At 71.5% G+C, this 56,777-nt stretch carries 50 protein-coding genes, 3 tRNA genes and 1 pseudogene (2 of these 54 running past the window's edge); 34 read left to right on the top strand and 20 right to left on the bottom strand.

Features of this window, described 5'->3' with window-relative positions; translation table 11 throughout:
• The 4 genes from gyrA to ABZ951_RS05935 form a co-directional block, all read left to right on the top strand.
• Positions 1-1,008, top strand: partial view of a DNA gyrase subunit A gene (gene gyrA, locus ABZ951_RS05950; RefSeq protein ID WP_344085083.1) — the 3' portion only. Its footprint begins 1,623 nt before the window's first position; 1,008 of the gene's 2,631 nt are visible here — the last part of the coding sequence; its start codon lies off the left edge, out of view; the stop codon is at positions 1,006-1,008.
• Between the two features lie 135 nt (positions 1,009-1,143).
• Positions 1,144-1,965: a DUF3566 domain-containing protein gene (locus ABZ951_RS05945; protein WP_344085086.1), complete on the top strand. Its 822-nt coding sequence runs from the start codon at positions 1,144-1,146 to the stop codon at positions 1,963-1,965.
• A gap of 71 nt (positions 1,966-2,036) precedes the next feature.
• A tRNA-Ile gene (locus ABZ951_RS05940) sits at positions 2,037-2,110 on the top strand.
• A 182-nt stretch (positions 2,111-2,292) separates the two neighbouring features.
• Positions 2,293-2,427 carry a DLW-39 family protein gene (locus ABZ951_RS05935; RefSeq protein WP_003958712.1) on the top strand — a complete coding sequence of 45 codons (135 nt, stop codon included), beginning with the start codon at positions 2,293-2,295 and terminating at the stop codon, positions 2,425-2,427.
• A 111-nt stretch (positions 2,428-2,538) separates the two neighbouring features.
• Here ABZ951_RS05935 and ABZ951_RS05930 read toward each other — a convergent pair whose 3' ends face one another.
• Positions 2,539-3,705 (bottom strand): serine/threonine-protein kinase, encoded by a 1,167-nt coding sequence (locus ABZ951_RS05930; protein ID WP_344085089.1) that lies wholly within the window; start codon positions 3,703-3,705, stop codon positions 2,539-2,541.
• A 51-nt stretch (positions 3,706-3,756) separates the two neighbouring features.
• Positions 3,757-4,302, bottom strand: a complete 546-nt coding sequence (locus ABZ951_RS05925) for a DNA-binding protein (RefSeq protein ID WP_344085097.1) — start codon at positions 4,300-4,302, stop codon at positions 3,757-3,759.
• 118 nt (positions 4,303-4,420) lie between these two features.
• Between ABZ951_RS05925 and ABZ951_RS05920 the strand changes: the two genes are divergently transcribed.
• A tRNA-Ala gene (locus ABZ951_RS05920) sits at positions 4,421-4,493 on the top strand.
• A gap of 334 nt (positions 4,494-4,827) precedes the next feature.
• On the opposite strand, the gene ABZ951_RS05915 is transcribed toward ABZ951_RS05920, so the two are convergent.
• The gene (locus ABZ951_RS05915; RefSeq protein ID WP_344085100.1) at positions 4,828-5,361 is read right to left on the bottom strand and encodes an FABP family protein; all 534 of its coding nucleotides are present in this window, start codon (positions 5,359-5,361) and stop codon (positions 4,828-4,830) included.
• Positions 5,362-5,391: 30 nt separating this feature from the next.
• Positions 5,392-6,798: a dihydrolipoyl dehydrogenase gene (gene lpdA, locus ABZ951_RS05910; RefSeq protein ID WP_344085103.1), complete on the bottom strand. Its 1,407-nt coding sequence runs from the start codon at positions 6,796-6,798 to the stop codon at positions 5,392-5,394.
• A 184-nt stretch (positions 6,799-6,982) separates the two neighbouring features.
• Here lpdA and ABZ951_RS05905 point away from each other — a divergent pair, with 184 nt between their 5' ends.
• The 14 genes from ABZ951_RS05905 to ABZ951_RS05840 all read left to right on the top strand — a co-directional run bounded on the left by ABZ951_RS05905 (position 6,983) and on the right by ABZ951_RS05840 (position 29,522).
• Positions 6,983-8,362, top strand: coding sequence for an NAD(P)/FAD-dependent oxidoreductase (locus ABZ951_RS05905; protein ID WP_344085107.1), 1,380 nt, complete (start codon positions 6,983-6,985; stop codon positions 8,360-8,362).
• 53 nt (positions 8,363-8,415) lie between these two features.
• Positions 8,416-9,927, top strand: a complete 1,512-nt coding sequence (locus ABZ951_RS05900; protein WP_344085110.1) for an acyltransferase domain-containing protein — start codon at positions 8,416-8,418, stop codon at positions 9,925-9,927.
• On the top strand, positions 9,924-15,962 hold the full coding sequence (locus ABZ951_RS05895; protein ID WP_344085113.1) for an SDR family oxidoreductase: 6,039 nt from the start codon (positions 9,924-9,926) through the stop codon (positions 15,960-15,962). The genes ABZ951_RS05900 and ABZ951_RS05895 overlap by 4 nt, the downstream gene beginning before the upstream one ends.
• Positions 15,959-18,355 carry a KR domain-containing protein gene (locus ABZ951_RS05890; protein ID WP_361279128.1) on the top strand — a complete coding sequence of 799 codons (2,397 nt, stop codon included), beginning with the start codon at positions 15,959-15,961 and terminating at the stop codon, positions 18,353-18,355. Before ABZ951_RS05895 ends, ABZ951_RS05890 begins: the two co-directional genes overlap by 4 nt.
• 23 nt (positions 18,356-18,378) lie before the next feature.
• Positions 18,379-18,801 carry an ester cyclase gene (locus ABZ951_RS05885; RefSeq protein ID WP_344085119.1) on the top strand — a complete coding sequence of 141 codons (423 nt, stop codon included), beginning with the start codon at positions 18,379-18,381 and terminating at the stop codon, positions 18,799-18,801.
• Positions 18,798-19,655: an SDR family NAD(P)-dependent oxidoreductase gene (locus tag ABZ951_RS05880; RefSeq protein WP_344085122.1), complete on the top strand. Its 858-nt coding sequence runs from the start codon at positions 18,798-18,800 to the stop codon at positions 19,653-19,655. Before ABZ951_RS05885 ends, ABZ951_RS05880 begins: the two co-directional genes overlap by 4 nt.
• 27 nt (positions 19,656-19,682) lie before the next feature.
• Complete coding sequence (locus ABZ951_RS05875) at positions 19,683-21,095, top strand: cytochrome P450 (RefSeq protein ID WP_344085125.1); 1,413 nt, start codon at positions 19,683-19,685, stop codon at positions 21,093-21,095.
• Positions 21,092-22,567 (top strand): aldehyde dehydrogenase family protein, encoded by a 1,476-nt coding sequence (locus tag ABZ951_RS05870; RefSeq protein ID WP_344085128.1) that lies wholly within the window; start codon positions 21,092-21,094, stop codon positions 22,565-22,567. The genes ABZ951_RS05875 and ABZ951_RS05870 overlap by 4 nt, the downstream gene beginning before the upstream one ends.
• Positions 22,568-22,607: 40 nt before the next feature.
• Positions 22,608-23,831, top strand: coding sequence for an FAD-dependent monooxygenase (locus ABZ951_RS05865; protein ID WP_344085131.1), 1,224 nt, complete (start codon positions 22,608-22,610; stop codon positions 23,829-23,831).
• A 62-nt stretch (positions 23,832-23,893) separates the two neighbouring features.
• Complete coding sequence (locus tag ABZ951_RS05860) at positions 23,894-24,919, top strand: NADP-dependent oxidoreductase (protein ID WP_344085134.1); 1,026 nt, start codon at positions 23,894-23,896, stop codon at positions 24,917-24,919.
• Positions 24,920-24,967: 48 nt separating this feature from the next.
• Entirely contained in the window at positions 24,968-26,344 is a 1,377-nt protein-coding gene (locus ABZ951_RS05855; RefSeq protein WP_344085137.1) for a monooxygenase, read from the top strand.
• Positions 26,337-27,125, top strand: a complete 789-nt coding sequence (locus ABZ951_RS05850) for an SDR family NAD(P)-dependent oxidoreductase (RefSeq protein WP_344085139.1) — start codon at positions 26,337-26,339, stop codon at positions 27,123-27,125. The genes ABZ951_RS05855 and ABZ951_RS05850 overlap by 8 nt, the downstream gene beginning before the upstream one ends.
• Positions 27,126-27,621: 496 nt before the next feature.
• Positions 27,622-28,773 carry a transposase gene (locus ABZ951_RS05845; protein ID WP_361279157.1) on the top strand — a complete coding sequence of 384 codons (1,152 nt, stop codon included), beginning with the start codon at positions 27,622-27,624 and terminating at the stop codon, positions 28,771-28,773.
• A 107-nt stretch (positions 28,774-28,880) separates the two neighbouring features.
• Positions 28,881-29,522: a ScbR family autoregulator-binding transcription factor gene (locus ABZ951_RS05840; protein ID WP_344085142.1), complete on the top strand. Its 642-nt coding sequence runs from the start codon at positions 28,881-28,883 to the stop codon at positions 29,520-29,522.
• A 118-nt stretch (positions 29,523-29,640) separates the two neighbouring features.
• Here ABZ951_RS05840 and ABZ951_RS05835 read toward each other — a convergent pair whose 3' ends face one another.
• Positions 29,641-30,303 carry a DUF5324 family protein gene (locus ABZ951_RS05835; RefSeq protein ID WP_344085145.1) on the bottom strand — a complete coding sequence of 221 codons (663 nt, stop codon included), beginning with the start codon at positions 30,301-30,303 and terminating at the stop codon, positions 29,641-29,643.
• Positions 30,304-30,561: 258 nt separating this feature from the next.
• Here ABZ951_RS05835 and ABZ951_RS05830 point away from each other — a divergent pair, with 258 nt between their 5' ends.
• Entirely contained in the window at positions 30,562-31,095 is a 534-nt protein-coding gene (locus tag ABZ951_RS05830; RefSeq protein ID WP_344085148.1) for a peptidylprolyl isomerase, read from the top strand.
• 97 nt (positions 31,096-31,192) lie between these two features.
• The gene (locus tag ABZ951_RS05825) at positions 31,193-32,077 is read left to right on the top strand and encodes a rhomboid family intramembrane serine protease (RefSeq protein ID WP_344085150.1); all 885 of its coding nucleotides are present in this window, start codon (positions 31,193-31,195) and stop codon (positions 32,075-32,077) included.
• A gap of 288 nt (positions 32,078-32,365) precedes the next feature.
• Here the strand turns inward: ABZ951_RS05825 and crgA are convergent, their stop codons facing one another.
• A complete protein-coding gene (gene crgA / locus ABZ951_RS05820; RefSeq protein WP_344085153.1) occupies positions 32,366-32,623 on the bottom strand; it encodes a cell division protein CrgA in 258 nt (85 codons plus the stop codon).
• Positions 32,624-32,778: 155 nt separating this feature from the next.
• Here crgA and ABZ951_RS05815 point away from each other — a divergent pair, with 155 nt between their 5' ends.
• From ABZ951_RS05815 to ABZ951_RS05790, 6 genes and pseudogenes are all read left to right on the top strand, one after another.
• Positions 32,779-33,543 (top strand): DUF881 domain-containing protein, encoded by a 765-nt coding sequence (locus tag ABZ951_RS05815; protein ID WP_344085156.1) that lies wholly within the window; start codon positions 32,779-32,781, stop codon positions 33,541-33,543.
• A gap of 21 nt (positions 33,544-33,564) precedes the next feature.
• Complete coding sequence (locus ABZ951_RS05810) at positions 33,565-34,269, top strand: class E sortase (RefSeq protein WP_344085159.1); 705 nt, start codon at positions 33,565-33,567, stop codon at positions 34,267-34,269.
• 71 nt (positions 34,270-34,340) lie between these two features.
• Positions 34,341-34,517: a hypothetical protein gene (locus ABZ951_RS05805; protein WP_344085162.1), complete on the top strand. Its 177-nt coding sequence runs from the start codon at positions 34,341-34,343 to the stop codon at positions 34,515-34,517.
• Entirely contained in the window at positions 34,514-35,152 is a 639-nt protein-coding gene (locus ABZ951_RS05800) for an aminodeoxychorismate/anthranilate synthase component II (protein WP_344085165.1), read from the top strand. The genes ABZ951_RS05805 and ABZ951_RS05800 overlap by 4 nt, the downstream gene beginning before the upstream one ends.
• 200 nt (positions 35,153-35,352) lie before the next feature.
• Positions 35,353-36,057, top strand: a pseudogene (locus ABZ951_RS05795) (class E sortase); the annotation flags it as partial.
• A 32-nt stretch (positions 36,058-36,089) separates the two neighbouring features.
• Complete coding sequence (locus ABZ951_RS05790; protein WP_344085168.1) at positions 36,090-36,797, top strand: class E sortase; 708 nt, start codon at positions 36,090-36,092, stop codon at positions 36,795-36,797.
• A 75-nt stretch (positions 36,798-36,872) separates the two neighbouring features.
• On the opposite strand, the gene pknB is transcribed toward ABZ951_RS05790, so the two are convergent.
• The 6 genes from pknB to ABZ951_RS05760 all read right to left on the bottom strand — a co-directional run bounded on the left by pknB (position 36,873) and on the right by ABZ951_RS05760 (position 45,017).
• Positions 36,873-38,915 carry a Stk1 family PASTA domain-containing Ser/Thr kinase gene (gene pknB / locus ABZ951_RS05785; protein WP_344085171.1) on the bottom strand — a complete coding sequence of 681 codons (2,043 nt, stop codon included), beginning with the start codon at positions 38,913-38,915 and terminating at the stop codon, positions 36,873-36,875.
• Positions 38,916-39,076: 161 nt separating this feature from the next.
• Complete coding sequence (locus tag ABZ951_RS05780) at positions 39,077-40,531, bottom strand: penicillin-binding transpeptidase domain-containing protein (RefSeq protein ID WP_344085174.1); 1,455 nt, start codon at positions 40,529-40,531, stop codon at positions 39,077-39,079.
• Positions 40,528-41,958, bottom strand: a complete 1,431-nt coding sequence (locus tag ABZ951_RS05775) for an FtsW/RodA/SpoVE family cell cycle protein (RefSeq protein WP_344085177.1) — start codon at positions 41,956-41,958, stop codon at positions 40,528-40,530. Before ABZ951_RS05775 ends, ABZ951_RS05780 begins: the two co-directional genes overlap by 4 nt.
• 40 nt (positions 41,959-41,998) lie before the next feature.
• The gene (locus ABZ951_RS05770) at positions 41,999-43,534 is read right to left on the bottom strand and encodes a PP2C family serine/threonine-protein phosphatase (RefSeq protein WP_344085306.1); all 1,536 of its coding nucleotides are present in this window, start codon (positions 43,532-43,534) and stop codon (positions 41,999-42,001) included.
• A gap of 66 nt (positions 43,535-43,600) precedes the next feature.
• Positions 43,601-44,131, bottom strand: a complete 531-nt coding sequence (locus ABZ951_RS05765) for an FHA domain-containing protein (RefSeq protein WP_344085180.1) — start codon at positions 44,129-44,131, stop codon at positions 43,601-43,603.
• A 10-nt stretch (positions 44,132-44,141) separates the two neighbouring features.
• Positions 44,142-45,017: a DUF3662 and FHA domain-containing protein gene (locus ABZ951_RS05760; RefSeq protein ID WP_344085183.1), complete on the bottom strand. Its 876-nt coding sequence runs from the start codon at positions 45,015-45,017 to the stop codon at positions 44,142-44,144.
• A 375-nt stretch (positions 45,018-45,392) separates the two neighbouring features.
• On the opposite strand from ABZ951_RS05760, the gene ABZ951_RS05755 reads away from it, so the two are divergent.
• Positions 45,393-45,479 (top strand) — tRNA-Leu (locus ABZ951_RS05755).
• Positions 45,480-45,742: 263 nt separating this feature from the next.
• Complete coding sequence (locus ABZ951_RS05750; protein ID WP_344085186.1) at positions 45,743-46,555, top strand: hypothetical protein; 813 nt, start codon at positions 45,743-45,745, stop codon at positions 46,553-46,555.
• 12 nt (positions 46,556-46,567) lie between these two features.
• Here ABZ951_RS05750 and ABZ951_RS05745 read toward each other — a convergent pair whose 3' ends face one another.
• Complete coding sequence (locus ABZ951_RS05745; RefSeq protein WP_344085189.1) at positions 46,568-46,909, bottom strand: helix-turn-helix transcriptional regulator; 342 nt, start codon at positions 46,907-46,909, stop codon at positions 46,568-46,570.
• A 272-nt stretch (positions 46,910-47,181) separates the two neighbouring features.
• Positions 47,182-47,829, bottom strand: coding sequence for an NAD(P)H-dependent oxidoreductase (locus tag ABZ951_RS05740; RefSeq protein ID WP_344085192.1), 648 nt, complete (start codon positions 47,827-47,829; stop codon positions 47,182-47,184).
• Positions 47,830-47,976: 147 nt separating this feature from the next.
• Between ABZ951_RS05740 and ABZ951_RS05735 the strand changes: the two genes are divergently transcribed.
• Positions 47,977-48,333: a helix-turn-helix domain-containing protein gene (locus tag ABZ951_RS05735; RefSeq protein ID WP_344085195.1), complete on the top strand. Its 357-nt coding sequence runs from the start codon at positions 47,977-47,979 to the stop codon at positions 48,331-48,333.
• Here ABZ951_RS05735 and ABZ951_RS05730 read toward each other — a convergent pair.
• A complete protein-coding gene (locus tag ABZ951_RS05730; RefSeq protein ID WP_344085198.1) occupies positions 48,326-48,763 on the bottom strand; it encodes a MarR family winged helix-turn-helix transcriptional regulator in 438 nt (145 codons plus the stop codon). The two genes, ABZ951_RS05735 and ABZ951_RS05730, sit on opposite strands and share 8 nt — an antisense overlap.
• Positions 48,764-48,858: 95 nt before the next feature.
• Between ABZ951_RS05730 and ABZ951_RS05725 the strand changes: the two genes are divergently transcribed.
• The 4 genes from ABZ951_RS05725 (at position 48,859) to ABZ951_RS05710 (ending at position 52,693) form a co-directional block, all read left to right on the top strand.
• Complete coding sequence (locus tag ABZ951_RS05725; protein WP_344085200.1) at positions 48,859-49,911, top strand: hypothetical protein; 1,053 nt, start codon at positions 48,859-48,861, stop codon at positions 49,909-49,911.
• 61 nt (positions 49,912-49,972) lie between these two features.
• Entirely contained in the window at positions 49,973-51,391 is a 1,419-nt protein-coding gene (locus tag ABZ951_RS05720) for a DUF2252 domain-containing protein (RefSeq protein ID WP_344085203.1), read from the top strand.
• Positions 51,392-51,525: 134 nt separating this feature from the next.
• Positions 51,526-52,335, top strand: a complete 810-nt coding sequence (locus tag ABZ951_RS05715) for a hypothetical protein (protein WP_344085309.1) — start codon at positions 51,526-51,528, stop codon at positions 52,333-52,335.
• A gap of 10 nt (positions 52,336-52,345) precedes the next feature.
• A complete protein-coding gene (locus tag ABZ951_RS05710) occupies positions 52,346-52,693 on the top strand; it encodes a rhodanese-like domain-containing protein (protein ID WP_344085206.1) in 348 nt (115 codons plus the stop codon).
• 225 nt (positions 52,694-52,918) lie between these two features.
• On the opposite strand, the gene ABZ951_RS05705 is transcribed toward ABZ951_RS05710, so the two are convergent.
• From ABZ951_RS05705 to paaB, 5 genes are all read right to left on the bottom strand, one after another.
• Positions 52,919-54,070, bottom strand: coding sequence for an acyl-CoA dehydrogenase family protein (locus ABZ951_RS05705; protein WP_344085208.1), 1,152 nt, complete (start codon positions 54,068-54,070; stop codon positions 52,919-52,921).
• Positions 54,071-54,267: 197 nt separating this feature from the next.
• Positions 54,268-55,356 carry a 2Fe-2S iron-sulfur cluster-binding protein gene (locus tag ABZ951_RS05700; protein WP_344085213.1) on the bottom strand — a complete coding sequence of 363 codons (1,089 nt, stop codon included), beginning with the start codon at positions 55,354-55,356 and terminating at the stop codon, positions 54,268-54,270.
• Complete coding sequence (gene paaD / locus ABZ951_RS05695) at positions 55,357-55,854, bottom strand: 1,2-phenylacetyl-CoA epoxidase subunit PaaD (protein ID WP_344085216.1); 498 nt, start codon at positions 55,852-55,854, stop codon at positions 55,357-55,359.
• On the bottom strand, positions 55,848-56,594 hold the full coding sequence (paaC, locus tag ABZ951_RS05690) for a 1,2-phenylacetyl-CoA epoxidase subunit PaaC (protein WP_344085219.1): 747 nt from the start codon (positions 56,592-56,594) through the stop codon (positions 55,848-55,850). The genes paaD and paaC overlap by 7 nt, the downstream gene beginning before the upstream one ends.
• Positions 56,591-56,777: the 3' portion of a 1,2-phenylacetyl-CoA epoxidase subunit PaaB gene (gene paaB, locus ABZ951_RS05685; protein WP_344085222.1), read on the bottom strand. Its footprint extends 101 nt past the window's final position; 187 of the gene's 288 nt are visible here — the last part of the coding sequence; its start codon lies beyond the right edge, outside the window; it ends in the stop codon at positions 56,591-56,593. The genes paaC and paaB overlap by 4 nt, the downstream gene beginning before the upstream one ends.

Below are 56,777 nucleotides of genomic sequence, written 5' to 3'. Positions count from 1 at the left end.
GTCAAGCGCACCAAGACCGAGGACTACCGGTCGCAGAAGCGCGGCGGCAAGGGCGTCCGGGGCACGAAGCTCAAGCAGGACGACATCGTCGACCACTTCTTCGTCTCCACCACCCACCACTGGCTGCTCTTCTTCACCAACAAGGGCCGGGTCTACCGGGCCAAGGCGTACGAGCTGCCGGACGCCGGCCGGGACGCCCGCGGCCAGCACGTGGCCAACCTGCTGGCCTTCCAGCCGGACGAGAAGATCGCCCAGATCCTCGCCGTCCGCGACTACGACGTGGCCCCCTACCTGGTGCTGGCCACCAAGTCCGGCCTGGTGAAGAAGACCCCCCTCAAGGACTACGACTCCCCGCGCTCGGGCGGTGTCATCGCCATCAACCTGCGCGAGACCGACAGCGGGGCCGAGGACGAGCTGATCGGTGCCGAGCTGGTCTCGGCCGAGGACGACCTGCTGCTGGTCAGCAAGAAGGCCCAGTCGATCCGGTTCACCGCTACGGATGAAGCCCTCCGTCCGATGGGCCGGGCGACGTCCGGCGTCAAGGGCATGAGCTTCCGCGAGGGCGACGAGCTGCTCTCGATGAACGTCGTCCGGGCGGGTACTTTCGTCTTCACCGCCACCGACGGCGGGTATGCCAAGCGGACGAACGTCGACGAGTACCGCGTCCAGGGTCGAGGGGGCCTCGGTATCAAGGCCGCCAAGATCGTGGAGGATCGTGGCTCGCTGGTCGGCGCCCTGGTGGTCGAGGAGAACGACGAGATCCTCGCCATCACGCTCAGCGGCGGTGTGATTCGTACCCGGGTCAACGAGGTCAGGGAGACGGGCCGTGACACCATGGGCGTTCAGCTGATCAACTTGGGCAAGCGCGATGCCGTCGTCGGCATCGCCCGGAACGCCGAGGCCGGTCGCGAGGCTGAAGAGGTCGAAGAGTTGGCCGACGCAGCCGAGGGCGACGGGCCCGAGCTGGCCGAGGGCGCACAGGCCCCGGCCGAGGACACCGAGGAGTAATTCGTGAGTCGAGCCACGGGCGCCGCGGCAAGCGGTGCGGGTGCCAAGCGGCCCACCACCGCCGGCCCTGTCACCGATACGGCGGCCGGTGCCCGTGGCTCTGGCGCGGATGGCGCAGAAGCCAAGGGGGGGACCGTGACGGACACCCGAGACCCGAAGCCCTACCACCCGCCGCAGGCGTACGCGCCGCCGGCGGCGCGCACTGCTCCGGATTCCGTTTCTGATTCCGGTTCCGGTTCGGCCGAGGAGGCCGGTTCGGGCGCCGGCGCGCCGGGTGCCGAGGGCGGCAAGAGCCCGAAGCTCACGAAGGCGGCCGGGCCCGGCGCGGCGGAGTCCACGGCACCTGAGGCCAAGGGTGCCAAGGGTGCCGGGGGCGCCAAGGAAGCCAAGGGAGCCAAGGCGGCCAAGGGCGCCTCCCGCAGCGGCGCCAAGGGCGCGAAGGGGCAGGCCGGGCCTGATCCCCGGCTCGGGCTGAAGACCGACGCCGCACCGGCCCCCGCGGCCCCTCAGCCCGGCCTGCCGCCCGCCCAGCGGGCGAGCGAGCCCCAGGTTCCCCGGCAGCGCCCCGCGGCCTCCACGGCGCCGCGTACGCGCACGGCGAGGCTGCGGGTGGCCAAGGCCGACCCGTGGTCGGTGATGAAGGTCAGCTTCCTGCTGTCGATCGCGCTGGGCGTGTGCACCATCGTGGCCGCCGCGGTGCTGTGGACGGTCATGGACGCCATGGGCGTCTTCTCGGCCGTCGGCGGGACCGTCAGCGACGCCACGGGCTCCAGCGACGGCGGCGGCTTCGACCTGGAGTCGTTCCTGTCCCTCCCGAACGTCCTGATGTTCACCTCGGTCATCGCGGTGATCGACGTGGTGCTGGCCACCGCGCTGGCGACGCTGGGGGCCTTCGTCTACAACCTCTCCGCCGGGTTCGTGGGCGGCGTGGAGCTCACCCTCGCCGAGGACGAATAGCGGCGATCGGCGCCGGGGCCCGGCCGATTTTGGGACTGGGCCCCAAGTGCGCTAATCTTTCGGTGCAGCGCGGGGCTATAGCTCAGACGGTTAGAGCGCTTCCCTGATAAGGAAGAGGCCACAGGTTCAAGTCCTGTTAGCCCCACCGGCCAGATCGGCCCGGACGGAGAATTCTCCGCCCGGGCCGATCTGTTTTTGCGTGCGGGGGAGTTGGTCGCGGTCAGGATGCGCCGGACGGACCCGGCACAGGTCACCGATCGGTATCGGCCGGTGTGTATCATCGGCCACCAGAGGTCCCCTTACGTCAAGGAAAGACGAGGTCGCGCGGTGAAGAAGCTCCTCCTGGTCGCACTGGCCGCCATCGGCGGGCTCCTCGTGTACCGCCAGATCCAGGCGGATCGCGCCGAGCAGGACCTGTGGACGGAGGCGACCGACTCCGTGCCCGCAGGTTCGGGTGTGTAGGACAAAAAAGATGTGACGCAGGGCCCCGGCCGCCGACGCGGCCGGGGCCCTGTGGTGTTTCGGCCACTCCATAATATTCGCTAACGCAAATAAAATGATTGCAATGGTGAATCATGCGGACAGAAGGGCCCAGATCCCGACCGCGAGGCACAGCAGCGCCACGGTCAGCACCGGGACCACCACCTTCACGGGCGGCCCCGCGCGCCGGGAACGCCCGGCAGGGGCGCCCGTCGGCGGGCTGAGCGGCTGGGCGCCGGTGTAGGGCCGGGTGGGCGGGTAGCCGGGCACGGGAGGCGCGGACGGGGCCGCGGGCGCGTTCCCGTGCAGGGGAGCGGCCACCGGCCCGGGTGGGAGCCGCTCGGCGGGCGGAGGCCACGCTTTCGGCCCGGGTGCCGGGGGCAGCGGCCCTTCGGGGCCGAACCCCGGCGGCAGCGGGCCGAGCTGGTCGAAGACCTCGATGGGCTCCTCGTCCGCGGCGGGGGCGTCCAGCAGCTCCACGGCGGCCGTCAGGGCCTTCCGCGCCCCGGTGGCGGTTCGGAAGCGAAGGCTCGGATCCGGCTGCAGCAGACCCGCGATCACCTCCCAGAGGGGCGCGGGGACTTCCTCCGGCGCGTTCGGTGTGCCGTGCTCGGTAAAACGCCGCACCAGCGCTTCCGCGTCGGGTTTCCGTCCGGTGAGGAGATAGAGCGCCATCAGTCCGACGGCGAAGAGATCCGCGGGGAAGTCCGGTTCCTCGCCCAGCATTTGCTCGGGCGCGAAGTAACCGGGTGTCCCCATCACATAGTTGCTGTCCGTCAGCCGCGGCTCGCCTTTGCGCATGGCGATCCCGAAGTCCGACAGCCGTACATGGGGGCGCCCTGTCCCGGTCGCCTCCAAAAGGATGTTGGCGGGCTTGATGTCCCGGTGCACGACTCCTTCGTCGTGCACCGCGGTGAGCCCCGACAACAGCTGATCCAGCACCACGCACACGTAATGCGGCGGTAACGGCCCGTAATCGCCGATGAGGTGGGCGAGCGAGCCCCCGCGCACCACGTCCATGGTGAACAGCACCTTGTCGTCGTCCGCGGCCCAGCTCATCGGCGCCAGCACATGGGGGTGGTCGATGCGCAGCCCCTGCTCGCGGACGAATCTCAGCAGCGTGTGGGCATCGCTCTGCTGGAGCACCTTCGCCGCCACATAGCGGCGCCGGCGCCGGTCCCAGGCCCGCCAGACGGCCCCCGCGCCGCCCCGCCCGATCGGGTCCACCAGCTCGTAGCGCCCACCGAAGACCTCGCCCATGGACTCAGCGCCGCTCCCGTGTCGTGTGCCCCCGGCCCCTCCCCGGCACGGTCAGCTCTGGTGCGCCTCGTAGTGCGCGACCGCCTCGGCGGTCCGCCCGGCGCCGTACACCCGCAGGAACTCGGCCAGTTCGGGGTGGGTGGGAGCGAGGGTGTGGGCGGCGTCGATGATGTCGCCGGCGCCGGCCACCGAGCGCAGCAGCGACTGGATCTCGCGGACCACGCGCCGCACGGTGGGAGCGCCGCTGCTGGCGGTGGTCTGCGTGGAGTTGAGGACGGAGCCGCCGGAGCTCTTCTTGACCTCTTCCATGCGGTCGGCGGCCTCGGCGGCGGAGACGCTGCCGTCCGCGACCTGGCTGGAGAGCTCCTGCAGGGCCTGGACCCGCTGGACGACCGCGGGATTCCCGATCTTCGCCCGCTGACCGCTCATCAGCTGGGAGAGCATGGGCGCCGACAGCCCCAGCACGGAGGCGAGTCGGGCCTGGTTGAGGCCGAGGTCATCGATGAGACGGCGGAACAGCGCCCCCAGGGGCTCCCCGTACCAGCTCCGCTGCAGCTCTCGTGCGCGGGCGGTGGCTTCCTGCTGTGCTGCGTCCATCTCGCTCTCCCCTTCGCTTCGCTGCCGCGAATCTTGCGGTGCATCCTACGGAGAGTGGTGGGCCCCGGCGATACCCGGTCGGGAAAGAGCCCCACCACCGGGTATCCTGATCGGCGAAGGGGCCTTAGCTCAGTTGGTAGAGCGCCGTCTTTGCATGGCGGATGTCAGGAGTTCGACTCTCCTAGGCTCCACACTCAAACCCTCCCTGACCTGCGGAAACGCGGGTCAGGGAGGGTTTTTTCGCGCCCGTCGGCGGGGCGCCTCGGCGCAGTGCTGTGCGGCAGGTCGGTGCGGTGCGGCGGGGACGGCCACGGCCGCGATCAGGTTCGCCGAGCGTGGCGCCGGTGATCCGCTGCGCGGTGGCCCGGGGCCCGATGAACCTGTCGCGGTCGAGGGGGAACCCGGGGGAAGGGGAAACGGCCGCCGCGCGGGCCGTTCCGCTCCGCTCAGCAGTCCCGGGCGCCCCGGCCGGCCGGCGTCCTGGTGCACCAAGACCGCACCCGTACGGAGGGCGGGGCGCCCGCGTCAGGCACCTGGCTTTACCTGACCCAGCCGGGCCGAGAGGTGCTGGGCCAGGGGCTGGCCCACTGCCGCGGTCTCGTGTTCGTACGACAGGAATCCACCGTCCAGGGTGTACCGGCGGCGGCCCGACGTGACCTCTTTCGCGAGCGGGGTGCGGATCACCTCGGTGGTGGTCATCTCGATGACCGCGCCCGTGATCTTTCCCGTGTAGATCTCGGAGATCCCGGTCGGATGGCTGAGGAGGGCCTCCAGGTAGCCGTCGGGGGCCACGCGGATCCACCCCGTCTCCCGGCCGGACGGCCGCAGGGGGGCACCGTCCTCGTCGATCAGCCAGGCGTTCGCCTCGTAGTGGAGGAAAGGCCGTCCGTCGTGGGAGACGCTGATCTCCTGCTCGTACGCGAACCCTTCGGTGAGCGTGGGGTACGCGCCCCGCCCCCGGCCGCGCCAGACCCCCACGAACGCCTTCGCCGGGAGGAGCCAGGGGTGCAGGGCCGGGTCGCCGTGCGCGTCATGTGTGTCGGGGAAGGGGCGGGACAACTCGGCACTCTCCAGTCACCTGTCGGGTCATTACATGTTGATCATGTGTCCCGCGAGGCCGTGCACGGCTTCCTTGACGGCCTCGCCGAGCGTCGGGTGGGCGTGGATGTTCCGCGCGACCTCGTGGACCGTGAGGTCCCACTGCTGGGCGAGCGTCAACTCGGGGAGGAGCTCGGTGACCTCGGGGCCGATCAGGTGGGCGCCGAGGAGCTCGCCGTGCGCGCCGTCACTGATCACCTTGACGAAGCCGGCGGAGTCACCGAGGCCGTGGGCCTTGCCGTTCGCGCTGAACGGGAACTTCACAACCTGGACGTCGAAGCCCGCTTCGCGCGCCTGCGCCTCGGTGTAGCCGAAGCTCGCGATCTGCGGCTGGCAGTAGGTGGCGCGCGGGACCATCCGGAAGTCGATCTCCATGGTCTCCGCCGAGCCGATCGTCTCGGCCGCGATCATCCCCATGCTCTCGGCGGCGTGGGCCAGCATCAGCTGCCCGGTGACGTCACCGATGGCGAAGAGGTGGGGGACGCTGGTGCGGCCGCGTCCGTCGACGGCGACGGCGCCGCGCTCGGTGAGGCGCACGCCGGTCGCTTCCAGGCCGTAGCCGGTCACCCGGGGCGCGAACCCGACCGCCTGGAGGACCTTCGCGGCTTCGAGGACCTGCCGCGTGCCGTTCCGGGTGACGGTGACCCGGACCGGAGCCGAAGGGTCGGAGTCGTCGATGGACTCGACCCGGGTGGACGTGAGGATCTCGATGCCCAGCTTGCGGTAGTGCCGCAGCAGTTCCCGGGAGACGTCGGCGTCCTCGGTGGGGACGAGACGGTCGGCGAACTCGACGAGGGTCACCCGCACGCCGTAGTTGTGCAGCACATAGGCGAACTCGACCCCGATGGCGCCGGCACCGGCGATCACGATGCTCTCGGGGAGCTCCTCGGTGAGGATCTGCTCCTCGTAGGTGACCACGCGCGGGCTCAGTGACGTGCCGGGCAGCAGGCGGGTGGTGGCGCCCGTCGCGATGACGCAATGGTCGAAGGTGAGGGTCTCGACCGCTCCGGAGGCGAGCGTGACGTGGAGCGTGCGGTCGTCGGTGAAGGTGCCCCGGCCGTCGTACTCGGTGATGCCGTTCTTGCGCATCAGGTAGTGCACTCCGGCGACACGGCCGTCCGCGACCTTGCGGCTGCGCCGGAAAGCCGCCGCGAAGTCGAACCGGACCGGCCCGGAGGTCTCGATCCCGTAGGTGTCGGCCTGCTGCGTGACAATGTGCGCCAATTCCGCATTGCGCAGCAGCGCCTTGGACGGAATGCACCCCACATTGAGGCAGACCCCGCCCCAGTACTTCTCTTCCACGACGGCGGTCTTCAGCCCCAGCTGGGCGGATCGCACCGCTGCGGTGTAACCGCCGGGACCCGCGCCCAGAACTACGACGTCGAAGTGCTCGCTCATAAGCTTCAGCTTCTCCCGGCGGTGAAACTTCCTCAAGACCGGCTCCGAGACTACGTCAGGTCCGGGCGGCGACCTGACGTAATCTCCTTAATTCCTTGACGCAAGCCGGGACGCACTGCGTAGCTCTCCTGGAAGCCGCGGGACGCAGAGCGAGTCATGTGTCCGAGGCCGGGAGGGGGAGCTTATGTACGACGCGATTGTCACGGGTGCACGCATTTCCGGGTCGGCGGTGGCGATGCTTCTGGCCCGGCGCGGGTACCGGGTGCTCCTGCTCGACCGGGCCCGCTTCCCCAGCCCGACGGCCTCGTCCACGAACCTCATCCACCCGCCGGGCGTTCTCAGGCTGCGGCAGTGGGGAGTGCTGGCCGAGCTCACCGGACACACCGTGCCGGAAGTGCGGCGATACAGTCTCCAGAGCGGCCCGGTCCGCCTGGAGGCACCTCTTGAGGCCGTGTCGGACGGCGATCTGCGGGTGGACTACGCCCTGTCGCCGCCCCGGGCGGCGCTCGACCACGCGATGGTGCGGTGCGCGGTCGAGGCCGGCGCCGAGCTGCGCGAGGGAGCGTCCGTGCAGGGGCTGCTGCGCGATGACGACGGAACCGTCATCGGAGTCACCGGCACCTCCAAAGAAACGGGTTCCTTTTCCGAGAAGGCCGCGATAGTAATAGGAGCCGACGGGAAGAACTCGAAAATCGCCGAGCTCGTCGGCGCCGCCAAGTACCGCGCCGATCCGGTCCTCAGCAAGAGTTACTGGACTTACTGGGAGGGGCTCCCGCCGGAATCCCTGGTACGCACGTACCGGAGTAATAGGACCCATCCGTTCACCTGGCCCACGCACGATGGTCTGACCATTGTGGGGGTGGCCTGGCCGACGGCGGAATTTCCGGCCGCGAGCACCGGCGACGAGATCGACAAGAAGGTCATCGACGCTTTCGCGGGGGTCGACCCGGAATTTGCCGGAAAGCTCCGCGACACCCGCCGCGCGGACCGGTGGCTCACCGGCGCCGTACCCAATTTCCTCCGCGTTCCGCGCGGCCCGGGGTGGGCCCTGGTGGGCGACGCGTCCGCGACCCGCGACCCCATCACGGCCTCGGGCATCACCCACGCCCTGCTCGGCGCGGAGCTGCTGGCCGAAGCGGTCGGCGACGGGCTCTCCGGACGCCGTCCGATGGCCCAGGCCCTGTCCTCCTACCGGCACCGCCGTGACGTGCTGCTGGTGGACCACTACGACTACACCCGCGACTACGCCGAAATCGCCGACCACTCGCCCGAAGAGCAGGCGCTGATCGAGGCGATGAGCCGCAGCCCGCGCCACGCGCGCGGCATGATCGGGCTTTTCGCCACCGTCGTGCCGCCGGCCGAGTTCTACTCCCGGACCAACTTCCGCGACCTCTTCGACTACCTGAACGAGTCCGGCGGCCTGCCGGTGAAGATCCGGCTGCTGCGTCTGCTGCTGCACGGACTCCCCGGACAGCCCGCCGCCGCTGCCGCACTGGCGGACCGGCTGACCGCGGCCGGCCTCGGGCCGATGGGCCGGCTGCTGCTGCGCAGCCCGAAACCGTGAACCCAGCGGAGCGGCACGACGGTACGTACACCTTGCACGGAGGAAAACCAACGATGACCAAAACGGAGAAGGCCATGGGACCCGTAGTGCTCTTCCCTGGGCAAGGCGGTTTCGACGGTGCTGCGCTCAGCCGTGCCGACCAGACGAACCCGCAGGTCAGGGCCGTCTTCGAGAGCATCGACACGGTCTCGGTCGAGCTGTTCTCGCGGCGGGTGTCGGACGTCCTGCTGGGCGGGGAGCCGGTCGAGCTGGCGGAGCTCCTCAAAGACGCGCCCTGGGTGTCCCAGCTGGCGATCTACGGCGCTTCCCTGGCCGCTCACCGCATCCTGACCGACAGCGGCGTGCGCCCCTCCGCGCTCGTCGGCCACAGCCTCGGTGAAATCACCGCCCTGGTCGCCGCCGGCGCGTACTCCGTGGAAGACGGCGCCCGCATCGTGGTGCGCCGTACGGCGCTCGTCGGCGAGGCGAACTTCGCGGGCAGCTCGATGGCGGCCCTGTCGACGTCGCCGAAGCGGGCCGCGCACCTGGTGGGACTGGTGGAGCACCCGCTGCTCGCCGTCGCCACCGAGAACCACGACCGGCAGACGGTGCTGAGCGGTCCCCGCGAGGCCATCGCCCAGGTGCGCGCCGTCGCGGGGCAGCTGAAGATGGGCGTCGTCGAGCTGGACACCCCCTTCGCCTTCCACAACCCCGCACTGGCCAGCGTGGCCCCGCGGTTCGCCGAGTTCGTGCGGAGCGTCCCGAGGCGGCCCCTGACCGTGCCGGTGTACTCGCCGATCCTCCAGCGCTTCTACCAGGACGACGAGCGGCTGGACGACCACCTCGCCGGCCACTTCACCCTGCCGGTGCGCTTCGCCGCGGCCGTCGAAGCGCTGTACGAGCGCGGCGAGCGGGTCTTCGTCGAGGCGGGCGGCCGCGCCGGGCTGACGTCGCTGGTACCGAAGATCCTCCCCTCCGGGGCCGAGGTCACCGCGGTGGCCACGCTGGCCACCGGGCGTGACGGCGAACCGTCGCTGCCCGCGACGCTGGCGGCCCTGCGCCGCGCGGGGCTCGCCGACTCCCTGGACGGCGTCGAGGCCATCCGGTCGCACCTGGCGCCGGAGCTGTCGGACGAGGAGTTCGCGGAGGTCTGGGCGAGCGCCCGGCACGAGGTCGTGGACCTGGTGAACCGCAAGGTGGTGTCGCTGCGGAGCGCGCGGCGGACACCCGCCGCCGTGCCCGCCCCCGAAGCGGCCGCCGCGAAGGCCGCCGCACCGGCACCGGCACCGGCACCGGCCCCGGCCCCCGCGCCGGCCCGGGACGATCTCCTCGCCACGCTGCGGACGCTGTACGCCGAGGCGCTGGAGTACCCGGAGGAGGTCTTCACGCCCGACGCCCTGCTGGAGGCCGAGCTGGGCGTGGACTCGGTCAAGCAGGTCGAACTGCTCGCCCGCGCCTCGCAGCACTACGGACTGCCGGCGCGCGGCTCGAACTTCCGGCTGGCCGACTACGACACGCTGGACCGGATCGTCGGCCTGATCGAGGGCGAGCTCGGACGCCACCGGCTCGAAACAGCAGCCGCATGAGCCGGGCGGGGGATCTGGCGGGCAAGATCGCACTGGTCACCGGTGGCGCCAAGAACGTCGGCAAGGCGATCGCCACGACGCTGGCCGACCGGGGCGCCCACGTTCTGGTCAACTACTTCCATTCGCACGAGCAGGCCAAGCGCACCCAGGAGGAACTGCGGGCCCGCGGCGCCGAGGTGGACCTGCTCCGGTTCTCCGTGGCCCGCCCCGAGCAGGTCTCGAAGATGTTCGCGGAGATCGACCGCCGCTTCGGCAGGCTCGACATCCTCGTCAACAACGCGGCCGACGGCGCGCTCGTACCGGTGGACGAGGTCACCGACGACCACCTCGACAAGGCGCTCGACACGAACTTCAAGGGCGGCCTGCGGTGTGCGCGCGCGGCGGCTCCCCTGATGGCGCGCGGCGGCGGGGGTTCCATCGTCACCGTCTCCGCGCTCGGCGGCTCGTCGATGGTGATGGCCAACTACCTCGCCTGTGCCCCGGCGAAGGCCGCGGCCGAGGCCGCGACCCGCTACCTGGCCGTCGAGTTCGCCAAGGACAACATCCGGGTGAACACGGCGTCCGCCGGGATGCTGACCAGCGAGGTGGCCGACGCGTTCCCGGACGCCGCCGCCATGCAGGCCGCCGTCATCGCGGGCACCCCGCTGGGCAGGCTGGGCCGGCCGGAGGAGTTCGCCGAGGTCGTGGCGTTCCTCGCGTCGGAGCGGGCGAGCTGGATCACCGGCCAGGTGCTGCTCGCGGACGGCGGGCTGAGCCTGGGGGCACGCTTGCTGTCCCCCGCGCCGCCCTCGGCCGCGGACCGGGCGGACGCGGCACCGGCCCCTGCCGGGGAGGCGGCGGCCGGAAGCCCGGCTGCCGTGAAGCCGGCGGAGGGAAGTGCATCCGTCGGGGACCCGGTGTTCGAGGACTCGGTCACCGCGGGCCCGGTGTTTGAGAAGGCGGCCGACGCGGGCCCGGTGGTCGAGAACCCGACCGCTGTGCAGCCCGTCGCCGGTGAGCCGGCCGAAGAGGACTGGGACGACGAGATCGCCGTCGTCGGCATGGGCCTCGCCGTCAGCGGTGCCAGCAGCCCCGAGGAGTTCTGGCAGCTGCGGACGACCGGGCGCGAGCTGTTCATCGAGGTCCCCGAGGACCGCTGGGAGCGGGCGAACTTCTCCTCGTCCGACCGCACCGACGAGGACAAGTCGTACCAGGACACCTGCGTCTTCATCACCGACTTCCACCCCGAAGCGGCCGCCCTCCAGGGCCTGTCCGGCGCGCCGGACGAGTCCGAGCTGACCACCCTGTGGCTGCGTCACTCCCTCGTGCAGGCGCTGGACGGCGTCCACCGCAAGCAGGGCGACCGGTACTCCTTCCACGTCGGCTACACCGCCGACGGGAGCCAGCACCTGGAGGAGGCCGGCGTCCTCGCCTCGACCAGGCACCTCACCTCGGAGATCACCGCCGGGCTGGACATCGGGGCCGCGGACCGCGAGCGGCTGCTCGCCGGCGTCGACCGGGCCCTGTCCGGCCGCTACCACCGGGGCGCCGGCGGCGCGCCGCGCTTCCTGCCGCACCAGGTCGGGCGCGAGGCCATGTCGGGCGTGCTGCCCGAGGACACCCAGTTGCAGATGGTGGACACCGCCTGCTCCTCCTCCTTGTACGCCGTCGACATCGGCATCAAGGGCCTTCTCATGGGCAAGCAGGACATCGCGGTGTGCGGTGGGGCGTTCGCGCTCGCGCCGCGCGGCACCGTGCTGTTCTCCAAGCTCAAGGGCCTGTCCGAGCGGGGGGCCGTCCACGCGCTGGACACCGAGGCCGACGGGGTGATCTTCGCGGACGGCGCCGGCGTCGTCGTCCTGAAGCGGATGAGCCGGGCCAGGGCGGACGGCGACCGCGTGCTGGGCGTGCTCAAGGCGTTCGGTTCGTCGTCCGACGGCAAGGGCAAGGCGGTGTACGCGCCGAGTTCGGCCGGACAGAGCGTGGCGGTGCGCCGCGCGCTGGAGGCGGGCGGCATCGGCGGGGACGACATCGACTGGGTCAACGCGCACGCCACCGGCACCCCGGCCGGTGATCTGGCCGAGTTCACCACGCTCCGCCAGTACTACGGTGTCGGGCGCTCCGCCGCCGTCACCTCCAACAAGTCGCTGATCGGTCACACCGGTTGGGCGGCCGGGGTCGTCTCGCTGATCGAGTCGGTCCTGGCCCTCCAGGAGGAGACGATCCCCGGGCAGTACCGTTTCCGCAGTGCGCCCGACAGCTTCGAGATGAGCACGACGGCGCTGGAGATCTCCAGCGCCTCGCGCCCCTGGCCCGCCTCGCCGGACCGGAGCCGCACGGCCGCGATATCCGGCTTCGGCTTCGGCGGCACCAACGCGCACCTCATCCTGACCGACGCAAGCCCGACCGACGGGTCCCCGAAGTCTCCGGAGCCCCGGAATGCCGCGGCCGCGGCCGGTCTCCCGGCCTCCGAGCGGCAGCGGCCGCTCCCGGACACGGACCGCATCGCCGTCGTCGGCTGGTCCGCGAAACTGCCCGGGGCGGACAGCCCGCAGGACGTGCAGGCGTGGCTGTCCGGCGCCCACGACGTGGCGCCGACGTTCGGCGAGAAGTACCCGGCCCCGCCCTTCCAGCAGGTCAGGATGCCCCCGGCGACCGTACGGACCATCGACCGCTGCCAGTTGATGATCCTCCAGTGCGCCCACTCCCTGCGCGATCAGCTCCCCGACTTCTGGCAGGAGCACGCCGCGCGCACGGGCGTGGTCATCGGCCACATGGGGCCGACCCGGGCCGCGATGCTGTACGCGGTCCGCTGCTACCTCGACGACATCGAACGCTGTCTGCGCGAGGACGCCGCTCTGGGCGCCTCGCCCCACCTGACGGGCGTGCTGGACGGTCTGCGCGAGCGGGTGCGCTCGCTGGTGCCGCCGTCGAACGAGGACTCCTTCCCGGGCATGATGCCCAACGTCATCTCGGCGCGGGTCGCCAACTACTTCGACCTGCACGGCCCGAACATCACGGTCGACACGGGTCTCGCCTCGACGCTGTCGGCGTTCGCCACCGCGACGCGCTACCTGCGCAGCGGCGAACTGGACTTCGTCCTGGCCGGCGGCATCAACGGCAACAGCCTGGCCGAGTACCAGGACCTGCTGACCGAGGTCTTCGACACCCCGCCCGCCGAGCTGGCCGAAGGCGCCTTCCTGTTCGGCCTGACCACCGAGAGCCGGGCCCGCCGGGCGGGGCTGAAGGTGCTCGCGTACGTCGACGAACCGACGGCCGGGCGGCAGCGCGCGGCCGGCGGCGCCGACACCGTGCTCGACTGCGGCTCCGACGGAGATTTCGGGCGCTACCTCGGCGCATCCGGCGGCGCGGAGATCCTGCGCGCGCTCCAGCGGTCCGCCGGCACCACGGAGATCCGGTGCCACGAGAACGGGACCGACGCGGCCACCCGGCTGCTGGTGTCCGTGCCCGGCACCCCCGCCGAGGACGCCGGGCCCGACACGCTCGTGCGGCGGTACGTCACCTCGCTGCGGCCCGACGCGGGCGTGCCCACCGGCCCGGAGGGCACCGCCGTCCCGGACGGGGCACTGATCCTCACCGACCGCCGGGAGCTGGCCGAGCGCTTCGCCGGTCCGGCGGCCCGGGCGACCGTACTGAGCACCGAGGACGTGGCGAGCACCCCGCAGGACGTGCGGGCGGCCCTTGCGGCCCTGCCGGGCCCGCTGCGGCACGTCGTCGTGGTGAGCGACCTGTCGCGGAGCACGCCGGCCGCCACAGCCCTCACCTCGGACGCGGCCCCGGTGACCGCCCTGCACGACCTGGCCTTCCTCGTGCTCCAGCAGCGTTTCGAGGAGCTCGACGACCCGGCCGCGTCCGTGGTCTTCGCGCTGCTGGGCGCGGCGGCGGACGGCGTGCCGCACCCGTTCGCCGGGCTCTTCACCGGCCTGGTCAAGTGCGTGGACCTGGAACTGGCCGACGCCGACTGCTTCGCGCTGCTCACCCCCACCGGTGACGCGGCCGAGGCCGCGGCGCTGGTCGGCCGGGAGCGGGCCTGCGCGCGCGTCTTCCCCGTCGTGCACCACGACGGCGAGCGGCGCCTCGTCCCCGCGCTCACCCCGCAGCGGGCCGAGACGGGCGGCCACCGGCCGCTGGACCGCGACTCGGTGATCGTCGCTCTCGGCGGCGCGCGCGGCATCACCGCCGAGCTGCTGACCGCCGTCGCCGAGCGCTACCGGAGCCGCCTCTACGTCCTGGGCAGCAACCCCATCGACGACTATCCGGCCGAGGTCTTCGAGGGGAGCGAAGAGGAGTTCGCGGCGACCCGCGCCGCGTACATCTCCGGTCAGCTGCGGCAAGGCGGCGGAACGGTCGCCGCGATCAGCAGGCGTTTCGACCGGATGGTGGACGCGCGAGCGGCCCGCCGGAACCTGGCGCGGATGGCCGCCCACACCGGCGGGGGACGGGTGACGTACTTGCCGTGCGACGCCCGCGACGAGCAGTCGGTACGGGCCGCCATCGACACGGTCGCCGCGGAGCACGGCCGGATCGACCTGGTGATCAACGCGCCGGGCGTCAACCGGTCCGCGCTCATCCGCGACAAGGACTTCGCGGAGTTCCGCGGGATCCGCGACCTCAAGATCGCCGCACACCGCAACCTGCACCGCGCCCTGGCCGGTCGCCCACCGCGCATGTGGTGCGACTTCGGTTCGCTGCTGGGGTACTTCGGACAGCGCGGCGAGGCCGACTACGCGTCGGGCAACGACTACCTGGCCACCGCCGCCGCACACGCCGCGGCGACCACCGGGACGGACGAGTTCGTCATCGGCTGGACGCTGTGGGACGAGGTCGGCATGGGCGCCGACGAGCTGACCCGCGACTACTTCAAGCGGGCGGGCTCCTACAGCCACATGCCGGTCGCCGAGGGCATCGGCCACTTCCTGGCGGAGCTGGGCGCTCCCCGGCGGGTGGCGTCGACGGTCCACCTCGGCGAGGCCGAGCGGGCCACCGTCGAGAAGTTCTACCCCGGCTACCTGACCCGGACGGACCGGGCCGCCCCGGCCGACCGGGGCCGGTTCTACCTGCGGCGTGCCGTCGACACGGCGCCGCAGGACGGCCAGGACACCGTTCGCTTCGAGTGCCGGTTCGATCTCGACACGGACGCCTACCTGGAGCACCACCGCGTCCGCGGCATCGCCACCCTGCCCGGCACCTTCGTCACCGAGATGGCGGCCGAGGCCGCTCTCGCCCTGGTGCCCGGCGGCTGCGTCGTCGCCTTCGAGGACCTGCGCTTCCTGCACTTCCTCCAGGTGCGCCGTGACGTGCGGCAGTCCCCGAAGCGGATCACCGCCCGGGTCGTCGAGCGGATCGGCGACCTGACGACCGTCGCCGTGGACATCGCGCACGACGTGATCTCCCCCTCGGGGGTGCTGCTCCGCGCCGACCAGCAGCACTTCACGGCCCGCGTCCTGATCAGCTCCCGCTTCCCCGACGCACCGCGGTGGCCGGAATGGGAGGCGGCGGGGGAGCACCCGGTCGTCGACCCGTACCACGTCGCGTCGGCGCCGGTGCTGCTCACGGGCCCCTTCGAGGCGACCACGGACACCCGCAGACACCCGCGGGGCGCCCGCTCCACCTACCGGGCGCGGCTGGCGGCGCAGCCGGGCCCCTGGGAGTCGTTCCTGATGCCGGCGGTGCTGCTCGACGCGCTCGCCAGGACCGGGGTGCTCGACCCGGCCGACGGTCTGGTCCCGGTCGCGGCCCCGCTGTCGATCCGGCGCATCGACCTCTACCAGCAGGCCAACGACATCGAGCTGACCGAGCGGCACGGACAGCTGGACCTCTACGTCACCAACCCCGGATTCGCCGCCTCCGGCGGGGAGGGGCGCACCGAGAACCGTTTCGTCGCGGTCGCGCCCGGCGGGCGGATCGTCGCCCAGATGAAGGGCCTGGACGCCGTGGTGATCGGCCGGCTGGACCCGCGGACCGACGTGGTGCACCCCGGTGCCGCCGCCGGGTCCGCCGGGGTCCCGGCCGGGGCGGGCGGTCGCACGCGATGACACTGCTGACCGAAGCCGCCCCGGCCACCGGGAGCGAGGCCACGGAGGCCGACGGGACCGAGCCGGTCCACCGCATGCTGTGGCGCCTGGCACCCGCCGGCGCCGCGCGGCCGGCCCGTCCGCTCGCCGGCCGGACCGTCGTGGTCGTCGCCGACGACAGCGACGTGGCCGACCGGGTCCGCGCGGCGCTGCGCGCGCGGGGCGCCGAGGTGGCCGACGCCCCGGCCCGGACCGGAGCCGGGACACCGCGCGGGCCGGTCCCCGACACCATCGTCGACCTCACCCTGGCCGAGCCCTTCGCCCCGGGCGAGCAGGGGCAGTGGCACGACGCGCTGCTGCGCACGTTCGCGGTCCTGCGGCACTGCTACGCGCAGTGGAGCGCCGAGACGGCCGCGGACCGGCTCACCTACCTCGCCGTCACCTACCTCGGCGGCGGCATGGGCTACCACCCGGACGACGACCTGGCCCAGCCGCTGGGCGGCCTGTGGGCCGGGCTGGCCAAAACGCTCCACCGCGAACTGCCCAACTGCGCCGCCCGCGTCCTGGACGTCCCGCTGGCGGACGCCGGGCGGCTGCCCGAGCTGGTCGCCGACGAGCTGGGTCTGGGCGGGCTCAGCGAGATCGGGCACCGGGACGGCCACCGCTGGACGCTCACCCCCGAGGCGGCCGGACCCGGCCCCGCCACGCTGTCCTTCGACGCCTCCGACACGCTGCTCATGAGCGGCGGCGGGCGCGGCATCGGCATGGCCCTGGCCCGCCGCCTCGCCGCCGAGCACGGGATGCGCGTCGTGGTCACGGGCCGGGCCGCGCTCCCCGCGCCCGAGACCTGGGAGGACCTCACCCCCGAGGCCCTCCGGGAGCGGCGCCGTGCCCTGTGGGCGCAGCACCGCGACGGGCGCCCGGTCACCGAGATCCGCCGGGACATCGCCCGCGCGGAGAGCACCTGGGAACTCGTCGGGAACCTGCTGCGCGCCCGGGCCGACGGCCTGCGCATCGAGTACCGCTCGTGCGACGTCACCGACCGCGAGCAGGTCGAGGCGCTCGTCGCCGCGCTTCCCGGGCTGACCGCCGTCATCCACAACGCGGGCGTCGACCGGCCCGTCCGGCTCCCGGGCAAGTCCGACGCCGACATCGCGGCGGTCGTGGGCACCAAGGTCGACGCGTTCCTGCACCTCTTCAGGGCCGTACGGGAAAGGGAACTCAAGGTCTTCTGCACGGTGGGCTCCCTCACCGGGCGGCTCGGCGGCATGGTCGGCCAGTTCGACTACGCGGCGGCCAACGAGTGCCTGGCCCGGCTCGGCCTGTGGGCCGGGCGGCAGGCTTCCTTCCCGGTGATGACACTGGCCTGGCCCACCTGGGCCCGGCTCGGCCTGATCGCCAACTTCGAGGCCAGCCTGCGGTACATGGCCGCGATGGGGGTGGCCGACGGCCTGGCCCACTGGCACGCCGAACTGCTCGCCGGCACCCGCGGGGAGATCAGTTTCGTCGGCCCGCTGGGGCAGGCGCTGGACCCGGTGCAGGCGGTCAGCTACCCCGTGGCCGAGTGCCTGCCCGGCTTCTCCGACACCTACCCGAAGATCTTCCACCTCGGTGCGCCCGCATACTTCAGGGCGCATGAACGGCTGGTGTCCATGGTCGAGTTCGACCCGGACACCACTCCGGCCGTGGGCGACTTCACCGTGCACGGCGAGCCCGCCGTGCCGGTGGGGCTGCTCCTGGAGAACGCCGTACGGGGAGCCGAGTGGATCGTGCCGGAGCACCTGCCCCGGCAGGTGCTGCTCGCGGTGGAGGACCTGTCGGTGCCCTGGGCGCTGCTGCGCGCGGGTGCGGACGGGCGGATACGGCTGCGGCGCGAGGTGCGCGGCGCGGACGTGGACGGCCGGTGGTGCGTCGAGGTCACCTTCCACCGGGCCGGCTGCGAGCAGAGCGGCCGGGTCCGGCTGGTCTTCGGCAGCCCGGGCGGCCCGGCCGGCACCGGAGCGCCGCAGTCGGCCGTCGGACCCTCCGGCGAGGCCACCCTGTTCACCGGGGCGCCGGTCCTGGAGTGGCGCGGCCTGGCCGTACCGCTCGCCGCCTGGCGCCAGGAGGGCGCCCACCGGATTGTCACGGAGGTGGGCAGCTGCCACCCCGGCGACCTGTGGGCGGTGCCGCAGCCGCCGCCGTGCGCGGTCCCCGTCGCCGCGATCGAGAACATCGTGCGGGCCGTCTCCGAGCGCATCCCCGGGCTGCCCTGCACCCCGGACCCGCTGACCGTGCACCGGATCTCGGTGTGCGGCCCGGTGCCGGCCCGCACCCGCATCGCCGTCGACCCCGCCCTCGGGGTCTGGCGGATCACCGACGCCGCCACCGGCGCACTCGTGGCCGTGCTCCACCGGCCTTGCCACGCCAACTGACCGACGAACGAAGGAAGAAGACCATGTCCGAGATCAGCGCCAACCGCCGTCTGCTGGAGCACTACTACGAGGAGTGCCTCAACAAGGGCGACCTCGACGCCGTCTACGCGAAGGCCGTCCCCGAGCACGTGAGCCACGGCACGGTGGCCGAGGGCTTCGAGGGGCTGGAGCACCTGCGCGAGTGGGTCAGGATCCAGCGCGCGTCGTTCCCCGACCTCCACGTGACCGTCGACGAATGGATCGAGGAGGGCGACAGCAAGATCGTCCAGCGGTTCACCGCGCGCGGCTCGCACACCGGCGAGGACTACCACGGCATCCCGGCCTCCGGGCGGAGCTTCGAGATCTGGGGCATCGTCATCGACCACTTCAAGGACGGCAAGATCACCGAGAGCTGGTTCTCCATGGACGGCATGGAGCTGGCCAAGCAACTCGGGGTCTTCGGGTGAGCACACCACAGCCCGTCGCGCTGATCACCGGCTGCTCGTCGGGGATCGGCCGCGCCACCGCCGTCCGGCTGCACCGGGCCGGGCTCCGGGTCGTCGCCACGGCCCGCGACCCCGGGACGCTGGAAGCCCTGCGGGAGCTGGGGACGGACACCCGCGCCCTGGACGTCACCGACGAGGACTCCGTGCGCGCGGCCGTCGAGGGCGTCACCGCCGAGCACGGCCGGATCGACGTCCTCGTGAACAACGCGGGCTACGGCCTGTCCGGCACCTTCGAGGAGACCGGACTGGACCGCGTCCGCGACCAGTTCGAGACGAACGTCTTCGGCCTGGTCCGGCTCACCCAGCTGGTCCTGCCGGGCATGCGGGAGCACGGCGGCGGCACGGTCGTCAACGTCTCGTCGATCTTCGGGCGCTACGCGGCACCGGGCGGCGGCTACTACCACGCGAGCAAGCACGCCGTCGAAGCGCTCAGCGACGCGCTGCGCCTGGAGGTCTCCGGCTTCGGCATCCGCGTCGTGGTCGTCGAGCCGGGGCCCGTCCACACCGCGTGGGGCCAGGCGTTCATCGACCGGCTGCCGGCGCCCCGCGAGGACTCCCCCTACCGGCGCTTCCACGAACGGACGGCCGAGTACTACGACGCCCTCTACAACCGCACCCGCAAGACGCTGGCCGGCACCTTCGCCATCGAAGCGGACCAGGTGGCGGCGGCCATCGAGAAGGCCGTACGCGCCCGCAGGCCGCGGGCGCGCTACCCGGTCGGCCTCCTCGCCGCGAGCACGATCGCCTTGCGCCGGCTGGTGCCCGACTCCGTCTTCGACGGCGCGTTCATCCGCCGGCAGTTCCCGACGCCGTAACCAGTCGATCCTTGAGGTGACGACAGCATGACGACCACGTCGCGTACCGCGGCCCTGCGGCAGGTTCCCGGGCCGCGGGGTGTGCCGGTCCTGGGCAGCCTTCCCCAGTGGAAGACGTCCACCGCCGAATTCCTGCTCCAGGTCCAGCGTGACTACGGCGAGATCAGCCGGATGAAGCTCGGCCCGCAGACCGTCTACCTGGTCTCGGACCCGGACGCGGTCGGCCGCGTACTGAAGGAGAACAGCGGCAACTACGTCCGCGGCAGCCTCTACGAGCAGTTCAAGACCGTCATGGGCGACGGGCTGCTCACCACGGACGGCGACTTCTGGAAGTCGCACCGCCGGGCCGTCCAGCCCGCCTTCCTGCGCAAGGCCGTGACGGCCGTCGGCCCCTACGTGGTGGACGCGACCAACGAGATGCTCGACGAGTGGGAGGAGCGCGCCCACCGGGGCGAGCCCGTCGACCTGATCACCGAGACGCTGAAGCTGACCCTGGTCACGCTGAGCCGCTCCCTGTTCGGCTTTGACATCAAGCCCGCGGCCCCCGTGCTCAAGGACGTCGTGGACAACGTCGTCGAGGTGATGTTCAAACACGGCTCGGTCGCCGAGATGCTGCCGTCCTGGCTGCCGACGAAGCGCAACCGCTCCATAGCCCGCGACCGCCGGATCTTCGGCCGGCTGGTCGAAGAGATCAGGGAACGGCACGCGCGCACCGGCGAAGGCCGCCTGATGGAGCTGATCGAAGCCGCCACCGACCCGGTCACCGGGGAGCGGTGGAGCGACGAGGAGATCCGCGACGAGATGCTGACCATCTATCTCGCCGGCCACGAGACGACCGCTGTGGCGCTGCTGTGGACGCTGCTGTCCGTGGCCAACAACCCCGCCGCACAGGAGGAGATGGACGAGGAGATCGACCGCGTCCTGGGCGGCCGGGTGCCCGGCCCCGAGGACGTGGAGGAACTCCAGTACACCAAGCAGGTCGTCGACGAGTCCCTGCGCCTCTACCCGCCGATCTGGGTCTACCCCCGCGATGCCGTGGGCGACGACGAACTCGGCGGCTACCGCATCCCGGCCAAGTCCTCAGTGCTGCTCTCGCCCCTCGTCTCCCACCGCAATCCGCGCTACTGGGACAACCCGGAGGCGTTCGACCCGCACCGCTTCGACCCCCACCTGGTCAAGCAGCGCCCGCGGATGACCTACTTCCCCTTCGGCGCGGGCGCCCGGATGTGCATCGGGAACTACATGGCGCTGCTGGAGCTGCGGATCGCCGTCGCGATGATCAGCCAGCGCTTCCGGCTGAGCGTGCTGCCCGGCAACTTCATCCGCTACGGGGACACCTCGATCTCCCTGCGCCCGATGAGCGACGTCTGGGTGAAGCTGCACCCGCGCGACGCGCGGCCCGCGGCCTCGGCCCCGTCCGGCACGGGAGCGGTGGCATGACCACAGTGGACACCGCGCGGGAGATCATCTCCCGCGACCCGCGTGACGGGCGCGAGCTGGGCCGCTACCCGGTCCACACCGCCGCCGAGGTGACCGCCGCCGTCGAGGGCGCCCGCGCGGCCGCGGCCCGCTGGTCGGGGATCGGCTTCGCCGCCCGCCGCAAGCACCTGGACACCTGGCGGCGGCTGCTGCTGCGGCGCGCCGACGAACTGATCGAGCTGATCTCGGCCGAGACGGGCAAGACCCGGGCCGACGCGCAGCTCGAAGTGATCCTGATGGTGGACCACCTGCGCTGGGCGGCGGCCCACGCCGAGAAGGTGCTGCGGCGCCGCCGGGTGGGCCCCGGGCTGCTGATGTTCAACCACAGCGCCACCGTCGACCACCACCCGCTCGGGGTGGTCGGGGTGATCGGGCCGTGGAACTACCCGGTGTTCATCCCGATCGGCCCGATCGCCCACGCCCTGGCCGCCGGCAACGCCGTGGTGTTCAAGCCCAGCGAGTACGCCCCCGCGACCGGACGGTGGCTCGCCGACACCTTCGCCGAAGCCGTGCCCGGGCACCGGGTCCTCGACGTCGTCCTCGGCTTCGGGGAGACCGGCGGTGCCCTGTGCCGCTCCGGAGTCGACAAGATCGCCTTCACCGGCTCGACCGCCACCGGCAAGCGCGTCATGGCGGCGTGCGCCGAAAGCCTCACCCCGGTGCTGCTCGAATGCGGCGGCAAGGACGCCGTGATCGTCGACCACGACGCGGACCTGGAGGCGGCGGCGGACGCCACGGTGTGGGGCGGCCTGTCCAACGCCGGGCAGACCTGCGTCGGCGTGGAGCGGGTCTACGTGCACCAGGCCGTCGCCGAGCGGTTCACCGAGCTCGTCGTCGCCCATGCGAAAGACCTCCGGGCCGGCGCGGCGCGCGAGTCGGACATCGGTCCGATGACCACCCCGGAACAGCCCGGCATCGTCGCCGCGCACATCCAGGACGCCCTCGCCCGGGGCGGGAGCGCCCTGCTCGGCGGCCCCCACTCCGTGCGCGCCCCCTATGTCGATCCGGTCGTCCTCACCGATGTGCCCGAGGACTCGGACGCGCTCACCCAGGAGACCTTCGGCCCGGTCATCGTGATCAACCGGGTCGCCTCCATGGGCGAGGCGGTTGAGAAGGCCAACGCCTGCGCCTACGGGCTCGGAGCCGCCGTCTACTCCCGCACACGAGGGCCCGCGATCGCCCGGCGGCTGCGCACCGGAATGGTGTCGGTCAACTCGGTACTGGCCTTCGCCGGAGTACCCGGACTGCCCTTCGGCGGCACCGGCGCCTCCGGATTCGGCCGGGTGCACGGACCGGAGGGGCTGCGGGAATTCTCCCGCACCCAGTCCGTGACCCGACAGCGCATACGGCCCCTCCTCCAGCCGCTGTCCTTCCGGCGCACCCCCCGCACGATGGACATCCTCATGCGTCTCGTCCGGACCGTGTACGGCTGAACCCCGCTTTGCATCTCATGACGAAAACACCGGAGTTGACGTGGGAATACCGAACGAAACCGATGTGCTGATCGTGGGCAGCGGCCCGGCCGGCGCACTGCTGGGCTGCCTGCTCGCCCGCCGGGGCATCGACGTCCTCGTCGTGGAGAAGCAGCCGGACTTCGAACGGGACTTCCGGGGGGAAAGCCTCGCCGCGCCATCGGTGATCGCCCTGCGCCGGCTCGGATTCGGTCCCGCGCTGGAACGCCACGGCTATCTGGAGAGCTCCGGTGTCACCATGTGGCTGGAAGGCCGCCGGATCTTCCACGTCGACTACAACCGCTTCTCCGTCGGCACCCTGCCGATCGAATTCCCCCAGCCGCCTCTGATCCGCGCCTTCCACGAAGGGGCGGCGGGGCTGCCGAACCACACCTTCGCCGCGGGCACCCGGTTCACCGGGCTGCTGGAGAAGGACGGGGCGGTCCGCGGCGCCGTGCTCAAACAGGGCGACGGCACCGCGGTCGAGGTAGCGGCACGCCTCGTCGTGGGCGCCGACGGGCGCTTCTCCAAGGTGCGCAAAGCCGCCGGCCTGGACCCGGAGATCGCCCAGGCCGAGCGGGACCTGCTCTCCTTCAGGCTGCCCCGCCCCGACGGCTGGGCCCTCGAATCGGAGCTCGTCGTCGACCACGACCGGCACCTCGCCGTCCTGCCGACCTACCCGGACGCCCTGCGGGTCAGCCACAACCTCCCCAAGAAGGGCCTCGGCGCGCTGCGCAAGGCGGGCTTCGACAGCTTCCGCGAGCGCGTCGCCGCCATCGACCCCCGCCTCGCCCCGCTGCTCGAAGGACACCTGCGGTCCTGGGACGACACCAGCTTCCTGGAGGTCTTCAACGCCCAGGTGGACCAGTGGGCGCGCGACGGGCTCGTCCTCGTCGGAGACGCCTCCCACACCTGCACACCCACCCTCGGGCAGGGCGTCAACCTCGCCTTCCAGGACGTCGTCGGCCTGACCCCGCTGATCGCCGCCGCCCTGGCCCGCGGCGAGCGCGACGGTGTCGTACGGGCCGGCGTGTTCGCCGCGTTCCTCGCCGAACGCCGCAAGCACAAGGACTTCGTGACCGGCTTCCAGCGGCGCCAGGAGTCCTCGCTGGCGATGAGCACGCCCTGGCAGACCGCGCTGCGCCGGGCCCGGATGCGGACGCTGAACGCCCTGCCCGTGAAGTACCGCGTCTTCGACCGGCTGCTGAACCTCCCCCACGGCATCGACCCGGCCGACGAGCGCTGATCCCGGCCGTCCGGACACGTACGCAGCAAAGACCGATGAAGTCAGAGAGAGGAAACCGCGTCATGTGCGCACTGCCCGCCACCAGCCGTGAATGGCATCTGGTCGCCCGCCCCGAGGGCGAGCCGAAGCCGGAGGATTTCGCACTGCGCGAGGCCGCCGTCGGCGCACCCGGCGAAGGCCGCGTCCTGGTCCGCAACCTGTACTTCTCCGTCGACCCGTACATGCGCGGCCGGATGGGCGTCACCCCCGGCTACGCCTATTTCCCGCCCTACGAGCTGAACGAGGCGCTCGGCGGCCACGCCATCGGCGAGGTCGTCGCGGCGAACGCTCCGGGCTTCGAACCCGGCGACCACGTCCTGCATTTCGCCGGCTGGCGGGAGTACGCGGACATCTCCGCGGCCGAAGCCACCAAGGTGGGCCGGGAAGGGATACCGCTCACCGCGTATCTCAGCGTCCTCGGAATGACCGGCCTGTCCGCCTACGCCGGGCTCTACGAAGTCGCCTCCTTCAAAAAGGGCGATGTCGTCTTCGTCTCCGGCGCCGCGGGAGCCGTCGGCAGCCAGGCCGGCCAGCTCGCCAGGCTCAGTGGCGCCGCACGGGTCATCGGATCGGCCGGCACCGACGACAAGGTCAAGACGCTCATCGAGGAATTCGGCTTCGACGCCGCCTTCAACTACCGCACCGCGCCCGTCGCCGAACAGCTCGCCAAGGCCGCCCCCGACGGCATCGACGTCTACTTCGACACCGTCGGCGGCGACCACCTCGAAGCGGCGATCGCCTCGCTCAACGAGCACGGCCGCGTCGCGATGTGCGGTGCCATCGCCCAGTACAACGACATCGAGGCCCCGCCGGGCCCGCGCAACCTCGCACAGGCCATCGGCAAGCGGCTCAGCCTGCGCGGCATGCTCGTGACCGACTTCGAGGCACTGCAGCCGCGCTTCGTCGAGGACGTCTCCACCCGGGTCCTCTCCGGCGAACTCACCTGGACCGAAACGATCGTCGACGGCATCGAGAACGGCACCGACGCCTTCCTCGGGCTCTTCCGGGGCGACAACACCGGAAAGATGATCGTCCGCCTCGGCCACTGACCCGGATCAGGTCACGCGAGGACCCGTACGCACGAAGAGGGAGAGAACATGGCCGTGGTCGGCAGACATGCCGTGGTCATCGGGGGATCGATGAGCGGTCTCATGGCGGCCCGCATCCTCACCGAGCACTTCTCCACAGTGACGGTGCTGGACCGGGACAGCCTCCCCGGGACTCCGAGCCCGCGCCGTGGCGCGCCCCACGCGGAGCACGGGCACGCGCTGCTGCTCAGCGGCAAGCGGAAGCTCGGGGAGCTCTTCCCCGGCATCGACAGCGAGCTGCTCGCCCGGGGCGCGGTGCCCTTCGACCCCGGCCTCGAACTCCTGATGCACCAGATGGGCGCGCTGCGGCAGCGCTTCCGCAGCGGAGACCAGGGCCTCAGCCTCACCCGGGCCCTGCTGGAGCACACCGTGCGCGCCCGGGTCGCCGCCCTGCCCACGGTGGAGATCCGCGACCGCACCGCCGTGTGCGGACTCACCGGTACGACCGGCCGGGTCACCGGAGTGGAACTGGAAAGCGGCGAAACGCTCCGCGCCGACCTCGTCGTCAACGCCTCGGGACGCGGCGGCGCGGGCGCCGACAACTGGCTGCGCGCCCTCGGCTGCCCGGCCCCCGAGACCGACGCCGTGAAGGTCGACGTCGGCTACACCACCCGGCTCTTCCACCGGCAGCCCGGCGAACGGCTCGCCGGCGGCGGCCTGGCGCACGTGATGGCGGGAGCGAACGGCGACAAGCGGGCCGCCGCCGTGTTCGCCGTCGAGGGCGACCGCTGGATGGTCACGCTCGGCGGCTGGCACCGCGCGCACGCCCCCACCGACCCCGCGGGCTTCGCCGAGTTCGCCGCCGCCCTGCCCAGCAAGGCCGTACGCGACGTCGTCTCCGGGGCCCGGCCGGTCGACGACGGCGAGGCGAAGAAGTTCACCTTCCCCGCCGCCCGCCGCCGCCGCTTCGAACGGCTGCGCCACCTGCCGTCCGGCTTCGTGGCCGTCGGCGACGCGCTGTGCAGCTTCAACCCCCTGTACGGGCAGGGCATGACGGTCGGCGCCCTGGAGGCCGTGGCACTGGGCCGCGCCCTGGACACGGCGGGCGGCACGGGCCCCGCCATGGCCCGCGCCTACTACTCCGCCGCCGCCAAAGTCATCGACGCGCCCTGGCAGATGGCGATCGGTGGCGACTTCGCCCATCCCGAGACCACCGGCCCCAGGCCGCGCGGCACCGCCGTCCTCAACTGGTACACCGGCCGGGTCCTGCTGGCCAGCCACGTCTCCGCGCCGGTCAACCGCGTGCTGATGGACGTGCAGCAGCTCCTCGCCCCGCCGAGCGCGGTGCTGCGGCCCACGACGGCCGTACGCGCTCTGCTCGTCGCCCGGCGTTCCCCGGCCCTCCTCGCAACCGCTCTCCGAAAGAAGGAAGCTCTCCATGTCTGACACGTCCAAGGCCACGGCCGCACCGGCGGACGCACAGGAATTCGCCGGCCGGACCGCCCTGATCACCGGCGGCGGCTCGGGCATCGGCCGGGCCGTCGCCCTCCGCCTGGCCGGGGCCGGCGCCGCCGTCGTCGTCACCGGCCGGGACAGCGACAAGATCGAGAAGGTCGCCGCCGAGATCGAGGAGCGCGGCGGCCGGGCCCTGGCCGTGGTCGCCGACGTCACCGACCCGGACGCCGTCGCCGCGTCCGTGCGCGCCGCTGTCGACACCTTCGGCGGGCTGCACCTCGCGGTCAACAACGCCGCGATACCCGGCCCCAAGGGCATCACGGGGGAGTTCCCGCCCGAGGCGTTCCAGCAGGTCATCGCGACCAACCTCACCGGTGTCTTCAACAGCCTGCACCACGAGCTCCCGGCGATCGTCGCCTCGGGCGGCGGCGCCGTCGTCAACATGGGCTCGATCCTGAGCGTGAAGGTGCTGGCCGGCTCGCCCGCGTACACCACCGCCAAGCACGGCTTGATCGGCCTGACCAAGACGGCCGCGCTCGAATACGCCCCGCTGGGCGTGCGCATCAACGCCGTGGGCCCCGGCTTCGTCGAGACGCCGTTCCTGGTGGACTTCGACGAGCCGACGAAGGACTACTTCGCGGGGCTGCACCCGGCGGGCCGGTTCGGCACCACGGAGGAAGTGGCGGAACTGACCGCCTTCCTGCTCTCCGACCGGGCGTCGTTCGCGTACGGCAGCTTCTACCCGGTCGACGGCGGATACGCGGCGTCCTGACCGGCGCGCGCCGCCGGATGCGCGGCGCCTACCGTAACGCAGCGTCAGGATCGCCACGGCGGAGTCATCGCGGACGGTGACCCCGACGTGGCGGACCGTCAAGCGGAATTGAACGCTCGGTTAGTTTTTCTGCGGAAAATCGCGCCTTCACATCAGACCGGTGATGCAGAACGCGTTCTGTTCGTTCCGCCCCAATAGAGGAGACTTGACTTTTTTAGCGGCTGATAGAGGTACATACCACCCGACCGGCGACCTCCCTGCCCTCGCCGAGGCGGCGGTGTGACGTTGATAACGCTGATCTTGATGGCCAAATAACTGACCCCATGTTCAACTACTGAGTGCTACTGAGGGCAAACGGGGGCTTTTGCGATCACAGTGCGTGATCGCAATTGCTGTGTTCGGAGCAGGGGGCAGAAACGTGTCCAGGTTGAATGCGCTACGGGGTGATGTCCGGCGCGAGGCCGCCGGAGACGCGGCTGCGGAGTTCTCCAGACGCATGCTGATGTCGCTGCCGCGCCGCGATCAGCGCGAGCGGGGCGAATGGTACGTATCGGGTCTATTGTCCGTGCCGGGGCGCAAATCCATGCGCTCCATCGCGTCCCTGGTGGGCGGCAGCGCGGCCGAGCAGCGTCTCCAGCACTTCATCAGCAAGTCCTCCTGGGACTGGGAACCGGTGCGCAAGGCGCTGGCCTCGCACATCGACCGGGTGCTGGTGCCGCAGGCGTGGGTGGTGAAGCCGATGGTCGTCCTGAAGACCGGCGACCACACCGTCGGCGTGGAGGAGTCGTTCGTCTCCCAGCTCGGCAAGGTGGTCAACAATCAGCGCTCGTACAGCGTCTGGCTGGCCAACGAGCAGCGGAGCGCGCCGGTCAACTGGCGCCTGGTGCTCCCCCAGAGCTGGGTGGAGGACGAGGCGCGGCGCAGGCGGGGCGAGATTCCGGAGGAGATCGGCCGGAGCCGGCGGCGGCCGTGCGCGCTGGAGGCCGCGCTCGAAGTCGCCGCCGGCTGGGGGCTGCGGCGCCGGCCGGTCGTGATGGACACGCGGGAGTACGACGCGTCCGCCTTCGTCCGCGGCTTCACGCACGCCGACGTGCCGTTCGTCCTCAGGATCGACGGATCGACCCCGCTGGTGCCGCAGGACGTGGCGCTGCCGCGCCACCGCGAGCAGCCCCTCCCGGCCCGGCAGCTGATCGAAGGCGTGAAGCGGTCCTCCCGCGCGGTCGGCTGGGTGGACCCGAACAGCTCCGTCGCCCGCTCCGCGCTCGTCACCGGAACCAAGGTCGCCCTGCCGCACCTGCCGGCCGCCCCGGCGCGGCCGGATTCCGCGGAGTCCCGCGGGGAGCCGCCGCTGCAACTGGTCGGCGTGTGGTCGGGCAGCACACGCCGGCCGCGGGAGCTGTGGCTCTCCAACATGACCGAGGTGCCCCCCGCCGTCCTCCTGCGCCTGGGCCTGCTCACCGAACGGGTCGACCGTGACTTCTCCGAGGTGAGCAACCGGGTGGGAGCCATGGATTTCGAAGGCCGCACCTTCGGTGGCTGGCACCGGCACATGACCCTGAGCTCCGTCGCGCACGGCATCGTGGCCCTCTCCCCGTCCTGCCGGCAGGGCCAGGAATCACCCCGCGAGGGCTATCCCCGCACCGCCTGACGCCACCCCGCCGGATCCGCCTGCTGCGCGGAGCGGCGGGCCCGCTTCACCGGACGGCCGGTATCCTGTGCTCCATTTTCAGGATCAGCCAGGTGAAGAGGGTGAAAATGGCGTCTCAGACCCGGGGTGCTCGAACGCGGCAGCAGCTGTTGGACGCGGCTGCTGCCGTGTTCCTCGAGTGCGGGTACGAGGGTGCCAGCATGGGCGAGATCACGAAGCGCGCGGGCCTCACCAAGGGGGCCGCGTACTTCCACTTCAGCTCCAAGGAGGCGCTGGCCCGCAGCGTGCTCGACGAGGCGGTGACCACGGACGGCGTGCTGCCGCAGACGCTCAAGCTGCAAGAACTCGTCGACATCGCCATGGGGCTCGCCTACCGCCTGCCGCGGGAGCCGGTGCAGGCGGCGGTGCTGCGGCTCGCGGTGGACAACACCGCGCGCCGGCTGCTCGGCACCGCCTGGCCCGAGTGGATCACCGTGCTCACGGACGTTCTCGTGGAGGCGAAGCGCCGCGGGGAGACGCTGCCCCACCTGGATCCCGTGCAGACGGGCCGGGTCGTGATGAGTGCCTGGACCGGGATGTCACTCGTCCTGGACGAGGTGCCCAGCGGCGCGGACCTGGAGCACCACATCGCCTCGCTCCTCGACCATCTGCTCCCCTCGATCGCCGTGCCCGCGGTGCTCGCCCAGCTGGACACCGCGCCGGGACGCGGCGCCCGGGTCGCGCTCGTCCCGCTCGGATCGACGGCCTGAGGCGCGGTCCCGACAGCCCCTCTTCTCATCTCCCCTCACCGCCGCACGCCGCGAGGCGGGAGATTCTTGATGTCTCCCGCCTCGCGGCGTCTGTGCTTCCCGGCCGGGCCGGAGGGGGTCAGCGCTGGTCGCCGCGCTCCTCGGCGTCGTCCTCGGCACGGTCCTCGCGGTCCTGCTTGGCCTGGACGTCCGGGTCGAGACCGGCTTCCGCGCTGCCGTCCACCGCGGTCAGCGGGGAGCGGTCGGCGATCTCGGTGGGGGCGGGGGGCTCCACCAGCCAGTCGGGGTTGGCCTGCTTGTCCCACCACTTCCAGGCGGCGTACGCGCCGCCCGCCAGCAGCCCGAAGAGGGCGAAGCGCTTGGCGACCCGGCCCGCGCGGCACCGGCGGTCGCGCTTCTTGAGGAGCTTGTCGATGTCCGCGGCGGACACCTGGCCGCGGAGCGCGGCCAGCGCCGCGGCGCTCCTGGCCACGGCCTCGTCCCGGACGGGCTCGGCGGCGGCCCGGGCGCGGGCGGCCGCCTGGTCGACCTTGGGCGGAAGGGAGTCACGGACGTGCTCCAGGCGCGGGGCCAGGTGGGCGTGGTACTGCTCGCCGGCGGCGGTACGGGCCTGCCGTGCGGCGGTCGAGACCCTGGGAGCGATCTGGGTTCGCGCTTCGTGTGCGAGGTGCACGGCCGCGTCCTTGGCCGTACCGGCGTAGGGCGCCACCACGTCCGCGGCGTGTCGCACGCTGTCCTTGGCCGTGCTGGTCGCGGCGAACACGCTGTCCTTGCGGGTCACGAGAACCTCCTCCTCGGTGGCGTATGTTTTGTCGCCTTTCCACCCAGTGAAAAATCATGCCTGCCAAAGGGCGGTCCGGCACGTGCGAGCGGGCATCCGGGTCATCAGGAGTGCTTCGGTGGGCTTCGGTGAACTTCGGTGAGCTTCGCTCGACAATGCCACGGTTTCGCGCCGCGCGCGGGTGTTTGCCGCCTACTCGCCGCGAACCCGTCCGTGCGAGGATCGTTAGCCGTCAGTGAAGACTATGGAAGGTAGATCGTGGCTGATCAGCTCTACGCCACCCTGAAGACCAACCAGGGCGACATCGAGGTGCGGCTCCTGCCGGACCACGCGCCCAAGACGGTCAGGAACTTCGTCGAGCTTGCCAAGGGCGAGCGGGAGTGGGTCAACCCGGAGACGGGCGCGAAGACCACCGACAAGCTCTACGACGGTACGGTCTTCCACCGCGTCATCGAGGGCTTCATGATCCAGGGTGGTGACCCGCTGGGCAACGGCACCGGGGGCCCGGGGTACAAGTTCGCGGACGAGTTCCACCCCGACCTGGCCTTCACCAAGCCGTACCTGCTGGCCATGGCCAACGCCGGTCCGGGCACCAACGGCTCGCAGTTCTTCATCACCGTGTCGCCCACCGCGTGGCTGACCGGCAAGCACACCATCTTCGGCGAGGTCGCGAACGACGCCGGCAAGAAGGTCGTGGACGCCATCGCGACCACCGACACCAACCCGCGCACCGACCGTCCCGTCAACGACGTCGTCATCGAGTCGGTCGTGGTCGAGACCCGCAAGGGCTGATCACCCCCGGCCGGGAACCCGCAGCCCCGCCCGTCCGTATGACGGGCGGGGCGTGCGTCGCAGGCAGGCCCGTCCGCGACAGGCCCGAGGGGAACGCATGAACGACCAAGCGGTCGGCTGTTACCGGCACCCGGACCGGGAGACGGGGATCCGCTGCACGCGCTGCGACCGGTTGATCTGTCCGGAATGCATGGTCAACGCGTCGGTGGGATTCCACTGCCCGGACTGCGCGAGCGGCCGGACGGCCCTGGCCGGGGACGCCCCGGGCGGGACCTCCCACGTGCGCGCCACCGCGCCGCGCACGATCGCGGGCGGCACCCAGGTGGCCGACCCCCGGCTGGTGACCAAGGTCCTGCTCGGGCTCAACGTGGCCCTGTGGATCCTGGTGCTGGCCGTCGGCGACCGGCTCCTGGAGGACCTGGAGCTCTTCGGCCGGGCGCAGACCGCCTACGGCGAGCCGCTGGAAGGCGTCGCGGAAGGCCAGTGGTACCGGCTGCTGACCGCGATGTTCCTGCACCAGGCGCCCATGCACCTCGCCTTCAACATGCTCTCGCTGTGGTGGCTCGGCCCACCGCTGGAGGCGGCGCTCGGCCGCGGCCGGTACCTCGCGCTCTACATGCTGTCCGGTCTGGGCGGCAGCGCGCTGACGTTCCTGATCGCCGACCCGGCCCAGCCCTCGCTCGGCGCCTCCGGGGCGGTCTTCGGCCTGCTGGGTGCCACGGCCGTGCTGATGCGCCGGATGAACTACGACATGCGCCCGGTCATCGCGCTGCTCGTCCTCAACCTGATCTTCACCTTCGCCTGGCAGAACATCGCCTGGCAGGCACACATCGGCGGCCTGGTGCTGGGCACGGCGGTGGCGTACGGCCTGGTGCACGCGCCACGGGAGAAGCGCGCGCTCGTGCAGGGCGTCACCTACGGCCTGGCGCTGCTGGCGATCGTCGCGACGGTGGTCGTACGGCTCGCCCAGCTCACCGGGTGATCACGGCCCCGTCCACGGTTCCCACCGGCTGTCCCCACCGGTTGTCCACAGCGTGTACAGAATCTTGTGCACGCTGTGGGGAACAGCTGTCCGACATCGCACAGACCTACGTTTTCGCTGGAAGCAGCCCTGCGGCCGTCGATACGGAGCGCTTGCGATCAGTCACACCGGCGTCAACGCCGGGGAAGTTATCCACAGATCTTCTGAGTTTTTCCCCACTGTGGACGAGGGTGTGGATAACTCCCCGGAAAGCTGCCCGGAGGGCTTGCGCGAAGCCCCCTGGAAGCCCTACTTCCACTGGGTGGAGACCACGAACCCCGCTGCGATGAAGCCGAAGCCGACCACGATGTTCCAGTTGCGCAGCGACTCCACCGGCATGTCACCACTGGTCACGTAGAAGACGACGATCCAGGCCAGCCCGATGAGGAACATCGCCAGCATCAGCGGCGCCACCCAGCTGCGCCCACTGGTCAGCTTGATGTTCTGCTGCTGCTTCGCCGGCGGCGGCGTGAAGTCGTCCTTCTTGCGGATCCGTGACTTCGGCACGAGGAACTCTCCTGTCGATGCGCTGCGTGACCGCGCTGGGGATACAAGGTGGGTACAAAGGGCTGTCGGCCGGTTCGGGGTGCGACGGGACGCCACCATCCCCCGGGCGTCCGTTAGCGTAGTGCTTCCGCGGCGTCGGAGAGGATAAGGGTACGTTGAGCAATTCTGCGGACTCCACCAGCACGCCTTCCCGGCGATTCCGGCCGGTGCGGCTGCTGACCGGCGGGGTCTTCGCGCTGGCCGGTCTGATCTTCTGGACCAGCTTCAACACCGCTCACGGCACCAATATCCGCACCGACGACTCCATGCTCCGGCTCTCCGACCTCATCCAGGAACGCAGCCGCAAGAACGCCGGCCTGGACGACAGCACCGCGGGCATGCGCTCCCAGGTCGACGCCCTGGCCCGGCGCGACAGCGGCAACACCGCCGCCGAGAACAAGAAGCTCGCCGACCTGGAGGCGGGCGCCGGCACCCGCAAACTCACCGGTGCGGCCCTGACGGTGACCCTCGCGGACGCCCCGCCGAACGCCACCGCCAAGATCCCCGGGGTCCCCGACCCCCAGCCGAACGACCTGGTCATCCACCAGCAGGACCTCCAGGCCGTCGTCAACGCCCTGTGGAAGGGCGGCGCCAGGGGCATCGAGGTCATGGACCAGCGGCTGATCTCCACCAGCGCCGTGCGCTGCGTCGGCAACACCCTCATCCTCCAGGGCCGGGTCTACTCCCCGCCCTACAAGGTCACCGCCGTCGGCGACCGCGGAGCGCTGCGCAAGGCTCTGGACACCTCGCCCGCGATCCAGAACTATCTCCAGTACGTGAACGCCTACGGGCTCGGCTGGAAGGTCGACCAGCACGACACGGTGACCCTGCCCGGCTACTCGGGCACGGTGGACCTCCACCACGCCAAGCCCGTCGGGTAGACCCCGGGAGGGAGCCGGCCGGTGAGGGTGCGCTTCGTCGTCCGGACCCTCAGCGAGCTGTGCGTCACCGCCGGCACCCTGATCGTCCTGTTCGTCGTGTACGTCCTGTACTGGACCGGCATCCGGGCGGACAGCGCCATGGACGACGAGCTGGGCCGCCTCCAGGACCGCTGGTCCACCGGCCCCGTGGCCGGCGCGGCCGGTACGGCCGGTGCCGCCCGGGCGGCGGACCCCGCCGCGGCCTCCCGCTCCTACCGGGACGGCGAGTCCTTCGCCGTCATGTACATCCCCCGCCTCGGGGCCGGATGGGCCAAGCCCGTCCTCCACGGCACCGGCACCGAGCTGCTCAAGAAGGGCCTCGGGCACTACGAGCGGACCGCGCGGCTCGGCGGAAAAGGGAACTTCGCCGTCGCCGGCCACCGCCGCACCTACGGCGACCCGTTCAAGGACCTCCCCGAACTGCGGCCCGGTGACGCGGTGGTGCTGACCGACGGCACGACCTGGTTCACCTACCGCGTTGACGCCGCGCCCCACCGCACGCGGCCGGACGACATCGGCGTGATCGACCCCGTACCCGCCGGATCCGGCTTCCGGGGGCCGGGCCGCTACCTGACCCTGACCACCTGCGAGCCGGAGTGGGGCCACAGTCACCGGCTGATCGTCTGGGCGCACCTGGACGCCACCTCGCCCGTCACCGAGGGCAGGCCGAAGGCTTTGGCCGGCTGACCCGCCCGCCCCGCGCGCGCCCTTTAGTCTGGTGCCACCAAGCGACTACGTCATCGGCAAGTGGGGACAGCATGTACGGCTGGATCTGGCGGCATCTGCCGGGCAACTCATGGGCGCGGGCGCTGACCTCGCTGCTGCTCGTGCTGGCGATCGTCTACATCCTGTTCCAGTACGTCTTCCCCTGGGCGGAACCACTGCTGCCGTTCAACGACGTCACGGTCGACAACGGAATGGCGGTGAACCGGTGAGTGCACGCATCCTCGTCGTGGACAACTACGACAGCTTCGTCTTCAACCTCGTCCAGTACCTTTACCAACTCGGTGCCGAGTGCGAGGTCCTGCGCAACGACGAGGTCGAGCTCGGCCACGCGCAGGACGGCTTCGACGGGGTGCTGCTCTCCCCCGGCCCCGGAGCGCCCGAACAGGCGGGCGTCTGCATCGACATGGTCCGCCACTGCGCGTCGACCGGCGTGCCGGTCTTCGGCGTGTGCCTGGGCATGCAGTCGATGGCCGTCGCCTACGGCGGTGTGGTCGGCCGGGCCCCCGAGCTGCTGCACGGCAAGACCTCCCTGGTGACCCACGAGGGCACCGGCGTCTTCGAGGGCCTCCCCTCGCCCTTCACGGCCACCCGCTACCACTCCCTCGCGGTCGAGCGGGAGAACTGGCCGGACGAGCTGGAGATCACCGCCTGGACGGAGTCGGGCATCGCGATGGGCCTGCGCCACCGCGAGCTGCCCGTCGAGGGGGTCCAGTTCCACCCCGAGTCGGTGCTCACCGAGTGGGGCCACCGGATGCTGGCCAACTGGCTGGTGACCTGTGGCGACGCGGCCGCCGTCGGACGATCGGCGGGCCTTGCCCCGGTGGTCGGCAAGGCCGGGGCGTGACGGAGGTACGCCCTCCTGGAGCCCCCCGAGTCGTAGCGCAGCCCCTGCCGCCCGAGGACCATCCGACACTGGAGCTGCGCCGGCCGGCTCCGTCGCCCGTGGCGGCCCCGGCGCCGCCGTCGGGCACCGGGGGGCGCGCCGCCCGCCGAAAGGCGGCACACGGGGCTCACAGGGCCCATAGAGCCCACGGAACACACCGGGCTCACCGGGTGGCGCGCCGGGACAGCGCCGGCGTGCTGCTCAGCCGCCTGGTGGGCGAGCTGTTCATCACCGTCGGCGTGGTCCTGCTGCTGTTCGTCGCCTACCAGCTGTGGTGGACCAATGTGATCGCCCACCAGCAGGCGGGCGGAGCGGCCGATCACCTCCGCAAGTCCTGGCAGCGGGACACCGGCGCCGCCGACCGCGACGCGGGGGAGTTCTCGCCCGGCGAGGGCTTCGCGATCCTCTACATCCCCGCCCTGGACGTGAAGGCCCCGATCGCCGAGGGCATCGGCAAGCACCAGGTCCTGGACCGCGGCATGGTCGGGCACTACGCGCAGGGGGCCCTCAAGACCGCCATGCCCTGGGACAAGAGCGGCAACTTCGCCCTGGCGGGCCACCGCAACACCCACGGCGAACCGTTCCGGTACGTCAATCGGCTGACGCCCGGCGACAAGATCGTTGTCGAGACGCGAAGCACCTTCTACACCTATGAGATGACAACCCGTCTGGAGCAGACCCCGCCGGCGAACGTCGGGGTCATCGCGCCGGTGCCCCCGGGTTCCGGCTTCACCCGGCCCGGCCGCTACCTCACCCTGACGACCTGCACGCCCGAGTTCACCAGTACGTATCGAATGATTGTCTGGGGCAAGATGGTCGACGAGCGGCCCCGGAGCCAGGGAAAGCCGGACGCCCTCGTCGGGTGAGTGCACAGCGGAGCGAATCGGGGTACGGCGCGGTGGCAGGGAACGACGGCGACGAGCCCCGGCGGCCGACCCGCGGGCGGAGCCGCATCGCCGCCGCGATCGGGGTGGTCGGGGAGCTCCTGATCACGGCGGGCGTGCTGATGGCGCTGTTCGTCGTCTATTCGCTGTGGTGGACGAACGTGCTCGCCGACCGCGAGGCGAAGAAGCAGGGCAACCAGGTCCGCGAGACCTGGGCGAAGGGGCCCGGCGCCCTGGACACCAAGGACGGCATCGGCTTCCTGCACGTGCCGGCGATGCGCAACGGCGAGGTGCTCGTGCGCAACGGCACCTCCAGCGCGGTGCTCAACGAGGGCGTCGCCGGGTTCTACCGCTCTCCCGTGAAGTCCGCGATGCCCTGGGACACAGAGGGAAACTTCACGCTCGCGGCCCACCGGGACGGACACGGCGCGAAGTTCCACAACATCGACAAGATCAAGACCGGAGACGCGGTCGTCTTCGAGACCCGCGACGTCTGGTACGTCTACAAGGTCTACTCCGAGCTGCGGCAGACCTCGAAGTACAACGTCGACGTGCTCGACCCCGTGCCGAAGGAATCCGGCGCCAAGAAGCCGGGCCGCTACCTCACCCTGACGACCTGCACCCCGGTCTACACCTCCGACTACCGCTACATCGTCTGGGCGGAACTGCAGCGCACGGAGCAGGTCGACAGCGAGCGCACCAAGCCCCGCGAACTGCGCTGACCCCCTCATCACGGACGAAGTCCCGGCCACCCCACTTCGGGTGCCGGGACTTCGTCCGTCTGTTCGGGCGCGCCGTCAGTGGCGCTGACCCCCTATGAAGCCACCGAAGAAACCGCCGCCGTTGTTGCCGCCGCCGGGCGAGCCGGTGTCCCCGCCGGGGCCGCCGGGGCCTCCGGGGGTCCCGGAGTCGCCGCCGGGCAGACCCGCGACCGTGGTGATGTCGACGGGCGTGTTCTTGGCGACCTGGGTGCCGGCGGGCGGGTTGGTCGCGACAACACTGGCGTTGTCGTCCTGCGGGCCGCCGATGTTGCCGACCCTCAGGCCCGCGTCCGTCAGCGCCTTCTTCGCGTCCTTGAGCTTGTTGCCCGTCGTGGGCGGCACCGTGATCTTCTGCCCCGCCTTGGCCACGGTCAGCGTGACGGTGGAGCCGGGCCGTGCGGCGGTGTTGCCGTCAGGGCTCTGCCGCAGGACGTTGCCCACCGGCTGGTCCGACTCCTCCTCCTGCTTCGTCACTGTGAAGCCGAGATCGGACAGCTGCTTCTTGGCCGCGTCGAAGGGCTGGCCCACCACCGACGGCACCTGCTTGTTCTGCTCGGCCTCGGCGACGGTCAGGGTGATCTCCGCACCCTTCTTCGCCTTGCCCGTCGGGTTCTGGCTGAGGACGGTGCCGGGCGTCCGCTCGGACGGCTTCGTCTTCTGCGTGACGGTGAAGCCCGCGTCCGTCAGCTGCTTCGACGCCTCGTCGAACGACAGGCTGACGACGTTCGGGATGGCGACCATCGGCGCGCCCTCGGAGATGACGACCTTGATCTCGCTGCCGCGCTTCACCTTGACCCCGGACTTGGGGTCCTGCTCGCAGACCTTGCCCTTGTCCTGCTCACACGCCTTGGTGCCCGACTTCACGACCTTCAGATCGACGTTCTGGCCCTGGCTCTGCGCCTCCTGCAGGGTCGACCCCACCAGGTTGGGCGCCGAGATGTCGGAGCTGTTGTTGGTGCTGCCGAAGAGCGACTTGCCGATGAAGATCGCACCCACGAGCACCAGGATGCCCGCGACGATCAGCAGGATCGTCGAGAGGTTGCTCTTCCGGCCGCCACCGCCGCCGCGCCGGCGGCCGTTGCCGTCGTCGTAGCCGCCGTAACCACCGTCGTCGTCGCGCACCGGCGGCAGCATCGACGTCTGGCCGGCACCGTGGTCGTGCGAGCGCAGCATCGTGGTCGGCTGGTCCTCGCCGTACCCGCCGCCGTGCGCGCCCATGCCGGCGGCCGCGGCCACCGGCTGACCCTCCAGGGCCGCCTCGATGTCGGCGCGCATCTCGTCGGCCGACTGGTAGCGGTAGTCCGGGTCCTTCGTCAGCGCCTTGAGGACGATGGCGTCCATCTCGGGCGTGATCTCGGGGTCGAACGTGCTCGGCGGGTTCGGCTCCTCCCGCACGTGCTGATAGGCGACGGCCACCGGCGAGTCGCCGATGAAGGGCGGACGCACCGTCAGGAGCTCGTACAGCAGGCAGCCGGTGGAGTAGAGGTCCGAACGCGCGTCGACCTGCTCGCCCTTGGCCTGCTCCGGGGAGAGGTACTGGGCGGTGCCGATGACGGCCGCGGTCTGCGTCATCGTCATGCCGGAATCGCCCATCGCGCGGGCGATGCCGAAGTCCATGACCTTGACCTGGCCGGTGCGCGTCAGCATGACGTTCGCCGGCTTGATGTCGCGGTGGACGATGCCGGCGCGGTGGGAGTACTCCAGCGCCTGCAGGACGCCGGTGGTCATCTCCAGCGAGCGCTCGGGCAGCAGCTTGCGGCCGGAGTGCAGCAGCTCGCGCAGCGTGGACCCGTCCACGTACTCCATGACGATGTACGGGATCGAGACCCCGTCCACGTAATCCTCGCCGGTGTCGTACACGGCGACGATCGACGGGTGGTTGAGCGAGGCCGCCGACTGGGCCTCCCGGCGGAACCGGGCCTGGAAGGACGGGTCACGGGCGAGGTCCACCCGCAGCGTCTTCACGGCGACGGTGCGGCCGAGCCGGGTGTCGTGGGCGAGGTAGACCTCGGCCATGCCACCGCGGCCGAGCACCGAGCCCAGCTCGTACCGGCCGCCGAGGCGACGCGGCTCTTCCATAGCTCCAGCCCTTCCGTTTTCCTGACCGCACCGGCGTGGGTCCGGCGGTGTGCTGTCCGGCATACCGTACCCGGCACGCTGCACACCTTCCGGCCGCGACGGCCACCTGATACACGACCGGTACCGTCACCTGCGGCGCACGGACGCGGAGGTGAACGGCGTCACTTCGACGTCTTGAGCACCGCCTCCATGACGCTCTTGGCGATCGGCGCGGCGAGCTTGCCGCCGGCGATGTCACTGCGGTCGGTGTCCGAACCCTCGATCACGACCGCGACGGCGACCGGCGAGCCGTTGTCCGTCTTGGCGTAGGAGATGAACCACGCGTAGGGGTTGCCGCTGTTGTCCACGCCGTGCTGCGCGGTTCCGGTCTTGCCGCCGACCGTGACGTTCGGGATCTGCCCGCTCTTGCCGGTGCCCTCCTGGACGACCGTCTCCATGGCCGACTGGAGCTTCTGGGCGTTCTGCTTGGAGATGGGCTGGGACATCTCCTTGGGCGTGTGCGTCTCGATCACGTTCAGGTTGGGCGCGCGCACCTTGTCGACCATGTACGGCTCCATGAGCTTGCCGTTGTTGGCGACCGCCGCGGCGACCATGGCCATCTGCAGCGGCGTGGCGCGGTTGGACGCCTGACCGATGCCCGCCATCGCGTTCTGCGGGCGGTTGTCCTTGGGGTAGACGCTCTCCTCGGCCCGGACGGGGGTGAGGATCTGCTTGTTGTTGAAGCCGAACTTCGCCGCCGACTCCATCATCTTCTTGTTGCCCAGGTCGGCGCTGACCTTGCCGAAGACGGTGTTGCACGAGTACTGCAGGGCCACGCGCAGCGTGGCGTCCTTGCAGGGGATGTTGCCCTCGTTCTCCAGCTTGGTGACTGTGTCCGGGAGGATCCACGGCAGCGGCGAGTCGGTCTTGGAGTCGACGTCCTTGTACAGGCCGTTCTCCAGCGCCGCGGCGGCCGTGACGACCTTGAAGGTGGAGCCGGGCGGGTAGGTCTGCCGCAGCGCCCGGTTGAGCATCGGCTGGTTCTTGTCCTTGTCCAGCGCCGTCCACGTCTCGCCGTCGTTCGCACCCGCGATCTTCGACGGGTCGTACGAGGGGGTGGAGGCCAGGGCGAGGATCTTGCCGGTGCGCGGGTCGAGGGCGGCGACGGCGCCCTTCTTGTCCCCCAGGCCCTTGAAGGCCGCTTCCTGCGCCTTGGAGTTCAGGGTGGTGATCACGTCACCGCCCTTCTTGCCCTTGCCCGTGATCATGTCGACGGTGCGGTTGAAGAACAGCCGGTCGTCGTCGCCGATGAGGACCGCGTCGTAGAGGTTCTCCAGCTGGGTGGCCCCGTAGACCTGCGAGGAGCGGCCGACGACCGGCGCCCACATCTCACCGTTCTTGTACGTCCGCTTGTACTTGAAGTCGACGCCGTTGGTCTCCTGGGACCCGGTGATCGACTGGCCGTCCACGATGATGTTGCCGCGCGGCTGGCTGTAGCGGGCGATGTCGACCCGGCGGTTCTTCTTGTGGGTCTTGAGCTCATCGGCCTGGACGAACTGGAGCCAGTTGTCGCGGATGAGCAGGGCCAGCACCAGCAGCCCGCAGAAGATCGCGATCCGGCGGACGGGCTTGTTCACGGGCGGACCACCTGGGTCATCTCGGCGTCTGGGGACGGTGCGGGCGCCGGTGCGGGCCGCCGTGCCGTATCGCTGATCTTGATCAGGATGGCGATCAGGGCCCAGTTGGCGATGACGGACGAGCCACCCTGCGCGAGGAACGGCATGGTCATACCGGTCAGCGGGATGAGGCCCATGACACCGCCGGCCACGACGAAGACCTGGATGCCGAAACCGGCCGACAGACCCGTGGCGAGCAGCTTGCCGAAGGGGTCCCGGGCGGCGAGCGCGGTACGGACGCCGCGCTCGACGATCAGGCCGTAGATCAGCAGCAGCGCCATGGCGCCGGCCAGGCCGAGCTCCTCGCCGAAGGAGGCGAAGATGAAGTCGGAGTTGGCGGCGAACTGGATGAGGTCGGAGGCGCCCTGCCCCCAGCCCGTGCCGAAGACGCCGCCGGAGCCGAAGGCGAAGAGGGCCTGCGCGATCTGCTCGGTCGTCGCCCAGGAGGGGCGCGGGGTGTCGTAGACCGCGAAGGGGTGCAGCCAGGCCATCACGCGGACCTTCACGTGCGGCTCCACCGAACCGACCACGGCCGCGCCGCCGGCGGACATCAGCAGGCCGAAGACGATCCAGCTGGTGCGCTCGGTGGCCACGTACAGCATGACGACGAACATGCCGAAGAACAGCAGCGAGGAACCGAGGTCGGTCTCGAAGACCAGGATCAGCAGGCTGAGCGCCCAGACGACCAGGATCGGCCCGAGGTCACGGCCGCGGGGCAGGTAGAGCCCCATGAAGCGGCGGCTGGCCAGGGCGAGCGCGTCGCGCTTCACCATCAGGTAGCCGGCGAAGAAGATCGCGATGATGATCTTCGCGAACTCGCCGGGCTGGATGGAGCCCAGGCCGGGAACGGTGATCCAGATCTTCGCGCCGAACTTCCCGGGGAAGAACACCGGGGCCACCAGCAGGATCAGCGCCACCACCATGGAGATGTAGGTGTAGCGCTGGAGGATGCGGTGGTCCTTGAGGAAGATCACCACGGCGACGAACAGGGCGATGCCCACGGCCGAGAAGAGCAGCTGGTTGGGCGCGGACGCCGCGAAGGTGAAGCCCTGCCGCTTGGCCAGGAGCGCGAGCCGCTCCGACTGGTCCAGGCGCCAGATCATCACCAGGCCGAGGCCGTTGAGCAGGGTGGCCAGCGGCAGCAGCAGCGGGTCGGCGTACTTGGCGAACTTGCGGACCACGAGGTGGCCGACGCCCGCGAGCAGGCCGAGGCCGAGGCCGTAGCCGAGCATCCCGGAGGGCATCTCGCCGTTGAGGGCGAGGCCCACGTTGGCGTACGCGAAGCACGGGATGATCACCGCGAAGGCGAGCAGCGCCAGCTCGGTGTTGCGCCGGCTGGGCGGGCCCACGGTGCTGATCGTGGTCGTGGTGGTGGTACTACTCGGCATGGATGGCATGGCTGACATGAGTTGGTGGCCCCCTACTGCTTCACTGCTGAGCGCTGCACTGCGGGACCAACTTCTGCTCTTCCTCGGTGAGGGTGGGGCCCGGCGCGGGCGTCGGGGTGGCCTGGGCGGCACTCGGCTTGGCGTCGGTCCTGGGGTCCTTGACGACGTCGCCCAGGGAGCCGCGGGCCCGGTCGCCGCTCTGCTGTTCGTTCTCCCGCTGCTGCTGCTCGGCCTTGCGCCGCTCGTCCTCTTTCTTGCAGGCACCGGCGAGCAGGCCGAGGTCCTTGACCTTCTGGACGGCCTTCTCCCGGCTGTCGAGCGCGATGGTCTCCTCGACGCGGCTGCGCTGGTCGACCGGGAGGTACTTGAGTTCGATCTCGGGGTGGTCCTCGTAGAGCTTGCTGAGGCCGACCCACGCGAGGTCCTGGTTGATGCCGCGGTAGACGGCCACGTGGTTGTCGTCCTTGGCGCCCACGTAGTACTGCGTCTGCGTCCAGCTGTAGCCGCCGTAGAGGCCGCCTGCGACGACGGCGAGCACCAGCGCCGCGATGACCGACCGCTTGATCCACTTGCCGCGGGCGGCGGGCTTGACGAAGTCCTCGTCCATGAACGAGCCGAACGAGCCGTCCGGCGCGTCGCCCATGGCCGGGTCGCCGCTGCCGGGCGGGCCGAAGCCGCCCGCGGGCGCGCCGGGGGCCTGCGGGGGCACCGGGCGGTTGGCGCGGGCGTGCTCGGCGGCCCGCCCGGCCGGGGTCTGCATGGCGCCGTCGTCGCCCAGCTGGAGCTGGTTCTCGGCGACCGCGCCGACGATGACGGGCGTGTCGTTGAGCTGCCCGGCCAGGGTGTCGCCGCCGTCGACGTCCAGGACGTCGGCGACGATGCAGGTGATGTTGTCGGGGCCGCCGCCGCGCAGGGCGAGCTGGATGAGCTCCTGGATCGTCTCGTGGGGGCCCTGGTAGCTGGCGAGCGTCTCCTCCATCGTCTGATGGCTGACGACGCCGGAGAGGCCGTCCGAGCAGATGAGGTAGCGGTCCCCGGCGCGCACCTCGCGGATCGACAGGTCGGGCTCCACGTGGTCACCGCTGCCCAGCGCGCGCATCAGCAGGGAGCGCTGCGGGTGGGTGGTGGCCTCTTCCTCGGTGATCCGGCCCTCGTCGACGAGCCGCTGCACCCAGGTGTGGTCCTGGGTGATCTGGGTGAGCACGCCGTCGCGCAGCAGGTACGCCCGCGAGTCGCCGACGTGCACCAGGCCGAGGCGCTGCCCGGTCCACAGCAGGGCGGTCAGGGTGGTGCCCATGCCCTCGAGCTGGGGGTCCTCCTCGACCATCACGCGCAGCTGGTCGTTGGCCCGCTGCACGGCGGTGCCGAGGGAGGTGAGGATGTCGGAGCCCGGGACGTCGTCGTCGAGCGTCACCAGGGTGGAGATCACCTCGGAGGAGGCGACCTCGCCCGCGGCCTGGCCGCCCATGCCGTCGGCGATGGCGAGCAGCCGGGGGCCGGCGTAACCGGAGTCCTCGTTGCCCTCCCGGATCATGCCCTTGTGCGATCCGGCGGCGAAACGCAGCGACAGACTCATGCGCACCTCGCCCGTCGGCTCCGGGTACATCCGCACGGTGCCCACCCTCCGGTCGTCATGGTCCTACTACTTCCGCAGCTCGATGACGGTTTTACCGATGCGGATCGGCGCACCGAGCGGGATCGGGGTCGGGGTGGTCAGCCGCGTCCGGTCGAGATAGGTGCCGTTGGTCGAACCGAGGTCCTCGACGATCCACTGGCCGTCGCGGTCCGGGTAGATCCTGGCATGCCTGCTGGAGGCGTAGTCGTCGTCCAGCACGATCGTGGAGTCGTGGGCCCGGCCGAGGGAGATGGTCTGCCCCTGGAGAGCCACCGTCGTGCCGGTCAGGGTGCCTTCGGAGACCACCAGCTTGGTGGGGGCGCCGCGGCGGCCGCGGTCCGCGCGGCGGCCGCCCGCCTGCTGCTGGCGCTGTTGCGGCGGTGCGGTCTGCGCCTGCGCGCGCTGCGGCTGCCGGTCCGGACCGCCGCGGCGCGAACCGCGCTGGGTCACCCGCGTGCCGAACAGGTCGCTGCGGATGACCTGGACGGCCACGATGACGAACAGCCACAGTACGGCGAGGAAACCCAACCGCATGACCGTGAGGGTCAGCTCTGACATTGCCCCCGCTTCACCCTTCGGCTTGCCGATAAACGATGGTGGTGCTGCCCACGACGATCCGTGAGCCGTCGCGGAGCGTAGCGCGCGTGGTGTGCTGTCCGTCCACCACGATGCCGTTGGTGGACCCCAGGTCCTGGATGGTCGCGGGGGTGCCGACCCGGATTTCGCAGTGCCGGCGGGAGACGCCGGGGTCGTCGATCCGTACGTCCGCTTCGGTACTGCGGCCCAGCACGAGTGTGGGGCGTGAGATCTGGTGGCGGGTGCCGTTGATCTCGATCCAGCGCCGGGTCTGGGTGGCGGAGCCGGCGCCGGCCGTGGGAGCGGCCCCGCCCGTGCGGGGCGCGGGGCGGCCGGACGGCGCGGAGCCGGGCGGCGGGGACGCCGGCATGGGCGGCAGCCCGGCCGGCGGTGCCGGATAACCGGCCCCGTGGGTGGCGGCACCGGCGCCGGGGCGCGGTGCCGAGGGCCGGGGGCCCGCGGCGGCCGGGCCGCCCAGCGGGTCCTGGGACTCGCTGGCGGCCAGGGTGCGGCTGCGGACGCGGTACAGACCGGTGTCGAGGTCGTCGGCCTTCTCCAGGTGGACCTTGATGGTCCCCATGAAGGTGTACCGCTGTTGCTTGGCGTAGTCGCGGACCATGCCGGACAGCTCGTCGCCGAGCTGGCCGGAGTAGGGGCTGAGACGCTCGAAGTCCGGAGTGCTCAGCTCCACGATGAAATCGTTGGGGACGACGGTGCGGTCACGGTTCCAGATGGTGGCGTTGTTGTCGCACTCCCGCTGGAGCGCGCCCGCGATCTCGACCGGCTGCACCTCGGATTTGAACACCTTGGCGAAGGTGCCGTTCACGAGACCCTCGAGACGCTGCTCGAAGCGCTTCAGTACTCCCACGGGGCACCTCCTTCCCTCAGTGACGTTCCTGATGCTCGGTGTCGTTCCTGATACTGCTTACTGATCGTATCCACGCGTCGGGAAAACGGCTGGTTCCCCTTCGGCGCCAGGAGTGACGAGTGTCGCCTTCTCCCGTGCCTTCGTGTCGCCTTCGTCCCGCCTTCGCGCCGCCTTCACTAGGGATCGTAGAGGCGGCCGTCAGCCAGTGTCCCGCAACCGGTGGGGTCCCTACCGGTCCCACCGCACCCGGCGGGCGGCAACGGGTGTGAAGGCACCCTCTCCTGCGTGCTAATGTTCTCGATGTCGGAAGGCGAACGCACAAGACCCGGACGGACCAGTCCGAAGAAGGTGCGGAAGTCGAAGACAAACACCCATGCGCGGGTGGCGGAATAGGCAGACGCGCTGGATTCAGGTTCCAGTGCCCGAAAGGGCGTGGGGGTTCAACTCCCCCCTCGCGCACCATGAGGTACCAGAACGGGCCTCTCCGAGTGACATCAGTCACTCGGAGAGGCCCGTTCTGCTTTTGCTTATGCATGTGCGCGTCGGCCTCCGCGGTGGCTCCGGGGCGGGCGGGACCGGTGTGATGCCGACTGTGACGGAAGAGCTTGGCCGGATCATTGCATGCGGTAGTGGTCACAGTGGGAGCATCGTTCCGTAGTCGCGCTGGGGCGCTGGGTGAAAGGCGTCGACTCCGGTGTCGTGGGGGAGCCTCGTCAGCAACCGGAATGGGGGACGCTGTGGCCTGGGAGCAGACGTCCGTGCTCTCCGAGTGGGTGCTGCCCGCCGCGATCTGCGCGCCGGTGACCTGGGTGTGCCTGGTCTGGCGCTTCCGCGAGGACGGACGGCTGCTGGGCACGGTCCGGTCGGCGGCGTCCGCTGTCGCCGTGGTGCTGTGGACCTCCGGGATGGCGGCCCTGGCCAGTGGTCTGCTGCTGCCCCACGTGTCGAGCGTGCCGCCCGCGGCGGTGGGTGCCGTGACCGGGCTGGGTCTGGTGCCCCGGCGCAAGCTGGAGTCCTCCGGTGAACATCCCCTCATGGTGATTGTCACTCTGGGCGATTCGCTGCTGCTGAGCAGCCTGGCGCTGCGCCTGCAGGCCGACCGGGCCGAGTGGTGCGACCGCATGGCCGAGGGCTTCCAGGACTGCTGGGAGCTCGATTCCTTCGCCGACCAGGTGCGCGCCCATCTGCTGGCCCGGGTCGACGCCTCCGGGCGGACGGCCAGGAGCCGCACCCAGCTCCGGCGCGAGATCGTGGAGCGGCATCGCGAGGTGCGGAGCGCCGCCCAGAAATGGATCACGATCGAGACCAAGATCGAGAAGTTGTGCCAGCAGCAGCGGCGCGAGCGCACGCGGGAAGAGGTGCGCCAGGTGCGGAGGGCCTTCGGTGAGGCCGAGCACTTCTGCGCGGGTCTGCTCCGGCTGGCGCACATGTACGGCAAGCGCAGTGACGACAAGAAGATTCTCGCACTGAAGCGTCTGCCCGCCCCCCTGCTCGTCGCGGAAAGCCCGGGCGCCGGCGATGCGGCTCAACGGGTGTGAAGCGGCGGTGAGTCAGCGGCGGGTGCGCTCTAAGGGACGCACCGGCTCGGCTGCGGACCGGACCGCTTCACGGGACTCCTGGCACTCGGCCCGGGTGGGCTCCGCGAAGGAGATCTCTATCCGCATGTCGAGCGCGTCGGCGACGGCGGCCAGCGAACGCATGGTCAAGTTTTCGTCACCGGAGAGGATTTGGCTGACCCTGCCGGGTGAGACACCCATGCAGTCGGCCAAGTCCTTGCGGGACATGCCGCGTTCCGCCAGCACGCCGGCCAGGGACGCTGTCGCGTGCCGCGCGAGCCGGGCACCGGACAGATCCGCCGGTCGGTCGCGTCCCGTACTGTCGCGCCAGGCCATGCCTACCCCCAAGCGTTGTGGTGCCGCAGGGCGGCTCCTTCTTAGAGGATGCCACCTTTAGGCTTAGCTAAAAGCCGGGTCCGGCTAAAGATTGCGTCTTTCCCGCTTCCGGCGCACAGATGTCGCCACTTGAGCCCGTGGTGACCAGGGGCGACGCCGCAAACAGTCGATTTCGGCCAGATTTCGGGGCGCGGCACGGACGCGCCCGCGCGGAAGGCCCACGGGGCCCGACCGTGGCGGCCGGACCCCGCGGGCCTGTCGCGGGGCGGTCTTCAGGCCGCGAGGCGGGTGGCGAGGGCCTTGGCCTTGGCGGCCGCGTCCTCGTACGCCTTGGCGCGGGAGGCGTCCGACTTGTCGACCAGGTCGGCCATCGCGGGGACGGCCCGGGCGAGGGTGAGCTCCGGGATGATGAAGTCGACCTCCAGGCCGAGCATGCCGCCCAGGACCTTCTCCAGGTAAGTCGTCACGAACTCGAAGCCCTCGCGCGGGGTGCCCGGGGCGTAGGAGCCGCCGCGGCTGGTGACCACGGTGACCGGGGTGCCCGCGGCGGACGGCGTGTCGCCGCCCGTACGGCCCATGATGATCACCTGGTCCAGCCACGCCTTCAGGCTGGAGGGGATCGTGAAGTTGTACATCGGGGCGCCGATCAGCACCGCGTCCGCGCGCTCCAGCTCTTCGACCAGCTCCAGGCGCAGCGCGGCCGCGGCCTTCTGCTCGGGGGAGCGGTCGGCCTCGTCGACGAAGCCGGCGGTGATGGCCGCGCCCGATATGTGCGGCAGCGGCGCGGCGGCGAGGTCGCGGTAGACGACCGTGCCCTCCGGGTGCTGCTCCTCCCACGCCTTGCGGAAGGCGGCGGTGATGTCACGGGAGGTGGAGCCCTCGAAGAGGGCGGACGAGTCGAGGTGCAGCAGCGTGGCCATGAGAACTCCAAGAGGCAGGCGTACCACCCTGACGAGCGGTTTCGCTGTGGGTATCGGCGCACGGAGGTGCAACTCCGTACGCAACTATTCATAGCACAGGAGCTTACTTTTTCGCAGTGACGAACGAGTGCGCAGTACTCTGGAGTCATGAAGGACAGCGGTGAGCAGGCGTGCAAGAGCGTCGACGTGGGGATGACGCGCGTCTTCGAGCTGTTCGGCAAGCGCTGGACCGGCTTGATCGTGGCCACGCTGCTACAGGGCCCGGTGCACTTCGCCGACCTGCGGCGGGCGATCCCGGGCATCAGCGAGCGCATGCTCTCCGACCGCCTCACCGAGCTCGCCGCCGCCGGGCTGCTCGTACGGGAAGTGGACGCCGGGCCGCCGCTGCGCGTCGCCTACCGGCTGACCCGGGCCGGCCTGGCCATGGAGCCCGCGCTCAGGGAGCTGGCGCGCTGGGCGGCGGAGCACCTCGGTGACGGGTCCTGTCCGGAGGAATTCAGCTGAGCCGCTCCTGCGTGGTGGCGTTGTAGCGCAGCAGATAGCCGGCGAAGCGGGCCAGGTCCGCCTCGTCCCAGTCGGCCAGCCGCTCCCGGAAGACTTCCCTGCGGCTGGCGCCGACCCGCGCGAGCATCGCGGCGCCGCTTTCCGTGAGATGCAGCACCTGGACGCGGTGGTCGTCGGGGTCGAGCCGGCGCTCGACGAAACCGAGCCGCTCCAGGGCGGCGACCTGCCGGCTGACCGTGGACTTGTCGAGCAGGTAGTGCGCGGCGAGATCCGTCGCGCGGCAGCCCCGCTGGTCCTCCAGGTGGGCCAGGAGGGTGAAGGAGACCAGCGAGAGCTCGGGGTGCATGCGGGCGGCGGTGGCCCGCGCGCGGCGCGCGAACGCCGTCATCTCGCGCTGGATGGTCTCGACGGACTCGTCGCGATGGGGCACGTGCTTCCTCGTGCTTTCTTCCGATTGTAGTTGTACAGTACAACTTGAAGAAAGAGTTGTATAAGCCAACTACTTTCGCCCTGTGAGGGACCCCCATGAGCTCCGCTTCCGCGCCCGGCCGGTCCGCCGCGCTGCGTCACGTCCTGACCCACCTGCTCACCCCGCTGCTGATGTGCATCGGGATGGGCCTCGCCTACCTGGGCGCCTTCGCCGACCCGTCACCGCACGACCTGCCGGTCGCGGTCGTCGGCTCGGGGGCGAGCGCCCGGGACCTGGCGCGGACGATCGAGGACAAGGCCGGCGGTGACCTCGCCGTCCGCACCGTCGCCGACCGGGGCGAGGCGGTGGAGCGGCTCAAGGGGCAGGACATCTACGGCGCCTACCTTCCCGGCGGCCACGGCGAGGCGCCCGAGCTGCTGGTCGCCTCGGCCGGTTCGGACACCAGTGCCGCGGTCGTGGAGAAGGTCTTCACGAAGGTCGCGGCCCGCCAGGGCGCCCCGCTGGAGGTGAGCGACGTCGTGCCGACGGCCGGGGGCGACCCGACGGGGCAGGGGCTGTTCTTCCTGCTCGTCGCGCTCAGCATCGGCTCGTACGCCTCGGTCGCGGTGCTCGGCGGAGCCGGGGCGGTGCTGCCGATGCGGCTGCGCGCGCTGCTCGCCGCCGCCACCTCGCTGGTGGTCAGCGTGATCGGGGCGCTGTTCGCGGGGCCCGTCTTCCACCTGGTCGACCACGGCCTGTGGGGGGTGTGGGGCCTGGGCTGGCTCTACTCCGCCGGGATCCTGTTCGTCGGCATCGGGCTGCACCCCTTCCTCAAGCGCTGGACGACCCTGGGCGTGATGGTGCTGTTCGTGATGCTCAACTTCACCAGCTCCGGCGGGATCTTCCGGCCCGAGTTGCAGAACGGATTCTTCGCGGCGCTGCACACCTTCTGGAACGGCGCCGGATTCATGGAGGGGACCCGGAGCCTCGTGTACTTCGACAGCGCCGGGCTGAGCGGGCACGTGTGGCGGCTGGTGCTGTGGCTGGTGGCCGGTGCCGCGCTCGCCGTGATCGCGGGGGCGGTCGAGGCCGGCCGGTCCACCGGGGCGGCCGCGCCGGTGGAAGCCGACGAGGAGGAAGAGGAATTGGAGGAGGCCGTCGGGGTCTGACCGCTGTCAGTGGGGGGCGGTACCTTTCGACCAGGCGACGCGGAGGGGGAGGTGGCGCGCGATGTCGCGACTGCCGTACGTACCGGGGTTCGCACGGCCGGCCTCCGCCGGAGGGCCGGGGCGGGGAGCGGGCGGGGGGCCCGCCTCGCCGAAGGCCGAGGGGAAGGCGCTGCGGGCGCGGGTGCCGCGCTCCGCGCACGCCGAGTGGGAGGCCGACGCCGGCCGGCCCGGGGCCGTCGCGTCGGTCGAGGCAGCCGGGGCGGGGCGGCTGCCCGAGCTGACGCCGCTGCGCACCGGGCGGATGGCCGCCTCGCCCTTCGCCTTCCTGCGCGGCTCCGCCGGGCTGATGGGCTACGACCTGGTGCACACGGCCGTCACGGGCGTGGGGGCGCAGATATGCGGCGACGCCCACGCGGCGAACTTCGGCCTCTACGGCGACGCGCGCGGCGGGCTCGTCATCGACCTGAACGACTTCGACGAGACCCTCCACGGGCCGTGGGAGTGGGACGTCAAACGGCTCGCCGCGTCACTGGTCCTCGCCGGCCGGGAGGCCGGCGCGGATGAGGACACCTGCCGGGCGGCCGCGCGGGACGCGGTGGGCGCCTACCGCCGCACGATGCGCCTGCTGGCCCGGATGCCGGCGGCCGACGCCTGGAACGCCGTCGCCGACGAGCAGCTCGTCTCGCACGCGGACGCCCGGGACCTGCTGGGCACCCTGGAGCGGGTCGCCGGGAAGGCCCGGCGCAACACCAGCGCGCGCTTCGCCGCCAAGGCCACGGAGCCGACCGGCGACGGAGGCCGGCGGTTCCTGGACGCGCCACCGGTGCTGCGGCGGGTGCCGGACGGCGAGGCGGCGGCGGTCGCCACGGCCCTGGGCGCGTACCTGGGCACCCTGCCCGAGGAGCAGCTGCCCCTGCTCGCGCGCTACGAAGTGATGGACGTGGCGTTCCGGGTGGTGGGCACGGGAAGCGTGGGGCTGCGCTCGTACGTCGTGCTGCTGCTGGACCACCGGGGCGAGCCCCTGGTGCTCCAGGTGAAGGAGGCGCGGCCCTCCGCCCTGCTGCCGTACGCCGGGAAGGCCGGATTCGCGGGGCCGGACGCCGGTCATGAGGGGCGGCGCGTGGTGCTGGGGCAGAAACGGATGCAGGTGGTCAGCGACGTACTGCTCGGCTGGGCGTCGGTCGCCGGCAGGCCGTACCAGGTGCGCCGGTTCCGCAACCGCAAGGGCAGCGTCGACCCGGCCGCCCTCGCCCCGGCCGAGATCGACGACTACGGGCGGATGACGGGCGCCCTCCTGGCCCGCGCCCACGCCCACACGGCCGACCCCCGGCTGATAGCGGGGTACTGCGGCAAGGCGGAGCAGCTGGACGAGGCGGTGGCGGCATTCGGGGTGACCTACGCGGACCGCACGGAGGCCGACCACGCGGAGCTGGTGGCGGCGGTGCGGAGCGGGCGGGTGGCCGCGGAGACGGGGGTCTAGGCAGGCCAGGCGTGATCCGGGCGGGCGGAGCGGGCCTGCTCCCGGACCGCGTCGGCCGGCCGGTCTCCGGGTGCCGCGTGCGGTGGGGGCCTTCGGTGCGAGCGGGGAGCGGGGAACCGTACGCTGGGCGGGTGATGAATCCGGAAGCCGAGCAGAGCCCGCACAGCCAGGAGCCGGACACCAGCAGGCTGGAGAAGGCCGTGCGGTCGGCCGAACAGGCGCTGATCGAGTTCGAGATCGCGGTGGAGACGTTCCGGGTCGAGGTGGAGAACTTCTCCCGGCTGCACCACCAGCGGCTCGGCCCGATGTACGCCCGCCTGGACGAGCTGGACGCGATGATCGCGGAGGCCGTCGCGGCCCGTACCGGGGACGCCGAGGACCTGCGGCGGGCCCGGGAGGCGCGGGCGCTCGTGCAGCCCATGCCCGGGGTCGAGGAGCTCTTCGGCGGCTGGATGGATTCCGAGGGGCTCTCGCCCGAGGCGTCGGCGATGCTCACCGAGAAGCCGGTGCGGCCGCCGCAGCGGGTGCGGCCCAGCGACGAGGCCCGGCGGGCCTTCCGCGAGCTCGTCCGCAAGGCCCACCCGGACCTCGCGCGGGACGAGACCGAGCGGGTGCGCCGCGAGGAGTTCATCGTGCGGGTCAACGCCGCGTACGCCGACGGGGACGAGTCGCTGCTGCGGGAGCTGGCCGCGGAGTGGGCGGCGGGGCCGGCGGCCGAGGCGCCCGCGCCGAGCCCCGGCGAGGAGCTGTACGCGCGGCTGGAGTGGCTCGCCCGGCGCAAGGAGCTGCTGGCGGCCCTGGCCGCGGAGCTGGAGGAGTCCGCGATCGGCTCGATGATCAAGATGGCCCCGGAGGACCCGGACGGGCTGCTGGAGGAGATCGCCGAGGGCCTGCGCGCGCAGGTCGCCGAGCGTGAGGCATACCTGGGCACCCTCGTCGGGTAGCGTCGGGGCCATGCATTTCGGTTCTGGTGTTCCCACGGTCGGTGTCGACGCGCTCGCGGCCGACGACTTCCTGCTCGATGTCCGTGAGGCCGACGAGTGGTCGGCCGGGCACGCCGAAGGCGCGCTCCACATCCCGATGAGCGACTTCGTCGCCCGGTTCGGCGAGCTGACGGAGAAGGTCCCCGACGGTGCCCGGATCAACGTCATCTGCCGGTCCGGCGGACGCTCGGCGCAGGTCACCAACTACCTCGTCCAGCAGGGCCTGGACGCGGTGAACGTCGACGGCGGCATGCAGGTCTGGGAGGCCGCGGGCCGCCCCGTCGTGGACGGCAACGGCGCTCCGGGCACCGTGATCTAGCTTCGGCGATCCGGCTTCGGCGGTTCAGCTTGGGCGGTTGGGCTCCGGCGATCCGGCTTCAACCGTTCAGCTTGGGCGGTTGGGCTTCTGCGGTTCAGCTTCTGCGGTTCAGTTTGGGCGGTTCAGCTTCGGCGTGCGGTGCGGGCGGCACGCCGTCGGCTCCCGTGTGGGCGGCCCTGCCGTCGGCTCGGGTGCGGTGATCAACGCCGGGTCTCCGGTGGCCGTTCAGCCCAGGGGGTGAACGGCCAGCAGATCCCCCAGCGCCTCCTCGTGGGCCGCCGCGGGCCCCAGGGAGAGCTCCACCTGCTTGGCCCAGGCGTGGTACCGGTGCAGGGCGTAGTCGGTGTCCGCGCCGAAGCCGCCGTGCAGGTGCTGCGCGGTCTGGACGATGCGGCGAACGCCCTCCGAGGCCCATATCTTGGCGACGGCGAGGTCGGCGTCCACCGGAAGCGGACCGTTCGCTCCCGACTCCAGGCGCCAGGCGGCCTGCCAGAGGGTCGCCTCCATCGCCCGCAGGTCGATGTAGCGGTCGGCGGCCTGTACGGCGACGGCCTGGAACGTGGCGATCGGGAAGCCGAACTGCTCCCGCTTGCTCGTGTACGCACCGGTCAGCCGGGACACGGCGGTGCCCACCCCGAGCGCCAGGGCGCAGGTGCCGAGGGTGAGCAGTCGGCGCAGCTCCTCCGCGGCCCCGTCGGCGGTGATCATCTCCTCGCCGGTGACCCGCACGGAGTCGAGGCTGACTTCCGCGTACCGCTCACCGCTGGTCGAGACCTGGCTTGCGAGCGCCACACCGGGGTGCTCGCGGGGGACCAGCGCGAGGACCGCCCGGCCCTCGGCGGTGTGCGCGGGAAGCAGTACGCGGTCGGCGGTGGCCGCCCACGGCACGGCGGTCTGCACCCCGTCCAGGACCCACCCGCCGGGGCCGGGCGCCTGTTCGGTGCCCACCGGGCGGGCGCTGACGGCGCGTTCGGCGGGATCGTGGCCGGTGCGGCCGCTGGAGGCGGCGGTGACGACCAGCTCGCCTCGGCCGATCAGGCCGAGCAGCCGGGCCGCGGCCGGGCCGCCATGGGCGCTGAGGACGAGGGTGGCCGCAGCGGACTCCAGCAGCGGTACGCGGGCCAGGACCTGCCCGGCCTCGCGCAGCACCAGGCACAGGGCGAGGGGCCCCAGGCCCGCGCCCCCGTGCTCGGACGCGGTGTGCAGGCTCAGCAGCCCGGCACCGGCGAGCCGCCCCCACAGGGCACGGTCGAAGTCCTCGGCGACGGCACCGGGGGAGAGCGCCGGGCTGGGCACGCCGTCGGGGGCGACGCCTGAGAAGACCGCCCGGGCCGTCTCCACGGCGGCGTCCTGCTCCTCGGTGAAGGTGAAGTCCACTGCCGTCCTCCTGCGCGCCGCGGTCTGCCGTCCTGGAGCCGGTGGAGCCGATGGAGCCGATAGAGCGAGTGGTGCCGGTGGATTCGGTGGAGCCGGTGGAGCGGGTGGTGCCGATGGAGTCGATGCTGCCGGAACCGGTGGAGCGTCAAGGTAGAACAGGTTGCGGAAATGGGGAACAGCCGGGGGCGGCCCGTCGGTCAGCGGTCGAAGTCCAGCTCCACTTCCTCGGTGGCCGGATGCGACTGGCACGCCAGCACGTACCCGGCGTCCAGCTCCTCCTGCTCCAGGGCGAAATTGCGGTCCATCCGCACCTCGCCCCGGACCAGGAACGCCCGGCACGTCCCGCACACACCGCCCTTGCAGGCGTACGGCGCGTCGGAGCGGTTGCGCAGCACCGCCTCCAGCAGGGACTCCCCCTCCTGGACGGGCCAGCTGCCACCGCGCCCGTCCAGCGTCGCCGTCACCGTGCTGCGTGCGGGCGCCCCGGCCGGCACCGGTGTCGGCGCGGCGTCCGTCGCCGCCGCGATGTGGAAGATCTCCTGGTGGACGCGGTCACGGGCCACCCCCAGGCCGCGCAGCGCCGACTCGGCCCCCCGCACCAGACCGAACGGGCCGCACAGGAACCAGCCGTCGATGTCCTTCACGGGCAGCAGCGCGGGCAGCACCCGGGACAGCCGTTCCTCGTCCAGCCGGCCGGAGGCCAGCCCGGCCTGCTGCTCCTCGCGGGAGAGGGTGTGCACCAGCTGGAAGCGGTCGGGGTAGCGGTCCTTGATGTCGGCGACCTCCTCCAGGAACATCGCGGACGCGGTGGTGCGGTCGCTGCGGATGAGGCAGAAGCGGGCACCGGGCGACCGGGAGAGCAGGGTCGTGGCGATGGACAGCACGGGGGTGATCCCGCTGCCGCCGACGATCGCGGCGAAGTGCCCCGCGCGGGGCTCCAGGACGAACCGGCCGACCGGAGCCATCACCTCCACCACATCTCCGGCCACCAGCTCCTTGAGCGCGTAAGTGGAGAACACCCCGCCGTCCACCAGCCGCACGCCCACCTTCAGCTCCGCCGGACCGCTGCTCCCCGGCTCCGGCGCGGGCCCGCAGAGCGAGTAGCTACGGCGTATCTCGCCGTCGCCGGTGGTCCGGCGGACGGTGATGTGCTGGCCGGGGGCGTAGCGGAAGGTCTCCCGCAGCTCCGGGGGCACGGCGAGGGTCACGGCGACCGCGTCGTCGGTGAGCGGGTCGACGGCCGACACCCGCAGGGGGTGGAAGGCGCCGTGGCGGGCCGCTGCCATCTACAACTCCTTGAAGTGGTCGAACGGTTCGCGGCATGCCTCGCAGCGGCGCAGGGCCTTGCAGGCGGTGGAGGAGAAGCGGCTGAGCAGCGTGGTGTCGGTGGAGCCGCAGTGCGGGCAGCGGATCCCGAGGGAGACGGGCACCGGCCCGCCGGGGCCGCCGGGCCGCGGCGGCGCCACCCCGAACTCCGCCAGCTTGGCGCGGCCTTCGGCGGAGATGTCGTCCGTGGACCAGGCCGGGGAGAGGACCGTGCGCACCTCGACCTCGGGTATGCCGTGGTCACGCAGGACGCGCTCGATGTCCGCCGACATCGTCTCTATGGCGGGGCAGCCGGTGTAGGTCGGGGTCAGCTCGACCTCCACCCGGCCGGGGCCGGTGAGCTGGAGCCCGCGCAGCACGCCGAGCTCGGACAGCGTCAGCACCGGGAGCTCGGGGTCGGGCACGGCGCCGGCCAGAGCGCGGAGCTCCTCCTCCAGGGGCGTCGGTGTCGTCACCATGACGCCCCCGGGTGGCTGCGGTGCAGGTGCTGCATCTCGGCGAGCATCCGTCCGAAGGGCTCGGTGTGGATCCCCTGGCGCCCGGCGCCGGCCGTCCACGCGTCGGACCCGGGACCGGTGGGGAGGGTCAGGGTCGCCTGCCGCACGGTCTTGGTGATGAGCGTCAGCCAGCCGTCGCGGAGCGCCGCCGTATCGCTCGCCAGGCCCTCGACCGGTGCGAACAGCTCGTCCGTGAACCGCCACAGGGCGTTCAGGGCGCTCTGCATGCGCCGGTGGCTCTCCTCGGTGCCGTCGCCGAGCCGCAGCGTCCAGTGCTCGGCGTGGTCGCGGTGGTAGGCGACCTCCTTGACGGCCTTGGCGGCCAGGGGAGCGAAGGGGCCGTCCCCTGCGGCCAGCTGCCCGTACAGCAGCTCCTGATAGGTGGAGAAGAACAGCTGCCGGGCGATGGTGCGGGCGAAGTCGCCGTTGGGCTGTTCGACGAGCTGGACGTTGCGGAAGGCGCGCTCCTCCCGGAGGTAGGCCAGCTCGTCCTCGTCGCCGGCGAGGGAGAGCAGGAACCGGGCCTGCCCGAGCAGGTCCAACGCGATGTTGGCGAGCGCGACCTCCTCCTCCAGGACCGGCGCGTGTCCGGCCCACTCGCCCAGCCGGTGGGAGAGCACCAGGGCGTCGTCACCGAGCGCCAGGGCCGCCGCGGTGTGGAGGGAGGGGCCGGCGGGGGCGTCGGCGGGTGCTTGCTTCACAGGTGCCGCACCCCCTCCGGGATGTCGTAGAAGGTCGGGTGGCGGTAGGGCTTGTCGGCCGCCGGCTCGAAGAAGGGGTCCTTCTCGTCCGGGGAGGAGGCGGTGACCACACTGGAGGGCACCACCCAGATGGAGACGCCTTCGGAGCGCCGGGTGTAGAGATCCCGCGCATTGCGCAGGGCC

Origin of the sequence: Streptomyces sp. NPDC046215, assembly GCF_040646215.1 — a bacterium.
In the GTDB taxonomy this organism is placed as follows: domain Bacteria; phylum Actinomycetota; class Actinomycetes; order Streptomycetales; family Streptomycetaceae; genus Streptomyces; species Streptomyces stramineus.
This window is presented reverse-complemented; position numbering and strand designations above follow the sequence as displayed.

What these genes read in the sequence shown, in the direction of transcription:
- ABZ951_RS05930 (WP_344085089.1), bottom strand. Translation starts at nt 3,705, where the DNA reads ATGGGCGAGGTCTTCGGTGGGCGCTACGAGCTGGTGGACCCGATCGGG.
- ABZ951_RS05925 (WP_344085097.1), bottom strand. Translation starts at nt 4,302, where the DNA reads ATGGACGCAGCACAGCAGGAAGCCACCGCCCGCGCACGAGAGCTGCAG.
- lpdA (WP_344085103.1), bottom strand. Translation starts at nt 6,798, where the DNA reads ATGAGCGAGCACTTCGACGTCGTAGTTCTGGGCGCGGGTCCCGGCGGT.
- ABZ951_RS05905 (WP_344085107.1), top strand. Translation starts at nt 6,983, where the DNA reads ATGTACGACGCGATTGTCACGGGTGCACGCATTTCCGGGTCGGCGGTG.
- ABZ951_RS05900 (WP_344085110.1), top strand. Translation starts at nt 8,416, where the DNA reads ATGACCAAAACGGAGAAGGCCATGGGACCCGTAGTGCTCTTCCCTGGG.
- ABZ951_RS05895 (WP_344085113.1), top strand. Translation starts at nt 9,924, where the DNA reads ATGAGCCGGGCGGGGGATCTGGCGGGCAAGATCGCACTGGTCACCGGT.
- ABZ951_RS05890 (WP_361279128.1), top strand. Translation starts at nt 15,959, where the DNA reads ATGACACTGCTGACCGAAGCCGCCCCGGCCACCGGGAGCGAGGCCACG.
- ABZ951_RS05885 (WP_344085119.1), top strand. Translation starts at nt 18,379, where the DNA reads ATGTCCGAGATCAGCGCCAACCGCCGTCTGCTGGAGCACTACTACGAG.
- ABZ951_RS05875 (WP_344085125.1), top strand. Translation starts at nt 19,683, where the DNA reads ATGACGACCACGTCGCGTACCGCGGCCCTGCGGCAGGTTCCCGGGCCG.
- ABZ951_RS05870 (WP_344085128.1), top strand. Translation starts at nt 21,092, where the DNA reads ATGACCACAGTGGACACCGCGCGGGAGATCATCTCCCGCGACCCGCGT.
- ABZ951_RS05860 (WP_344085134.1), top strand. Translation starts at nt 23,894, where the DNA reads ATGTGCGCACTGCCCGCCACCAGCCGTGAATGGCATCTGGTCGCCCGC.
- ABZ951_RS05855 (WP_344085137.1), top strand. Translation starts at nt 24,968, where the DNA reads ATGGCCGTGGTCGGCAGACATGCCGTGGTCATCGGGGGATCGATGAGC.
- ABZ951_RS05850 (WP_344085139.1), top strand. Translation starts at nt 26,337, where the DNA reads ATGTCTGACACGTCCAAGGCCACGGCCGCACCGGCGGACGCACAGGAA.
- ABZ951_RS05845 (WP_361279157.1), top strand. Translation starts at nt 27,622, where the DNA reads ATGCTGATGTCGCTGCCGCGCCGCGATCAGCGCGAGCGGGGCGAATGG.
- ABZ951_RS05840 (WP_344085142.1), top strand. Translation starts at nt 28,881, where the DNA reads ATGGCGTCTCAGACCCGGGGTGCTCGAACGCGGCAGCAGCTGTTGGAC.
- ABZ951_RS05825 (WP_344085150.1), top strand. Translation starts at nt 31,193, where the DNA reads ATGAACGACCAAGCGGTCGGCTGTTACCGGCACCCGGACCGGGAGACG.
- ABZ951_RS05805 (WP_344085162.1), top strand. Translation starts at nt 34,341, where the DNA reads ATGTACGGCTGGATCTGGCGGCATCTGCCGGGCAACTCATGGGCGCGG.
- pknB (WP_344085171.1), bottom strand. Translation starts at nt 38,915, where the DNA reads ATGGAAGAGCCGCGTCGCCTCGGCGGCCGGTACGAGCTGGGCTCGGTG.
- ABZ951_RS05775 (WP_344085177.1), bottom strand. Translation starts at nt 41,958, where the DNA reads ATGCCGAGTAGTACCACCACCACGACCACGATCAGCACCGTGGGCCCG.
- ABZ951_RS05770 (WP_344085306.1), bottom strand. Translation starts at nt 43,534, where the DNA reads ATGAGTCTGTCGCTGCGTTTCGCCGCCGGATCGCACAAGGGCATGATC.
- ABZ951_RS05765 (WP_344085180.1), bottom strand. Translation starts at nt 44,131, where the DNA reads ATGTCAGAGCTGACCCTCACGGTCATGCGGTTGGGTTTCCTCGCCGTA.
- ABZ951_RS05750 (WP_344085186.1), top strand. Translation starts at nt 45,743, where the DNA reads ATGGGGGACGCTGTGGCCTGGGAGCAGACGTCCGTGCTCTCCGAGTGG.
- ABZ951_RS05745 (WP_344085189.1), bottom strand. Translation starts at nt 46,909, where the DNA reads ATGGCCTGGCGCGACAGTACGGGACGCGACCGACCGGCGGATCTGTCC.
- ABZ951_RS05740 (WP_344085192.1), bottom strand. Translation starts at nt 47,829, where the DNA reads ATGGCCACGCTGCTGCACCTCGACTCGTCCGCCCTCTTCGAGGGCTCC.
- ABZ951_RS05735 (WP_344085195.1), top strand. Translation starts at nt 47,977, where the DNA reads ATGAAGGACAGCGGTGAGCAGGCGTGCAAGAGCGTCGACGTGGGGATG.
- ABZ951_RS05725 (WP_344085200.1), top strand. Translation starts at nt 48,859, where the DNA reads ATGAGCTCCGCTTCCGCGCCCGGCCGGTCCGCCGCGCTGCGTCACGTC.
- ABZ951_RS05720 (WP_344085203.1), top strand. Translation starts at nt 49,973, where the DNA reads ATGTCGCGACTGCCGTACGTACCGGGGTTCGCACGGCCGGCCTCCGCC.
- ABZ951_RS05715 (WP_344085309.1), top strand. Translation starts at nt 51,526, where the DNA reads ATGAATCCGGAAGCCGAGCAGAGCCCGCACAGCCAGGAGCCGGACACC.
- ABZ951_RS05710 (WP_344085206.1), top strand. Translation starts at nt 52,346, where the DNA reads ATGCATTTCGGTTCTGGTGTTCCCACGGTCGGTGTCGACGCGCTCGCG.
- ABZ951_RS05700 (WP_344085213.1), bottom strand. Translation starts at nt 55,356, where the DNA reads ATGGCAGCGGCCCGCCACGGCGCCTTCCACCCCCTGCGGGTGTCGGCC.
- paaD (WP_344085216.1), bottom strand. Translation starts at nt 55,854, where the DNA reads ATGGTGACGACACCGACGCCCCTGGAGGAGGAGCTCCGCGCTCTGGCC.